The organism is Microvirga splendida (assembly GCF_016427565.1).
GTDB classification, from domain to species: domain Bacteria; phylum Pseudomonadota; class Alphaproteobacteria; order Rhizobiales; family Beijerinckiaceae; genus Microvirga; species Microvirga splendida.
Window position 1 is genome coordinate 56,593 of sequence record NZ_JAELXT010000017.1, and the last position, 47,021, is coordinate 103,613.

Here is a 47,021-nt window from a genome sequence, read left to right on the forward strand (position 1 = left end):
GTCCTTGAACTCATTGGCCGCCTTCATGACGATGAACGCCGGGCTGGCGATCAGGTCCTGTGCCTTGAGCAGCCGGTAGACGGAAGCCTCAGAGACGAAGTAGCCGTGCTGATCGGTGAAGCGCACCGCCAGCTCCCGCGGCGATAGTTCCGGCTCGTCTAGAGCCAACTGGATGATCTGCTGGCGGATTGCATCTGGGATGCGGTTCCAGACCTGCTTCGGGCAGGGCTGCCGGTCCTCCAGAGCCTCAGGGCCGCCGGACTGGTAGAGATCGTACCACCGGTAGAAGGTTGCCCGTGGGATGCCGATCCGCTCCAGGGTCTCACGCACGGACAGATGAGATTGCTCGACTAGGCGGATGATCTCGATCTTCTCGGAAGCCGGGTACCTCATGCGCCGTCCTCCCCATCCCCGATCATGCTTTTTTTGAGCAGGCGGTTCTCGAGGGTGAGGTCGGCCACCACCTCCTTAAGGGCGGCCGCTTCCCGGCGCAGGCCCCTGACCTCGTCCGAGGTGGCCTCCCGGGCGGTGTCGCCGGCCAGGCGCTTCTTACCGGCTTCCAGGAAGTCCTTGGACCAGCGGTAGTAGACATTGGGCGGGATGCCTTCACGGCGGCAGAGCTCGGCGATGCTGTCCTCACCGCGCAGCCCTTCCAGCACGATGCGGATCTTCTCCTCGGCGGAGTAGTGCTTGCGGGTGGCCCGGCGGATCTCCTTGACCACCGTCTCGGCTGGCTCCTTGGCTGGCCCTGGTTTCTGTCTCATCGTTTCTTCCTCAGAGGCTACGATGAACCAAAAACTCTCCCTTCTTCAACTCACCCGATCTGTCTCATGAGTGCTGACGGCGGACACAGTGCGGTCAACGAAACGAGAGGACGGCATAAGGAGGAAGCCAGGCAGGCGTGCGACACTGTGTTTCACTGGTACGGCACCGTCGTGAACATCAACCCGGCACTTTTTAACTTCGTGGTTGGTGCCTATGAGCGCATGAACGCAGCAGGTGTTTTCCTCAGCGGGGAAGCCTGCCAGGAATTTGAGGACAGCTACCGATACGAAGAGGATCATGGCCACGCTCATCGTATCGACGGGAGAATAGCCACGCGTGCCGGAGACCTCGAGCAGTTGCTCGCTGATATAATGGGTACGGAGGGGTTTTGAAGGCTCCCGATGGCGGATACTGGCATTGCTGATGGCTAGCTCAGAAGCCACTCCGGCGCACCGCTTACCCGGCCAGAAATTCACTGTACAGCAAATATTGCCTTTTTGCTGAATATCCGAAATCCATGCATTATTCACTCTGCAGAAAATGATCGTGGAAGGCCAAATAACCGAGACGTTCATAAGAAACTTGGTCGATGCCTTGACCGAAATCACAGGCGAGAAGCCCCAGGTCTTGCAGGAACCCAAAGGGTCAGGGAGCTCACTTCGACCGGACTTGACAATGGAAATGCGCCAAGACGGCAAAACGTATCGGATTGTTGTCGAGGCCAAAGCATCCCTCTTTCCGCGCGACGCCCGCGAAGCCATCTGGCAGCTCAGGAACTATCTCGCTCATCTTGAGAACGACTTCTATCGGGTAGTACCCGTCCTCATGGCCGAGACCATATCGCCTGGCGCCCGTGAATTGCTTCGCGATGAACGGATCGGCTATTTTGACTCCAGCGGAAGCCTGTTCATCGCAGCCAAGGGGCTTTATCTGCGTGTCGATAAGCCGCCGTCTCGAAAGCAATCCCGCTCACTGAACAACCTATTCGCCGGCCGTCGGGCTCAAGTTCTGCACGCGGTCTGGGTCACCAAGCCGGACTGGTTCGGCGTCCACGAGATCGCTGAGCGGGCCGGGGTATCGCCGGCGACGGCGCCGGAGACCTTGATAGCCATCGAGCGCCGGGACTGGGTCGAGGTGAGGGGTGCTGGCCCCGCGAAAGAGCGCCGCTTGACCAATCCACGCGCATTGCTCGATGCATGATCGAGCTTTCAGAACTCGGTCAAACCGAGGGACGTGCAACACTACTACGTGCGCTCGATGGCGCTGCCGGATCTGCAACGACAGCTCGATCATGCGTGCGAGATCGAAGGCGTTCCTTACGAGCTCACGGGCATTTCCGCCGGACAGATCCATGCTCCTTACCTGTCGAGTGTTTCTCAGGTCTCTTGCCGCGTTTCTGCAAGCCGGGGGATGCACGCTGTGCTGGATACAATCGGGGCGCGACCCGTACGAGAAGGCTGGAATCTTGGTGGCCACGAGTTGAAGTCGGACGACGAGCTGCGATTTCGCCAGAGGATCGATGATCTTTGGGTTGCCGATCCGCTTCAAACCTACCTTGACCTGCTGCAATCGGGGGGGCGCGCCAAGGAGCTGGCGCAACATGTTCGTGCCGAGAAACTGGACGTCTAATGCCCAAGCCACAGTTTTTCGTCGACTACAGCCAGGAAGTCACCCATGACTGCGAGCGTGTGCTGGTCACGCTCTTCAGCGGCCTTGGACCGTGGTGAGAGTCGGTATTCCTAGTGGGTGGACTGATGCCTCGCTACCTGGTGACAGCGCGGCCGCCGGCTGTTCCGGCGCATGCTGGCACCGGGGATATCGATGTCGTTGTCGACCTCGCCGTTCTCGCGGACACCGAAGCCTACCTCGGACCTTTATGGTTAAGACGAAGCTAACCTATTCACCTCGGTCGTGGAGATCGAAAACAAGCGATGCATGGGGAATGTTAACGGCCGAGATGTTTCCCTCGGTCGGCAACTCTTGCAGTGCACCGCCTTTCAGCCCCGGGTCGTCTGCCAGGAACTCGAGAACGACCGTGACTCCTTTTTCAGTCTTGGTCTTCCACCGCCAATTGACCTTCACGCTCCTGTCGTTGTCCGCACGCTCAAGGCCCATCCGCTTGAGGTTCTCCTCCAGCGTCCGATAAGCCGATGCGAAAGATCCATCATGGCTTCATAGCTATCGTCATCCTCGCGGGGCCCGCCAGTATCATTCTTGCCCATGAGAAGCTCACCCGAACACCAGCGCATATAATTTTTGAATCGTTCGATCCGCCACCGACCTTAAGGCTGGCATACACTCGGTGCGCGGAAGCTCCCAAGCAGCAGCGATCCACCCAATGTGACGAGTATGTCAGCTTCTTCGAAGACTGCGTTGCTCGCAAGACCGAGTGTGGTCCACAATCCGTCTACGAGGTCCTCACCAAGCTCATACTCTCAGCGCCTCCTAAGCGACCGGGACCAGAAAAGGCTGTAATCCCGACTGACGTTTAATCCAGCAACCACTGACAATCCTATTTCATTGGTGCGTCCGAAATCATTCGAATGACCTTCCTCCGCGAGGCCCTCGCCATCTTCGACGGCATTCGGTCGCAAACGCCACCAGACTTCAGCGAAACCAGCCGGCAGTTTCCAGCTCCCTATCTGGGGTGGAGAAGGACAAACCGGGGCAAGCAACGAATATTGCCTTTCGAGCGGGAAGGGCTCAATGTCCCCGCCTCAAAAGCTACCCGGTATGGCATGACGGCAGGGGAACACAGCAAATCTTCCGAGACTGATACGTCTCCTTTGAACGGTTTCGGTTGCCGCAATGGACAACCCAGCCTCGTGTTCGGTCAGAGACCTGATGGGTCGATCGCCCATATCTCCGAGGTTCCCCGCGGAAAGGAATGCGGATGCGTCTGCCCGGGGTGCGGAAGCCCGCTCGTGGCTAGGCAGGGGCAAGTGCTTGATCACCATTTCGGGCATCTCGCAACCTCGGATGGCAGGCCTTGCAGGACTGGGCCCGAGACGGCGCTTCACATGTTCGCCAAGGAGCTCCTTGCCCGTGAACTGAGGCTGACCCTCCCACCCGTGCACTTCGATGACGGGGTCGAGACGTGGTCGAAGTTCCCCGGCGGCAATTACACATTCGATAGCGCGATCCTCGAGAATAAGCTGGGAGACATCATCCCGGACGTCGTCGTGACAAGGGAAGGGCTGGATCTCATCGTAGAGTTCGTCGTCACCCACGAGTGCGGACCCGATAAGATCGCCAAAATTCAGGAACTGGACGTAGCGGGCGTCGAAATCTACCTCGCGGACCTATCGGCGGGTGCCTCAAAGGAGGAAGTCGAGAAAGGCATTCTCGATACCTGCCAGAGGAAATGGCTCCATAATCCTCTCGTCAGAGAGGGTGAGGCTGCCCTAGATACCCTCCGCATCGAGCAAGACAGGGAAATGCTCGAACCTGCCTCCTCCCTCAGGCAGGTGTACTTGCAGGGGGCGGCAGAGCTGAAGTCGCTGACCGCTCGCAGTCCGGAATATCGGAAAGCGATCAGTTTGGGGCTACGTGGCTACGTGGGAATACGTGTCGCCGGCCTGGGATGCTTTACGGTCTTGCCTGACGACTGGCAGGCCACCTACCTTCTGGCCATGGCGCCCAAGCCAAACGAACGGGGAGCGAGCCTCACCATCCAGGACATCCTGCGCGACATGATTCAGCGTGGATGGATCAGGCCGGAGTTCCGGTGGCTCAATCCAGACCTCGTCAGCCCAGACCTCGTCAACGCGATCAAGGTAGGACTGCCCGAGTTCGCGGCGCCTTTCGACGCGGTCAGCGCCTGGCTTCAAGAATTGCATAGTCACGATTGGCTCACATCCTCCATGTCGGACGATGAATGGTCGACGGAAGATGCATGGTCGATGACCGATCATGGCAACCGCGTCATCCTGAGAGCCTTATCGCAGAAGGGAACTGCCTAAGCTGCGGACCGAGGAGAACAGGAAGGTGGCAACCGAGACCTTCGATTTGGATGCCTTATCAGCGGAACTTGGAGCAGGGCAGGGCGCGCTTCTTTAGCCTAATGATCGAGCGTGACCTGTTCGGCAAAATCCGGCTGGTCCGTCACTGGGGCTACGTTGGCTCCAAAGGTGAGGAGAAGGTTGAGATCTTCCCGGATGAAGCCGAAGCCGCTCAGGCTTTGGAGGCTTGGGCCGCAGCCCATCGGCAGAAGGGTTATACAGACCTTTGATGCCGTGATGGTCGGTTCCCGGTTGAAATCTCTGCCTCTTGCCGAGAGCGGGCCTGTCCTCCTATATGCAGGCGCAAGAGAGGACGACCTCCCCCAGACGCTGGGTTAATCGTTCGGGACGACCCGAGCTTTGACCCGCTTGGGGGAATAACATGCGAACCGCACGCGACCGCATTCGTCACGCGATCAGCTTTGAAATCATCGGCTTGGCTCTTATCACGCCACTTGGTGCCTGGGCGTTTCACGTGCCTATGCACGACATCGGGGTGCTGGGGGTTGTCGGCGCCACGATCGCAACACTGTGGAACTACATCTACAATTTTGGCTTTGATAACATCATGCAGCGGTTGACGGGAAGTACTAGGAAAACCACGCTGATCCGCATACTACATGCAGTCATGTTCGAGGTCGGGCTTCTATTTGTCCTGCTGCCGCTCTTCGCATGGTATCTCAGCGTCAGTCTCTGGCAGGCATTCCTGATGGACGTGTCTTTTGCTCTTTTCTACATGGGCTATGCGTTCGTTTTCAATTGGGCGTATGACCGCCTGTTCCCGTTGCCCGAATGGCAAGAACTGGAAGCTGCATGACGGTTATGCACGGGGGCGGCGGTCTCGGTCGCCTGTCGCTGCCATAGAAATCCTCCGTCTCACCCTCCAGCTATTCAGGCGGCTGTCGTGCGCTCGCCCTCTTCATCTTCATTCAGCGGGTGGAGGTCGCGGACCATCTGGTGCAGGCGGGAGGTGTCGAGATGCGTATAGATCTGGGTGGTCTCAATGCCGGCATGGCCGAGCAGCTCCTGCAGGACCCGCAGGTCGGTGCCGCCCGAGTGCATGTGGGTGGCAAAGGCATGCCGCAACACGTGCGGCGACACCCGCTCTGGGATCGCCAGCCCTGCGGCCACAGCCGCTTCCTTGATCTCAAGCAGAGCCGCCTGTCGCGTCAAAGCCTTGGTGCCGTTGCGCACGGAGTGGAACAGCCACTGGGTTGGCTTGCCCCCCGAATACGCGCTGGCCAGCTTCTGCCACTGGGCGATGGCTGCAATGGCCCGCTCATGCAGGGGCACGAGCCGCTGCTTGTCGCCCTTGCCACGCACGAGCAACATGCGGGTGCCGGGAGGAGCGGCATCGGAGGGTAGCGACAAAGCCTCACTGATGCGCATGCCTGAGGCATAGAGCGTCTCGAACAGCGCAGCACGGCGGGCATAGCCGGCTTGGCGGTAGAGACCCACCGAGGGATCGGCCGCCAGCCTGTGGGCGGTCTCCAGGAGCGCTTCTGTCTCGGCAATCGACAGGACGAAGGGCAGCTTCCGAGGCCGCTTCATGGCAGGCATGGTAGACGTGGGATCGTGGGAGCCGAGCTCCTCACTGATCAGGAAGCGATGCAGGTTACGGACAACCGTGATGCGGCGGGCGATGGTGGATCCGGCGTAGCCGCGTTGATCGAGACCGGCGATGTAGTCCCGGACGTGCTCAAGCCCAACATCGTCCAACCCGAGGCTTTTCTCGCTCAACCAAGTGAGATAGCAATTGAGATCGTCGGTGTAGGTGTCGATGGTACCGGCTGCGGCACCCAGCTCCGTGGCGAGTGCATCGAGCCACAGCTGGGCCAGGCGCTGATTGGTCCGCATGAGATCCTCCAGTGAGAGGACCCTGCCACGACACTGGTTACCGAGTTCTTGTCAAAACCAATGTTATGCGAATTTTATATCGTTGCTGGGCGGATTCTATCCTGAAGTGCGAATTCCGTTACAAACAAAGGATTTGCACTCGGAGGCTGAATGACCCTGCCCTACACCCATCTGAGCCTGACCGAACGGCGCGAGATCGCCCGCATGCACGCGAGCAAGGTCCCGATCCCGGTGATCGCCGACCGCCTGCAGCGGCATCGGTCGACCATCTACCGCGAGATCAAGCGGAACTGGGTTCACGACCAGGAGCCGCTCTACCGTGGCTACTATCATGTGGCGGCCGACATGCAGGCCCGGGCCCGGCGTCAGCGTCTGTGCAAGCTCGCGCGCAAGCCGGTGCTCGCGGTTTATGTCATGGACCGCCTCAAGGCTGGATGGTCGCCAGAGCAGATCGCTGGCCGCCTGCGGGCATCCGATGCTCCTGAACGGCTGTCGCATGAGACGATCTACTGGTTCGTCTACAGTTCCCAGGGGCACCGGCTCGGACTGTACCAGGATCTGCCGCTGGCGCGGCGCCGGCGGCGAGCGCGCTACCAGCGCAAACCCCGAGGTCTCGTTATTCCGGCGGGCAATACCATCGAGCAGCGCCCGGCGGAGATCGCCGTCCGTACCAGCTTTGGCCACTGGGAAGGCGATCTGATGATGTTCCGCAAGGAACTGGGCAAGCACAATCTCACCTCGCTTGTCGAGCGCCAAAGCCGTTACACGATCCTGACCCGCAACCGAGATCGCAACTCAACTGGGGTCATGACCGGCATGATCGAGAAGCTGAAAGTTCTGCCGGAGACAGCGCGTGTGTCGATCACGTTCGACCGCGGGACGGAATTTGCCTCTTACCCGTTGCTCAAGCAGAGGCTCGGCATGGACAGCTACTTCTGCAAGCCGCAAGCCCCCTGGCAGAAAGGCTCGGTGGAGAACACCAATGGCCGGGTTCGGCGCTTCCTGTCACGGGACGCGGACATTGCTGCTTTGCCTGAGGAGGCCCTGCTTGAGATCTGTGATCGGCTCAACGGGACGCCGTGCAAGTGCCTGGGCTATCGCACACCCAAAGAGGTCCTGATGAGTTCTCTGGATCCGGGGCTGTGCAACCCTGATCAACTCCGCCCCGGCCGTCCCTGACCGACTGGCGACCAATAAACCCGCGAACCGTCGCACTTCGGCTTGATTCCACACTGCATATGCAAGACTCTGCAGCTTGAAGGCATTGTATCTAATGGTGCTCACCTCCCCGACCCGTCAATGCTGGCTTATTTAAGCCTGCTTGCTCATGGCAACGGTCGCATTGGGCTGATGTTACCCCGCATTACATGTGCGAAGGCGGCGATATGCTCCGCTGAGCATAGCGAATCCCGTGATCGTATGGGATCTGGAACCGGTTCTTACTTTCTGGCCGCTTAGAGCAGCTGGCATGGATCGCTAAAATTTTCCCCAACCTATTCATAAAATTAGATAGATAGCATTAAATACGTGAAATCATACGACATTAAAAACTTGTAATAATCCAGCATCCTTGACTTGTGATTGCACTGCATCATATACTTGATACCATACGACATAAAAAACTCGAAACCTCCCCATGGCTACACCGAATGAAAAACTTGCCAATTCCCTGAGCGCTCTGAAAGAGCTTCAGGACGGCGGGCGACGCATATTCAAATCCAGCGAGATCAGCCGCGTCCACCGGGAGCGCCTCATGCAGCAGGGATTTCTGCGTGAGGTTATCAAGGGCTGGCTCATGTCGACCGGACCGCAGGCGCAGGAAGGCGACACCACGCCCTGGTACGCCTCGTTCTGGGAGTTCTGCGCGCGCTATTGCAGCGACCGGTTCGGTACGGCGTGGCATCTGTCGCCGGAGCAGTCGCTGCTGCTCCATGCCGAGGCGACGGCCATCCCTGCGCAGGTGATTGTCAACAGCCCCAAAGGCACCAACAACAAGCTGAACATGCTGTTCGGCACATCACTCTACGACCTCAAGGTCAAAGAGATGCCGCCGGCAGACGACCTTGCCGAGAAAAACAGCCTGCGCCTCTACAACATTGATGCCGCGCTCCTACGGGTGTCCGAGCCGTTTTTCCAGCGCTCGCCTGTCGAAGCGCTGGTGGTGCTCGGCGCGGTGCGCGATGTCTCGGGCGTTCTCGGGCGGCTGCTCGACGGCGGCCATTCCGCCGTAGCGGGCCGTATTGCCGGCGCGTTCCGCCGCATCGGCCGCGATGGCTTTGCCGATGACATCGTCAAAACAATGAAAAGCGCGGGCTATGACGTGCGCGAAAGCGATCCGTTCTTGCAGGAGCAGCACGTCCGAGCCGTCGCGACGGGGGGCCCGCCGATCGTCGCCCGTCTGAACGCCATATGGGAGAGCCAGCGCCAGCTCGTCCTTGATGCGTTCCCGCAGGCTCCGGGGCTGCCGGACGACAAAGACCGCTACATGAAGTTCGTCGACGATATCTACCGGAGCGACGCCTACCACTCGCTGTCGATCGAGGGCTACAGCGTGACGCCCGAACTGATCGACCGTGTCCGACAGGGCGACTGGAACCCGCAAGCCGACGAGCAGGACCGGCAGAACCGCGACGCGCTCGCCGCGCGCGGCTACTGGCAGGCGTTCCAAAGCGTGAAGAAATCCGTCAGCGCCATCCTGGGCGGCGCGCCCGCCGGCGCGCTCGTGCACAACCAGCACCGCGACTGGTATCGTGAACTCTTCGGGCCTTCCGTCGCCGCCGGCATCCTGAGGGCCAGCGCGCTGGCCGGCTATCGCAGCCACCCGGTCTTTTTGCGCGGCTCATGGCATGTGCCGCCGCGCTCCGAAACAGTTGCCGACGGCATGAACGCGCTCTTCGAACTGCTGGAGAAGGAGACGGAGCCTGCCGTGCGCGCGGTGCTCGGCCACTGGCTCGTCGGCTACGTGCATCCCTATCCCGACGGAAACGGCCGCATGGCCCGCTTCCTCATGAACGCCATGCTGGCTTCTGGCGGCTATCCATGGACGGTCGTGCGCGTGGAGGACAGGACCCGGTATCTCGCACGCCTTGAAACAGCAAGCGTCGAAATGAATGTCGGGCCGTTCGCGGTGTTCCTTGCCGAGCGCCTGAGGTGGTCGGCCGAACAGGTGGGCTGACCGTTACCGTTCGCAACGCCGCGCTGCGAGGTGGCGGGCATCCCAAGCTCGCTCGCCCTCGTATTGCGACGGCGATCGTACCTCATTGGGCACGCCTCATGCGGTCGTGTTCGGCCATCAGAAAAGTCACGTAACTGCGGATCAGATTGCAGTAGAGGCGCCCCACGTCAGCATCGATCGTGATGCCGCTCTTGAGATCGGCACCGTGCCGGACACCGCCGCCAGTCGGCGAAGAAAGATAGCCGTGCAAAGTGGTGAGCCAGCCCAGAACCTGCTCGATGGTCTGGCCCTTCTTGTGCGTCCTCAGCTCCTGCACGATCTTGTTGAAATACTTCCCTTCTATCGTCGTCTCGCCTGCGCTGAGGCCCTTGAACGCTGTAGCTACCGATTCCATCAGCCACAGGATTTCCTGGACGGCTTGCCGCGGATGACCCTCGGCGAGCAGTTTCTCGGACTGCTGTAAGGATTGTTGCACGATATCCTGCGCCTGCTCGTCGAGCGACCGATAGCGTTCGGGCACTGCGATCGGCTGATGGAGGCCCACGGTGACAAGCGCCGGCGGCCTGATCTCGTAACCAACACTATGCTCGACAAGAATCCGGTTCATGCGGCCTACGTCAGGAACGGCAAGACCGTCATCGTTGCGCAACGCTTCGCAGCCCTCGTAAAAGGCCTCAATGAAGAGAGGCGCATTGTCCGCGGCCTGCCCCATCATGTTGCTGAGGTCAGACTCTGCCCAGCTCTCCGAAGAGCTTCGGCTGGACGTAGCGCCTAACGCCCCAGCGTAATAGCTCTTGAAGTGCTCAAGGATCGTCCATCGGTCACCCTGCGCCGCGATCTTCCCGATCAATGTGTCGAATGCCCAGATTGCCTCGCGGGGCATCGCGCCCGGGGAGTCGAACCGCCACCTACTGTCCAGCTTCATGAAACGTGCCCTCTGCTGTGATTACACTGCACGGGCAGGAGCGTGCTGAGCGCTGTCATACTATGCGATCCTCCGGACGGACTTGGGCAAACTCACGCATTCTGATGCACGCGCAGGGCCGATCAGCTGTGAGAGCTCCTCGACAAACTCCGGCGGTACGCGCATCCGGCCGATCTTCAGGGCCCCGACGACGGCGTCGATGTGATCAGCGCCAAGGGCCGCGCCCACGGCCTCATGCATCAAAATCTCCGCGGTGCAGCGAATCGGAAGGCTTGCATACGTCGCGGCGCAGAGGCTCCGCGCCTTGCGCTCATCGAGCAGCGCCACGCCGCCCAACTCAATGGCACAAGCGATGGTGGCCGCCTCGCCGTCGTCCAGCGTCACGCGGGCGGATCCATCGATCAGCGCTTCGTATATCGGTGCGCCCGCAGCCCCGATCTCCACGCGGCTGACGGCACCTGCATCGATTAGTTCGCGAAGCTGCCGGCCGTCGTCGTGGCCTCTAAGTGCCCCGTTCTCAAGTTCAATGACGGTGTTTCCGGACACAGCCACGCGGCAGGGGAGCGCCCTAATGATCTCGGCAGCGCGGCCGGAGGCATTGAGATTAATCACAATGCTCGCATCAGCAACGAGAACGGCGTCCGGACTAGCGAAGAATTTTGACGAGCTCATCAGCTTCGCTTTCCTCCCGCTCTGCACCGTCCAGCACTTCCCTTATACCGTGACGGTCAAGGTGCAGAAGCCGTGCGAGCTGACCCTCGCTGTAGAGTTCCTTCTTCCAGGCTTCGCGCGCAAGAAGAGCAAGGCGCGGTGGCACAAGCCCCCTCGATGCGACTGAAATATCCGGCCGGGGCATATCACCCAGCACTTCGCGCACCTGCGCGTCCGTGATACCGCCGTTTCCCTGAAACCAGTCCCAGGTTCCTTCGCGGGCAAGCGTTAGCTCCTCAAGGCGTCGCACCATGGCTTCGCGCGACACGCCAAAGGTATGGGACAAGAGAATGACGTGCCGGCGAGTGAGGTGCGACTGCCCAGCAGTTATCTCGGCAAAGCGCTGGCGTACAGCGCGCGCAGGCGTGATGAAGTTGCGCTGGAATATGTTGGCATAGCGCTCTTCACGGGACATGAAACGTTCGTCCTCGGTCAGAACTTCCGGCTGCCTGCGCGTCGAAACGACATGCGCCAGTTCATGCGCGCCCGTCTGTGCCAATCGCTCATAGGGGTGGTTTGCGTTCAGGAGGATGCAGGCGCCGACGGCCTCGTCATAGGAAAATAGCCCCGAGACCTTCCCCTGCAAGGGCCTCACATAGACACGAATGCCGAGCTGAAGGTCGAGAATAGAAACTATATCCGTGATTGGGCCGGGACCCAGTCCGAGCCAGTCCCGCAATTCCTGCGCATCCTGCTCGGCCTGCGTGCGCACCTCGCCCGGCAGTATGGGCCGCTCCGGCGGGTAATTGCGCGCGCGTGATACGCCCAGTGCGTTCTCGAGCTCGACTTCGGCGCTTACAAGATCATTGAGGAGCCGGGTGGCGCGCTCGACATCATCATCATTGCTGTCGTCCAGTTTACGGAAGCGCGGAACCATATCCAGATGAATCGCCTCGCGGCGCAGGATGGCGTTGGCAGACGTCCGGTATGACGTCGCGAGCTTTTGCAACTCGTCGATTTGGATACGGCGCTTACCCTGCTCGATAGCAACGATGGTGGTTCGCGCAGCTCCGATTACGTCCGCCGCCTGCTTCTGGGTAAGTCTTACTCCCTCGCGCGCCAGGCGCAGACGTTCACCTATCTCGCTGTCGGTCAGACGTTCGCTATTCCCAATCATTGATCTGCCCGCGTCCACTGCCGGAGGAAGGAACGCGCTCCTATGCTTTTCAAGAAAGAATTCCATTCGGCGGCGTGCCGCTGGAGCATGCCCCGCAGCCGCTCTTCAGCAACCGCCGGCGCCATATCGAGGGCGGCGGCTGTCAGCGCCGCATGCCTTGCAACCGTCGGACGATTATCTTGGTCCGCCATATCGGCGAGGTGATCGAGGTGCAGCGTTCCGGCAATCGCATATTCGCGGAACGCCGGGCTCATTCTCGTGAAGCCTTCCTGAACGGACGCTTCGAAGGTCGGCGCGGTCAGGTCGCTGCAGATGTAGCCTTCGCCCGTTTCGGACAGCCTGGCCGCATTGATACTCATACGGCGCAGCATGCACGCGGCGCAGATGCCGCACTGGAGAAGCTTGCCGTTCAGCGCGCTCCACTGTGCGCCACGCCAGCACGACTTCGTATCGCGCCATGAGTCGCTGTCAGGAAGGGCGGTGAATTCCCGCAGCGTTTCGCCCTTCGTGTGCCACAGCCGCGGAAAGACAAACCGTACAGGATGGCGCAGCAAGGCTTTCATGAATTTCTCCATCCGCGCCGTGAAGAGAGGATGATTGCGAAAGTCGGGATAAGCATGCGCCGCCGTTATCAGGGCCGGGCCGAATATACCCTGGCCGCTCTCCGGAATGATGATTTGATCGGCTTCCGTCAGGTAGGCAGCAAGGCCGCTGATCAGGGCGAACTTGAAGCCCCGGTTCCGCGCGCTTGCTTCTCCGGTCGCCGATACCGAATAAGGCACTCTCGTAAATGGCTCGCGCTTTTCCTTCGCGGGCCGGCCGCTGGCCTTGGAGCCGACACGCACCCGCACCAGCCGTTCGCCAAGGGAGACGTTCAAGATCCCAGCGACGGCGCGGGAATCCATACCGTCGCTGTAAGCGATCACGGCCTCGGTTTCGATGGGCAGTTGCAGGTACTCCTGAGAGGGTGCGCGCGCCGCGCTCTTTCGGTGCGAAAATTCAATTGACCAGTCATCTCCCGTCAGGAACCGGAGCGCCTCATGCAGCGCCTCGATGACTGTGGGGGATGACCATCTGTCGGGCTCATGAACGGGTATGCGGAGTTCGATCTTGCGGGTCCAGCCAAGCGCAGGGCGCTTCGTCGACCGGTCAGCGTACTCAACGGCAGCTGCAAGGATCATGGCGTCGTGAACGACAGGCTCCCAGCGCGCGAAGGCATACGACTGGAGCCCCGCCGTCGAGAAGCGAATGTCGCGCTCCAGATCGAACGCCCGACGTCCTTTGCGCGGCTGGCGGCCGGCTTCGACAACGTCGATCGCGGTCTCGGGAATTCTGGGAATGTAAGCATGAACATTCATAGCGGCGGCCCGTCATCTACGTCCTTGCGCACCGGAAGATTGACCGAGCGCCTCTGCGGCGGCCTGTCAGAGGACAGGATTTCACGGGCAAGAGCGCCGCAGTCAAACTGCTGGCGCGCGGCCTGCTGCCGTTCGCGCACATAGCGGCTGCTGCGCGGGTGCGCTTCGCGCTGGTAGTGCTCTTCGATGCTGCGCATGGCGCTGCGCCCCGTATCTTCAAGCGCCATGCTCACAGCGACGTACGTTCCGGCATCCCCAGAGAGGCCCCTGCCCGCGGCCGCCACGGCGCAGTCGATCGCGAGTTGGGCGGGGGCGGAGCCGGGGTGCCTGCTGCGCAGCGCCTCCAGCTTCTCGATGCGTATAGACGGAAAGAGGGTATCCGAACCCATGATGTCGCGGATGGTCCTGAGCGGGGCTTGAAGGATGTCCCGTTTGAGCGCGAAGGTAAGCGCCTCACGCACATCGTCGGCTGCGTAGGCTGCTATCGCGGCACGCTGGGCATACGTCCGCCAGTGGGGACGAAGGGGCAGACTCTTGTGAGGTCCGTCGCTCATAGGGCAACCTCCATGTCAGCATGATATGGAAAAGACGCTGACAATGTCAATGAAGATCGGAACAGTTGTATCTAATAACATATCATACAACCCGGGCCAGCTATCAGAGGACGGTCCATATGTCGACTGAACAGCAACAACATAGCAAGACGCCCTAAGGTAACTTTGCTGCAACTTGCTCGTCTTTACTGCACCGCTGGACCCAGACCAAATTCCTAGCCTTAGGCGATGGTAGAGCGCCAAATCATTGACAATTAAGAGCCTCTACCCAATATGGCTACAGTGGTCATATTCTTCTGGAGAGGTGATGTCATGCAGGAAGTTCAGCTCAAGGACGCTAAGGCATCCCTGTCCGCCATCGTTGATCGCGCAGCCGCCGGTGAGGAGATCGTGATCACTCGCCACGGTCGAAAGGAAGCTGTTCTTATTTCCTGGGACGAGTTCCAGCGTCTCTCAACCATTCCGTCCTTCGGTAAGATCCTCATGGCAGCGCCAATCGAAGCAGGAGACATTCCCGAGCGGGATGAGCCGCCACATCAATCCGAGGAGTTTTAGGTGTATCTGGTCGACACAAACGTCATCTCTGCCAGAGCACCATCCAAAAGCCGCCCGTCGGACGAACTCGTCGGGTGGATGGATGTCATGTCTCCGAGACTGTTTATCTCTGTTATCACAACGGGAGAGGTGATCGCGGGCATTGCAAAAGCTCTGCGCGAAGGAGCCACGACAAAGGCAAGCAACCTGGAGGCATGGTGGGCTGCTGTGGAGCATCTTTATGGACCTCGCATCCTGCCTTTTGACGGTGCGGCTGCGAGGGCTGCCGGACGGCTTCTCGACAAGGCTCGCAGCATCGGTCAATCGCCTGGATGGGCGGATCTTGCCATCGCTGGGACGGCGAAGGCTCATGGGCTCACAGTGGTGACGCGCAACCTCAAGCATTTCGAGCCGCTTGGCATTGAGTGCCTTGATCCGTTCAGACAGCTTCCACCGCTACCCTGATGATAGATCCCGCGTTGCTCCTCTAATCACAGTAGCCCGGCCTTGGATCAGGGAAGTAGCCAAGCACATGTCTCATCTCTGATAAGTAGTCGGCCCTGAATAATGCGGCTGCGCGGGGCTGGTGCTGGGTTTCAGGCAACCTGCGAAGTATCTGGTTGCGCGGATAAATTGATCAGGGCTGCTACGAGCCAAGCCATAAAAACCCTGAGCCAGTTCAGGATCAGCCGCAGATTGTGCCCGGCTGCCACGAGCAGCGCATTGATCGCATCGCCGGCGGCTCCGAGCAGGTGATTGCGTCCAAGCCGCCCGTCCGCCTTCATGTGCCCAATCATCGGCTCGATCGCTGACCGGCGTCTCAGTTCCCGTTTGATTGTCGGCGTCAGCCCCCGCCGCTGGCGCGTGATGAACACCTGATCCGTCTTGGCATAGTCGTGTCCGCGATAGCCCTGGTCGACGTAGATGCGCGCGGGCTCCACGTCCGTCATGGCGATGACCTGGTCTATGGTGGCGTCTAACGTATGGCCATCATACGGATTGCCCTCCAGCGATTTGGAAGCGAGGACGAAGCCCTCCCGGTTGGTCACCGCCAGCGCGACCTTGGAGCCAAATTCGTACGGCCGGTGCGCCTTGCCTTTGGCGATGCACACCACCTCTGGAGCGTGAAGACTATAGAGCTTGTTCTTGCTCGTGCGCTCCTGCATCAGGAGGCGCTCTGTGAGGCCGAGCAGAGGTGCAAAGCGAAGGGCGAGGCCCTCGTCACCGGCGACTTTCCTGGCGACATCGCGATACACGCGTCCGAGATAGGTCTTCAGCCGCTTGAGCTCTCGCCGCATGCGCCGCATCTGCCGCGCATGAGCATAGCGGCCGACCTGAACGGCGGCGCGCTTGGCCAGGCGGGTGTGGGCCTGACGCAGCGTGAGGCCATGCCGCCTGGCCTGCCGCACGAGGGCGTGGAGAGCCTTGAGATAAAGCTTCGCGTCAGTGGGATGGGTGATGGCCTTGGGCTGCACCGTGGTGTCGACGCTGATCCGCTCCAAACTGGAGGGCTGCACCGCGCCCGTGTTGAGCCCGGCCTGGATCGTGGCGGCCAGCAGCGTCTCCAGACCCTCGGGTCCGAGCCGCTTGCGCCAGCGCGTGAGCGAGCTGGGATCGCACGGCAACTGATGCTGGAAGTACTCACAGCCGCAGAACCACTGCCAATAGGGATTCTCAATCCAGCGCTGCACCACGGCTTCATCGGACAAATTGAAGGTGTGCTGGAGATACGACAGCCCCACCATCAGGCGGGTGGGCTTCGCAGGCCGGCCGAGCGGGCGATAGAAGCGGCCGAACTCGTGATCAAACCTGTCCCAATCGATGAGACCGGCGAGCCGAAACAGCTCGTGACGCTGATCGAGGATCTGATCGAGACGGCTGCGGTAGAGATCGCCGGAGGTGGGCAGCGTCGGCTTGGGTCCCATGGCAAAACACCAGCTTTGAGCGGGTCAGCACCCAGATGCCGGCATTTTACGATGCTTCGCTAAGACGAAGAATCCTTCAACCTCAATAAGTTGTGGGTTGTTCAGGGCCGACTAAGTAACGGTTATCGGGTGTGAGCCCGAACCGTCATCGGGATGGCTGCTCCTTCAGTGGAATAGGTTGCGCCTCGGCAGTTGAGGGGCTGCGTCAACCTTCTTATCCTCATTGGATGGCATCATGTCTGGCTCTGGCGACAGATGCACGATAGCCGCCAAGATCGCGGCTGGCCGGAGCTTCAGTTCCTCATCAATTGCTTTCAGAAGTTCATCGTCCTTCGCCACATACTCGAGAACGCCCAGCAGGAAATGCGATGATGTCGCCGACGCCCGGATCGTCTCAGGCTGCAGGCCCGTGACGTTCAGAAACTGGATGATCCGATCGACATCCGCGACGATGAAGTTCAGGACTTGGATGGCGACACTCTCGGCATCGCTCTGGCCGGCGATACCCCTGCCTTGGAATGTCTCAGTCATCTCAGCCTCCGCTGCGCCTCGTGTCTGTCGATACGCTGGAATCTGTGTCTTAGCTTAAGAAAACTCAGCTATGCTAGATATGTTATGAACTTAATGCTTGCTCCCCTGCCGCGCCCACGCAAAAGCGATGAGACCCATGACCAGTGCCGCACCAGGAGCAATCATCTGAAGCCAGAACTCCGCACTTTTTAAGTACTCGACTGTTGTCATTGAAGTCCCCTCAGAACAGCCTTCGCTCGAAAAACTAATAATCCGCGACCACCGATGCAACCCACGTCCAGGAAGGCATTTCACAGGGGCTTGGCGCCCGGGCTGCGAGACCGAGCGTGCTGTACATGCATGGTAATCCCTAAGACAGGTGAGCTCACCTAAAGGCTGAATCTGCTCTGGCGCTCGGCTCCCCCGATATCGCCAGCGCATTCGCCTCAAACCCTGAGAACCGTAAGCCTATGTGGCCGGTTTGGGTCAGGCCCCAGAGGCGATACGGTCACGATCAGCTGACTGTGGAGGCTGTAGCCGGGTCTCATCTTGGGAGAGGCACTGCAATTACAGCGGAAGAGCTTGGCGAGCACCGTAACTCTCAGATGGTGCAATCTATATAGATGGCGGCCGGCTCATCATCCTCCGCACGGTAAGATGGATCAAGACCAAGCGGTTGGAATTTTGCAGGTGCGGTGCTAATCCCCTGCCCGTCCCGACATCATACCTTTCCACGCGGAGAGATGCGGACACTTCGTCTTCCCGCCTCAAAGACCTCTTCAACGATCAGGATTTACCAGATGCCCGGCATCGCACGTCAGTTCGAGCCGCAGATTACCCGTAGCGGTGGTGCACCCTCCAAGTACCGTTTCGTCGTCCGCTGCTCGGACTGTGCCAGTACGGACGCCTACGAGGCCTCTAAGCCGACCAGCAACGAGACAGTCAAAAGCTACTTCGACGAGCGTGGCTGGCTCCTTGGCCGGGAGCGCTCCTATGACCTGTGCCCGGCCTGTCTCGCCCGTCCGCGCCGTGACGGCAAGGCGGACGACGGGCGCCGCCGTGCAACAGCCGACATCCTCGCCCGACACCTGGGCAAGCCTGAAGCTCTGGCCGCAGAGGTCTTCCGGCCCAAGGACACTGCGCCGCCGCAACCATCCCCTCCAAGGATCGCGCAACAACCCAAATCCACGCCCTCCCTGTCACCTGAAGTCGAGGAGACTCTGGCCGGCATGGCAGCGGACCTGAAAGGCTTGCGTGCGGCGGTGGAACTCATGGCGGATCAGGTGTGCAAGCTGGTGGTGCTCGGGGGCCAGCAGCTCGAAGCCGTTGCGCGCTTGGCCCCTGCCCTCCTCCAGTCGGCCGAAGGTCTCTCAGGCAGCCTCCGGCAGGTTGCCAATGCCGTTCAGTTGATTCCGCATCCGTCACCGGCAGGAGATGTGCAGCCCCCACCGGATCCTTCGTCCGGCGTGGACGAGATGCGAGGCGGTGATCCTGAACCGGCAGCGGCACCCGTTGCGGAGGTGCAATCATCCTCAGGGCAGGCTCGGGGTGAGCGAACAGCAAAGGAACGGACAGCTCGATCCACTGCCGCTCCAGTCGTCGTCCGGTCGATTGCAGATGCCAAGCGCTCGGACCGGTACTACACCTCCATCCGCCTGCCGCGCGACCTGTGGGACAGGTCCGGGTTTGGGCCGGATGACCGCCTCCTGCTCGACTGGAGCGGCAAGGCTCTGACCATCGAGCGTGCGACAGAGGGCGGCGTGAAGCCGAAATCGATCGGTGACACCTCTGTGGTGCTGCAATCCTGGAAGCTCGGCAACCTCAACCTCGATCAGCCCAAGACCGCCGGTGCCGACGGCTCTCTGCGCCTGACTGCAGGGCGCCGCAGCCCTGAGACCTGATTGTCGTGACGAGCATAGAGATCGCTCTGATTCCCGATCAACCCACAGGTCGTGGATAGAGTCGTGCGGCTGGCCGATCCTGAGCTAGGCTAGTGACCTGGCGTGGACTGCGATCGAATCCCGCGCCTTGATCGGATCCGCTGAGTTCTGCAACTCAGCAATCCTGAAACCATCTTGAGGTCGCTGGTGCGCCTAAACTTGAGCAGCTGCTTTTAGCAAGGTACCGCTCAGCACTGGTTGTACGAACGCCCACTGCGCGTTTACCGAAAAATGACATGCGGTTGGACAATCAACAGTCCCTTTGCGAATGTTGTGAAAAATTTGGGGCGTTGGACTGTGCCGCTGCGCTGGAAGCCGACTATCCCGGAGGATAATAACCCAGAGGATCTGACGGGTAGCCTCCGGCACTATGCTTTTGCTCGGGTAACCCGGGCCCAAAATGGGCCTGATCAGGGCCGTTTTCGATGGTACCTGAACGATCTGCCAGGCGCGGCTATCATCAGAAAGCAAGGCGTTGAGGACAGTCTCGAATTGGCGAAGACGGTTGCTAACGCCCAGTTCCAGAGCTGGCTCACCTGGGTGGGCCTTGCTCCGGCCGATGCCAACTTGGAGTCTGAGCCGGCAGCCTCAAGTAACCTGACACCTCTCCCCTCACCTACCAGGCTGATCAGTCCGACAGAACAACGGCTGCCTCGGTATCTCGCCCCATTATGCGAGGGCTTGGTCGGCTTTTTCGAAGAACACGGCCTCCACCTGGACCAGCTCTATACTTGGAAGATCCCGCCGGTCCCAAGCTTTGTTCCTTTTGAGCGAGAGTCAGATAGTCTGGCTAAGGCCAACGCCCGTCTCAAACGGGTTCTTTCGGCCATATGGCATGGTCAACCCGACAGCCGTTATGAGCTCGCAGAATGGTATGTCGCTAAATGGGGTGGGGTCTACAACCGAGAGGCGACGCTCCGGACTTGTATCGCGCAGTCTGACGAGGAGCTCATAGGCCGTGGCACATCCGGCGTGGCTACATGGAGCAAGCTGCTCGCCATCCGGAACCCAGACCGTTTTGCGATTTTCGACGCCCGCGTTTCCGTAGCCCTCAATGCTCTGCAGATTGTCCAGGATCATAAGCGGCCGATCTTCTTCCCAAATCTGCCGAGCAAAAACAGAACTGTTAGGGAATTCCAGGATTGGATAAGGGGCCGCGATCAAGGCAGAGGCCATAAGGCTTTTCCAGCCCGAGCCTACGGCATCTATCTGAAGGTTCTGTCCGAGGTCGTCCGGCAACTCAACTTGGCGTCCATCGATGAAATCGAAATGCTTCTGTTCGCCCAGGCGGAGATTCTTGCCCGGAGAGCAATGTCGCACCCTACCATGTTGCAATCGTCTATAGCAGCCGCGTAGTTTAGCGGAACGGCCAGCCTCGTCTGCCTCCGGGCAAATTCTCTCAGGCCTTGGGTCATGGGAGTCAGCGGTAAGAACCGACTACTCATTCCCTCACGATCTGAGCAAGAGCGCCCCTCTACTGATCCTCCTGAATATTGTTGGACGACCCGCGTCAGGCAGCACAGATCTAGAGGTTACGGCGGCTCTGTAGATAATCGAGAACGTTCCGGAGACCGACGTTCGTTCGTATCAACTTGATCGGAATTCCCTCCAGAACGGTGTTATGGCTGTTGAGCCAAGATGCAGCCACGGCCGCATCACCACTGGCGAACGTGTCGAGCAAATCGTGCACGCGGAGGAAGAGGGTCGCATTCTCGAAACTGTTCCAATCACCTTGCACGGGGATAGCACCGTTTTCCAGGTTGGAAACTCCGGAGATCATAGCGAGATCTTGTTCTAGGATTCCAAGCCGACGGGCTGCTCGAGCAACAGCCTTCGATATGAGAGCTACGTCGCTTGGCTTCGCGCAATTTTCGTCGCTCACGGATCAGCTCCATCACCTAAGATACCCGAACTCACAACTCAGCTGGGGTCCAGTCGTCTCCCCGATGAAGCACTTTTCAGCTCTTGTCTCCAGTTTCCAAAAATTTGAGCAACTCACAGTCTTGTTTGTGGCCTAGAGCTTTTGCAATGAAGTCGCCTTTCCCTTTTTCCGGATGTACGTTGCGACATATCGGGCAGGTCGGGATCCAGGGCCCGTCACCACCAGACGACATGTAGCCACTACCCTGTCCTTGCGTAAAACTTGACCATTCTAAACGCTTCAGCAACTGCACCATCGCGGCACTTGACACCTCCATCCGATCAAGGCGATCAGCAGCACCAAGGAGCAGCGTGCCGCCCTCATGACCGCTCTTAGCCAAGTACCTCAGTTTGTCGGCTTCCTCGCTCAAATTCAGTTCTCCAGTTTGCAGCTTTCCTAGCCGCTGATTCGATGGAAGGTTAGCAACGACTCCAAGTGTAGAGAGATGACATGAGCGCACAAGATCCGGATCAGCCAAATGAGGGTGGCTACTCTGCCGAGGCTATCTCTGTCCTTGAGGGGCTTGAGCGTCGACGCCCCTGGAGCCTACTCGCTACAGGGGAAGCGGCAAAAGCTCTCACACCGAGCGTGACAAAGGATATCGAACGAATCTTCGAGCTGTTTCCATCCATTCCGTTCCTGACCCTACACACTGCAGAAGGGGAGGGCATGGTCACACGCGACTATCCAAGCGGCTACACGCAGCGGGTCAACGCATTTCTTGCGAACATATTCGAGCAGAATTCCGAGATTATAGGCATCACCTTCCCCGCCCGGGATGGACATCCGGCGCATACCGCGACCCGCATAGATCCATTCTGGTCGCCCGACTACAAGGCACGTGCGGAGAAAGTCAGGGACTGTGTCGCAGCTATACTAACGGAGAGGGCGAACTCCTCACAAATCTCGGTCGAGGAGATGAAACATCGTCGTAAGATTGTTGAACAGGCGCAGCACAACAATCTCTTAGCTGGGATTACGAGAGACCAGGCAACAGATCCGATCTTCGAAGCTTACATTCATGGTGACATCGAAGCTACCGACATAGGACGCATCCTTGAGCGCTTGAGCGATCTCGACAAAGAGTGAGGCGTAGCCACCTTCGCAGTTACTCTTGGCGCTGCCGGCTCTCACTTCGCCTATTGGCGATCTCATTGGCCGCGACCGCTGCCCAGCCCAGAACACCAACGATGGCAGGCGTTGCGAAGAATGCCAGCACTTCTGTCCCGTTCATGAAGCCGGTCTGCAAAGACCACCAACCCAAAAGCAACAGGACCAAAGGTCCGAAAAGGACGAGGAGAGAGAACTTTGTAAAGCTGACTGGACGCTGCCGTTCTTCACTCCGCCTGTTCGCAATCTCGTTGGCCAGGAGAGCGGCCCAGGCCAAGAACAAGACACTGGCAGGGGCCACCGCGCTGGCGACAAACAATGCCTCGCTGATGTAGCCGGCGCTGCACGCCCACCAGCCCAGGAGCACCATGACAACAGGTACGGAAAGGTGGAAAAGAGATAACTTAGTGAAACTCCAAGGTCGCTGCTGTCTTTCGCTTCGCCGGTTGGCAATTTCATTTGCCACGATGGCGGCCCAAGCTAGAACCAAGACGGCAGCGGGCGTTCCGAGAAACGCTAAAAACGCTAGTCCATCTATATAGCCAGCTTCCAGAAGCGACCAGCCCAAGAGCAACATAAGAGCGGGAAGGACCAGATGCCCAAGAGCAAACTTACGAAGCATGGCAGCGCTCAAACGGGGACAACAGGGCAGTTCCTCAGATGACGGCCCGCACAACAATGCCAAAGTGCACCGTAAATGCAACATGAAGTAGGTAGGTGCAATCTTGGTTAAGACAGGGGGCGGCTTAACCTCAACCGTAAGGTCTTCGAAAGTGAGCTAAAACAGCGGGATCGCTTCAGGGAGGCGGCCCGGGAGAAAAGCGAGTGAGTCCCGTAAACTCACTCGCTTCCCAGGATGGAAAGAAAAACAACCCTTTAGCAGAGGGCAGGACAGGTTTTTCGTTAGGGCTATCGCTCCCAACAACCGTCCTTACGTTCCTTCCTCAAGAAGCGTAATTGACCAGCGTGCATGTAGTCAATTGAGCTTTGTGATAGTTAGAGAAGCTTCCTCTCGCTATGAGCTTTTGCTCAACGCATCCGACATGCTGATATTCTTTGCATGGCGCAAGCGATCGCCATAAGCGAGTTGCGAAAGCTCTCACTCGCTCGGCTAGAAGACGGATCGAAATGAGGTCGCGACAGGCGCGGCTCAAGCAAGATCAGTTTTTGCGAAGTCGTTTCCCTTATAAAGCAACGGGACGCGATAGGCTTTCGCGCAAGCATACGAGAATACGTCGCCCAAATTCAGCTTCGCGCCATGGCCAGTGCCCTTGCCATATTGCGCATAGGCGCGGACGGCATTGTTACCGATTTCCGCTGTGATGCTGACGGTCTGCACCTTCAAGGCGCTCAAAAGCTCGCTTACAATCTCCTGAGACGCAGGGATCTCGATTTCCTTCTTGGTGGCGAACGTGATCACGGCCTCGGTCACGGACACCGGCGAGGTAATGAGGTTGGTTTTCGCCTCATCGATCTTGCGCGCCATATCCTCGGCTTCTTCCTCGCCAGCGAGCATGGCGATGATGGCGGACGTCTCGATATACATTACTCCCCCCAAAGCTCGTCAGAAGCGTTCTTCTCGGCGTCCCAATCAATGCGCCTGATGGGCTTTCCGATGGCGCGAGCCTTCGCCAGAACCGGGCCGATTTTCTCCAGGGTGCTGGTGCGGGACTCCTCGCGCTCGATCTCCTGCACCACAACCTGCCGCAACACGTCCGCCACGGTCTTGTTCTTGCGCTGAGCCAGAACCTTCAGCTGCTGAACCACTGTTTCATCCTTGATCAAGTAGGTCATCGTCTCGCTCGTGTGCAGTATATCCCTATCTGGTATATAAGTATATACCAGATAGGGATATACTGACAAGCGGAAATATAGGCCGCGTCAGGCTCTTATGCCGGAAGGCTAAGCCTTTCGTGAAGCCGGATAAGTCCTTGAAGAACTTGAGTCAGTGTACAGATCGCTTTATGTTGAGGCCTGAAGTGGGAAGAGGGCTTTCGCCTCCCCGTTTCCTCTAAGATCCAGAATTGGACCCGGATAGACAGCCGCCAAGCCGTCCGGGTCCTTTTCATGCCAGGGGCAAGGCTAACAGGTAGGAACTACATGCTTTGTGCTCCGTTCGAGGGCGGAGCCGTCCGCCACTGTCTAGAGCGTCGTCAATCTAAATAGGATTCGCTTCATAGTCACCTCTGCGCGGTTCGATCGGACGCGAGTTGCTGCTCATTCTGTGAAAGTTCGTCCAGCCGTTCTTCCGCTCGTTTGTCGCTAACCAGATCCCGAGTGATGTTGCGAGTGGTCTTGGCTTCCTTCTCGAGCGTCCTGGCCTCATCGGCTGCCTTTTTGAACCCAGCCGGATCTCCCTTTGCAAAGGCCTCCTCAGCGGAGCGTTTGGCCTCGTGCATTCGTTGGTGGCGTGTCGCTCGCTTCTGCTCATGAGTTCGCCGCTCGTGGCGGTCAATTTCGGCCTTGGCTGCTTTCTCGGCCGCCTCCGCTTTCCTGATCGCCTCGCGATCTCCTGAAGTCCTAGCTGCTTCGCCAGTCTGAACGCTGGCTCGGAACTGTTCGGCGGCCTCCTGAAGGTCACGCGTCTTCACGCCGTCGTCGCTCCGGCCGACACTAGAGGTAACCTGGCGGCCATGCTCCACGGTTGCAGGTTGCTCGCTCTCGTCTGCAAGCGTCCGCTGCCTCTCATTGGCTCGGGCAGCCTCAACCTTTTCAACGGCGCTCCGGGCAAGCTCAAGACTGATTGCCGTCTGAGCCTTGGCAGCCTCCAGCCCGATCCCGAACTCTCCGGCGCGTGCCTCGGTCAGATCCCATTCAATGTTTCTGGCGAGAGTTACGATTTCCGCTTTTGAGAGGCGGGTGGAGGGATCTGAGCTGTCTGGGCGCTCCCTGATGATGACTTCGGCAATCGCGCCAAGCCGCATGTTCTGCCGCTGCCAATTCTCCGGCTCTAGAGAGACACCAACCTTAACGGCCCCATTGTCCCTCTCGGCGCGAGAGATTAACCTGAGTTCAAAACCCCGCTGAAGTTTCTCCTGCTCAACAAGTCGGACGCGATCTGCCTCAGACAAACCTTCGATCTGAAGCGCCCGCTCGTATCTGGCCATTTCCTCATTGAAAACAAACTTGGCAACCTCGCGGTGGGAGAACTTGCTTTCATTCACCTCCTGCCTGGTCTCCAGATAGGGCCGACTGGCCTTCCGGGTGGCCTCGGTGGCTGCCTGGTAGGCCTCCTGGGCTTCTATGGAACGGAGCCCGGCAACGATCTCCGACCTCGAAAGCGTTGCAAACTGAGCGGCTCTTTCATGAGCTTCCCTGATCTCATCCGGCTCGGCTACCAGGGCGACCCGGGCTCCTCTGGATCGGCCCTGGTCGATCAGGTCTGTGACCGTTTCCAAGCGCCGATCTGCCAGCGCGTGAGATTTCATCTCCTCGTTAATCCGTACCGCTTCTTTTTGATCGATGATCCCAAGTTCCGCGGCCCGGGCAGCGGCCTCTAGACGGATCAATCTTGTGGCTTGCTCGCGGGCGAGGCCTTGCTCCGCCAAAGCACGCGCATAAAGCCGCATCTCGGCTTCGTGAACAGCAACGCGGGCCTCGTCAATCTTCAGGGACTTGTAGGACGAAAACAGAGGCACTCTGGCCTTCGTAGCCTGTTCCATTGCGAGGGACCGTTCGCGGCTCGCTAGGAGTTGCTGAACATCCACTGGCTGCCGGCGCATTTGACCAATGGCCTTAACGTGTGCGGTCGCTTCATGTGGCAATACTTCCGCCAGAAAGTCCCGATCTCCTTCCAATGAGCCATTACGGGTCCTGAACCTGTCGCGCCTTGTTGTGATGGAGGTGGCCAGACGAGCTGTCTTTACCTCACGGCGGATGAGGGTCTTGAGGATCCTCCTTTGCTCGCGTGAGAGGCCCAATTTTGCAGTTTGGACATCAATCCCGAGATCGGCTGCCCGTTGGGAAAACTCCCTCTCCACAAGGAGCGCGCGACGGTCCTTGTCTAGGCCTATCTGCCAAAGAGCCCTTTCATAGCGCCGCATTTCCTCACCCAGGACTCGGGATTTGATATTGTCCCAGCTCAACCGGGCTTTATCGACGCGCCCGTTTGAGGCCCCGCCGAAAATCGCATCAAGGAAGGCTTCCCGATATCTGGCACGGTTGACGAGGCGCTTGATCTCTCTGGCGTCCAGCCGAGAATGTTGAGCCGCCGCAGCATGTGCTTTCCGCTCGCCTTCGGAAAGATCCGACATCTCGACGCGGGGATGAGCCCGAAGGCGGCCGTTCCGCTCCTCCTGGAGCTCACGAACCCATTGATCGTTGCTCAGCACCAGGCCAGCCGCTTGGTTACGGGGGCCACGCGGCCATGTGTTCATGGCAGCTTGCGAGCGTTCGCGCAGGGCGGCCCCGCCTGAGATATCGGCCTCTGCCGAACTCTCCTGCTCCGCCATGACCTGCCGGAGAGCTTCCTCACGAGCTGACTTAGCGGCTGTCTCGCGCTCCTGGCGAGACTGGAGGAGCAGTTCCGGCGCGGCAATAGCCCGGGCGGTGGTCACCGCTTCCTTCTGGAATAGGTTTTCGCTGGCGCGGATCAGGGCTTCTGTCCGATCCTCGAAATCCTCGGCCGGTGTTTGTATCGACGCCGCCGTCTGGTCCACATATCCTCGAGCCTGCTCCCGAACCGGACTGATATAGGCTCGCCACTCGTCCTCGGCGTGGATCTCCAACCAATCCAGCGCCCGGCGCTCGCGCTCAGCCTGGCCCTCGTGAAGAAACTCAGCGCGGATCGACTCCAGCCGTGCCCGGCTCCAGGCGTCGAACTCTTCAGGGGCGATAGCCCTCCCTGCTAGCTGCTCTGACGCGCGATCCCGGAGAAGGTCTTCAGGGGTGACGGCTTGTGCATTTGGCTGTCGCTCGTTCCCAGCTGTCGGCTCGATGGCGACAGGCAAAATTGCGCCCTGCCCGGCCTCGATCGCGCCTCTTGCCCTGCCCTGCTGGCGAGCCACCCCACGCAATCCGGCTGTGTAATTGCGATACTTTAATCTGCTTTTCGGGGTTAGTCCCTCTTCAGCCTCCGCACCTGCCGCAAAGATCGCAGCCGCGAGCTCGCGGGCTTTGTTTCGGGCTTCCAAAGCCTTCTCCTTATCGCCAGCTCTTTTGAGCCGGTCGATTTGGCGGCTCAATTTGTTGAATTCCATAACGGTGCTTGCCTCGAGATCGGGGCTGGCCTGCTGCGCCGGCCGATCTGCCATTTGACCTTCAGCCTTTGCCTGCTCGCGGTGTGCCCGACCTTGCTTCTGGATCGCTGTCCAAGCGATTCCGGCTTCCCTCGCAAAGGAGGCGTGCGAGGTGCGGTCCTCGGCAATATCGGCCGCCAATGCATCGCGTTTCTGGCGCAATTCCGTGTAGGCGCCCCAATTTGGATGCTCTGCTTGGCGCGTGGGGTGAGTTGATTTGATCTCCTTCAGCATGGCATGAGCCTGGGTGTGAAGCGCTGCATAGGCCTCAATTCTCTCCCTGGCTCTTTGCTGCCGGTGTGTCAGGACCCGCTCCGTCTTTCCGGCCTGCTCGTCGATAAAGTGACGGGTGACGCCGGCCTGCTGAGCAAAAACCCGATAAGCCTCCCAATCCTCCGAGATCTCGACCGCTAGCCTATTCCGCTCCGCCTTGAGTTCTTGGGATGCAGCCCATCTCGGATGTTCTGAGATGCTCTCTTCGTACTGATCCGCCCACATCCCAATATCGGCCATTTGGGCGGCGTAGGTCGCGCAAACCCCGCGGTAACGAAATATGACCTCCCGGTATGGCTCACGCTCTGTGCTAACGGAATAGTCGTCTGCCAGGCCTTGCCTACTCTCAACGCTCATCTGCCCAACGAGCGCCCGGCGGTCATCCCGGAAGGTCTCATAATCGGCATAAATCTGGAGCACATGCCGGTGCCTGGTGAGCCAAACAAGAGACAGCGCCCGGTTCTCGTTACCGGCATAATGCGCGTGCCAGTCCACCGTCTGGCCCTGCGATTTGTGCACGGTCACAGCATAACCGTGCGCCAGTTCAACGCCGTCCACTCCGGAGAATTCGAGTACCCTCCCGGTCCGGGCATCCTCGATCTGAGCTCCGATAACTGCACCAACGGTATTGAAAATTAACCCTCGGACCGTGCCTCTCTGTCCGTTCTTGACCCCAGCCGCTGCTGTCTCCCCGACTACGATTCCGATTGAGGCATCATTCTTGAGGAAAACGACTTCATCACCGATCGCAAATCTTCTTCCGAACAGTTCCGCCTCCGCCCCGAGAAGACCGGCTTCCCGCAGCCTCGCCCGGATGCTGGCATTAATCGCCTCGACGTCTGCATTACGATTGGCGGTGATGAGCATTCCGCGCTGCCATTTAGGCAACCCATCTGCATCTGCTGCAAGCCGTTCACTCACGTAGTGGTCAACTAACTGGGAGATAGCCTCCCCTTTTGTCTGACAGAAATGGAGCTGCCCCTTACCTTCGTAATGGGCTATCGCCTCCCCGACACGGCCCTCCACCATTGCATAGGAGGCTTTCAGGTCGGATTCCTTCTGTCGGGTAATCTCCCGGAGGAAGGCGGCTCCATGCTCGTGTTTCAGAAGCCGCAGTGCGTGGCCGGCAGAAACGGAGGAGAGCTGTTCCGGGTCGCCCACATGGATAATTCTGGCTCCGGCGGCAACGGCGTGCCTCTGCAAAATCTCGACTTCTCGGGTTCCGACCATACCGGCTTCATCCACGATCAGAACATCACCAGCCTTAAGATGGTTTGCCTCGAAACGGGCAAGGCGCCGCTTCATTGACGCCCGGTGCCTCTCGGTCATTTTGGGATCTTTGAGTTCAGATCGTATCTTCGCCGCGGCCTCATAACTGAGTATGATCTTTTGAACCGTCTGGGATGCAATGCCCGCTTCCGCCTCAAGGTTCTCGGCCGCAATTGCCGCCGTTGCCGCGCCTCTGACGTTATGTCCAAGGCTGGCGAAATAGGTGCGGGCGGCCTCCAGAAGGGTCGTCTTACCCGCACCTGGCAGACCCACAATGACTGACAGATCGCCTGCCGAAGCGATGTGCCCCAGCGCCTCCTTCTGCTCCGCCTTGAGGGAAAATCCTTTTTCCTTCTGGAAGGCAGCAATAGCGCTCTCGAGGACTGCTCGTTTATCGTCACCGAGACCTTTGTTGCGCTCTGCAAGCTGCCTTGCACTTGCCTGGAGCGCTACCTCGGCCTGCTTATACTCCGCCGAGGTGTAGGTCTGAAGACCTCTCATATCCTCCCCAAGGCAAACGACAATGCCGTCACTATGGATGCGCTCCCAGACAGGAGCGAAGTGCTCATCATCCAAGGTTCGGCGCTGTATGGCCGCCCTCAACTGCCCTTCTGTGAGAGTGGCGGTGTTGGAAAATGCTTCTCGAATAACAACATTTGGATCAGCTAGAACGAGTTCAGCATTGGCAAGGCGTCTCTCCTCATTCTCGGCGATCCGCTCCTCGTTTGCCTTTCCTGGTCCATTGGAGACCTGCGGAGCAAACTCAATCCCCAGCGCAACAAAAGAACGATGCTCGACGTGAACACCATTGATCCCACGCTCAGCGAGTTTTGCATTCTGACTGGCTGCTGCTCGCTGTCGCAACTCCTTTTGGAAGGACCCGAGCGCTCTTGCTGGCAGGTGAACGATTGCCTCCTCACGCCGCATCTCCGGAGTTGAATACGACGCGTATTTGCCAAGGAAACCTCCATTCTTGAGGGTGCGAGCTGCCGCCTGAAAGTGAAGGTGTGGCTGCCCCTCCTTGACGTGCAAGGCCCACTCAACGACCATTCCACGGTCGACGAAGTGCTCTTTCAGAACCTGACGAGCAACCTCGATTTGTCCGTTAATGTCGAGTTCCCGGGCAAGGGAGATATGCCCTTTATAGGCAAGATGAGCAGATTCCTTGTGCTTCTGTGCGAGCTCGGGCCGGCGCCTATAATGCTTATCTGCCCATTTATCCTCGTCGGCTTCGACGCGAGCCCATAATGTCTGTCTGTCATAGACCCATTCTGGCGCCCCCACTGGAGCGAGTATTTCCGTGAAGCCCAGATCGTCACGAGCCGTGAAGTTTCCTGAGCGAGTGGCGTAGTCAGAATTGGCCTGAAGTGCAGAGCTAACCTGACCCAGTCCCTGCTTGCGATAGTCCCACTGAGCCACCTCTTGGCCGTTCTTCACCTCGGTGAGTGCAGATCGGGTGATGTAGGCCGCGCTCGCGGCGACGGATGCTCCCGCGCCGCGCGATACGAGCGACGAATGAGTAGAGAGATGATGAGTGCGCATATCATCTAGCCGCCGGCAGGGCCCCTATTCGGCATATTGCGATCCGCACCGCGGACACAGCCTCTATGACAGCCACAAGCTTAGCAGTAAAGGCATGTCGTGCAATATGCCAGTCTGTGCACCTTTTCAAATTCGGTTTGGACTACGCTCCTTGCTGAACGCTAAGTACCTTGACGGCGGCGAGAATTATTCCTAAAGCTTGGCCGTTTCCACATGGCGCCTCTGGGCGCTCAACTGAGGTAGGCTATGTCTGAATTTGCATCGAAGTTGGCGGAGATTGCAGCCCGGAAGGAAGCCATCGCCCTTGAAGAGAAGCAACTGACTGAGAAGGCTACAGCCGAAGCCGGAGAACTCGTTAAGGAGGCAGGTGGCCTGTTTCTGCCGCGTGAAGTGATCCTCGGTGCGATCCTGAATGCTGTTCATGGTGGAGAGCAGGTCCAAGCTAAATTCCGGGAGGTTGCGGAGCGGCACTTTCCCAGCGCTAGGCGCCGGGGCCGCAAGCCCAACATCTCCACGCCTGCTCCGCCTGATAAGAGCGCAGTATCGGCTCAGCCGGCAAATGAAGGCGGTGCAAGCCCGATCAGCGCGGCGGTCTAAAGGCTCGCGATTCCAAGACACCGAAGAAGCCTAAAACACGGGCCTGGGGTCAGCATTATGGGGCGAATTCTCTACGACCTAACGAAGGCGCTCTTGCGCTATTGTTGGCCTCTCCTTGTTTTCTGGCTCTGGCTGTTCATCTTCGAGGCGCTTTTAGCTCCCCTCCTCCCAGCCTCGATGCTTCCCGCCATCCGCATCGCGACGCCTCTCCTCCTGCTGGGCGTTACGATCCTTATAAACCATAAGCCGCTGATCGCCTGGTGCTCTCTCCTGTCCTTCTATTATGGAGCAGATGCGCTGCTCACGATCTGGGGAGCGGCCGCCACCGCCTCGGCTCAAGGATATTCAACCTGGGCTATCCTTAGTGCTCCCGGCTGGGCAGGGCCGACTTTTCTGGCCCTGCTGTCGATCGTTGGCAGCGCCACCGGACTGGCAAAGGTCTGGGCTCCAATCCGGTCCCTGTTCGCGGGTTTGTCAGGTCTGAAAGGCATGTCGTCCGGCTTTGCTAGGGAGCAACCTCCTGTACGAAATGACTTGAATGTACAGCGGGTTGACTCCGACCTCTACGGGAATGCGAATTGGATCTCGCACGATAGGATTTTCGATAAGGTTGCCGTTCCTCATCCAGGTGAGGTGGCTCGTCCCAACCGTATTGAGTCGGGAATAATCGTCGGGCAGAGTGGAGCCGATTCAAGCTCTCCGCTCGTCATCATGCCTCTTGAGGCGCACCTAATTACGATCGCCCCCACCCGCACCGGCAAGGGTGCCGGCTCTATCATAACCAACCTGCTCTCCCCTGCGTTCGAAGGCCATACGCACGGTCAAAAAGCGCAATACAGCTGGCGCGGCCCAGTGGTGATTATCGATCCAAAGAATCAAGCGTTCTTTGTCACAGCGGATCGGCGCGAGCAGCTTGGGCGGCGGGTCGTACTCCTGGATCCTTACGAGACGGCTCTGAACCCGAAGCCTGGGGATAAGAGCATCCGGAGGCAAGCCTCAGATACTTATAACCCGCTCGACTTCGTCCGCCGCGATGAACACCAGGTAGCGGATGTTAAAGCTCTGATCGCTGCCCTTATCATTCCACCACCGGGCACAAAAGATCCTTTCTGGGTGAACTCCGCTCGCCTCCTGGTTGGTGCCCTGGTGCATTGGGTAATCCGAACCGAGCCTCACGAGCGGTCTCACCTTGGAACGGTATTCGACCTTTTCAATAAGCCACGTGAGATCCTGAACGAAACACTCGATGAGATGATTCAGGTCGGTCAGGACAATGGCGCGACCGCCGCTGATAAGGCTTGTGCTGCTGGCGCGAAGGCTATCAGGGAGGCTCCCGACCAGACACAAGGTTCGATCTATGCGACCGTTTCGGAGGCTCTCTTCTGGCTGGCAACTCCTCACCTCCGGCGGCAGATTGAAACCTCGTCTTTTGAGCTCGAGGCGTTGAGCCGGAATGAGATTGATATCTTCGTAGCAGTTCCGCCAAACAACATAGTTGATTGTGCTCCCTGGCTCCGGATCTGGACAACACTTCCTATGCGCCTAACCGCTCGGCCCGGCCTGCTGCCCGAGGAACGCGTGCTCCTGGTTGTTGATGAGGCTCCCCTCCTCGGCAGGCTGGATGCCATTCGGGACGCTTTTCGAGTGAGCGCAGGCTACCGAATCTCGGTCTGGTTAATTGGCCAGACGTACCACGGCTTGAAGGACGCTTATGGCGAGGACGTCCTGGAAGACATGATCGGCAATGCCGAGTTTGTGCAGTTCTTCGAGGTTTCTCCGAACGACGACAAAACTGCCGATCGTCTTTCCAAGATGCTCGGACACATCACCGTTAAGAAAGAGACTAAGAACACAAATACTGGCAACTCGGCCAGAATGACGGATGTGTTTTCCAACCTTTCTGAGGGGATGGGTTCAAGTGAGCAGCTAGAGAAGCGAGCACTTATGACGCCCGACGACATTCGGGCCCTGCCGTCGGATGTGGTCATTATTAACTCGCGGTCACCTGGGTTGAAGGGACCAATCCGGACCTTCCAGAGCCGCTATTTCCTCCGGCCGGATACCAAGCCCTTGCTCGGCGTCGATCCGTTCCGCGGTGACTAAAGCACCCTTGTTACTTCCCAAAGGTCTTTCCTATGCCGTTAAAGCACAGACCCTCCCGCTCGCCAGGTGCCGCTCGAGAGCGTTCGTTTGCAGGTTTGACTTCTAACAATTCGACCAAGATAAAAACTGGCGGGTCATTGCTCCTAACCCTTGTGGGTGTCGCGATCCTCACGGTCGTCGCGGTTACGTCCATAATGCCGAAAGTTGCAGCTATGGTCGAAATTGGAGCGGATCGCATTCCGTCCACGGTCGCCACAGTCCGCCAGAACGCGTTCGAGGCAATCGCTGCAAGTGGAGTTCGCCTGGAGCGCGTTCCTGCAGAACAGATCTCTCAGGCCGTGGGTGAGATGAAGCTCGACGCGGCTTCTCAAGCTGTTCTCATGCAGCAAATCAAAGCTGGTCGGGTAGCGCTTGCTTTCGTTCGCCTCTGGGATGACCAAGCGGAAGACGAAGATGTGATCCAGGTCGCGAGCGGCGGCTACTCTGTAGCTGTCAGTTTGACGAAAATGGGATCAAGAATTGCGATCCCACTGGTAGGAACGCCGATCACCATTACTGGGCAGCATGACGGCGGCGGCGGTATCACGGCCGGCATGGAAACGAGCTCCGGCGAGTTGTTCACACCGGTTATCGGCGTCGGGCAAACCCTCAGAATCCCTATTCTCTGAGGTGCCGTACTATGAGCGCTCTTTCACGTGTTAGCCTTGGCGGTCTGATCATCTTTCTTGTAGTCGGATGGTTCGTCTGGGGCTTCCTAAGCGGGATCGCGGATCGGTTTTATTACCTTTTCCTGTTCCTCACCCTCACTGTCTGGCCGATTGTCGCCATTGGGTGGCTCCACGAAGCGGGAAAGACGGCCTCGCTCATCAATAGACTTCCCGAATTATGGAAACCTAAGGCAATGGATATCCTCGATAAGCTCACGAATAAGGGTAAGCTGGAAGCGCTGGTGAGGGCCCGCCAGACATCGGAACGTATCAACGCGGAGGACCTAGCGGCCGCTGTCTCGCAGCAAGTCATAGGACAAGGCGAGGCTATCAGGGATATTGCGCAGACGATCCGGCGCCGGCTCGCAATGATTGAACGGAATACACCCGTGGGTGTCTTCCTACTGGCCGGCCCTCCAGGAACCGGGAAGTCGGAAGCAGCCAAGGCATTCGGTCGTGAGTTGAAGCGCGGAGTCGAGATCTACGATATGTCGATGTACTCGGAGCCGCACGCCGTCTCCTCGCTGCTGGGTGCTTCCAAGGGCTATCAGGGTGCAGACAGCTATGGGGCTCTGACAGGCCACCTACGCGATCACCCTACGTCCGTGATCATTCTTGACGAGTTCGAGAAAGCTCATCCGGACGTGATGAAGAAATTTCTGACGGCTTGGAATGATGGCTTCCTTACAGAGGCCTCGGAAAGCGCGAAGATCGACACGACCAGAGCCGTTTTCTTCCTCACCACGAACGCCGCTGCCTCGAAAATCGGCGAGCTGGCCCGGACTGTGACCAACCCGGACCAATGCAGGCGTTCCGCTACCAATCTTCTCAGGGAGGCTGGATTTCCTCCAGAGGTACTGTCCCGGATCGACGCTGTGTTCAGCTTTACCCAATTGGAAGGCCTCGACGTCGCCCGCGTTGCCGCAGTCCATATAAAGAAGATTGTTCAGAAGTTTGGCCTCAACCTGGTGGAGGATGGAACCGGCGTCGGTGCTGAGATCCTATTGGAAATCATGGAGCGATCGGAAGTGCTGCAGGATGCCGGCGGAATGCGAGCTGTCATCCGGGTACTCGAGGAGAAACTCGGAGAGGGCTTAATCGCGGCAAAGGATGCCGGGGCCAAATACGTCCGCCTTTATGATGCTGGCGGCGAGGTTCCCGAAGTTGAGCCGGTTTTTGATGAGGCGGCCTAATGAGGCTCCCCATTCCTCAAACCGCGTCACGCCTCTGGCGCGACTCTATCCCCTGGCGGGTTTCCGTCATCGTCGCCTGTGCCAGCACCGGCATGTTGATGATTGCTCCAGCAACCTCGCCTGCACCGTCACCGGTGAAGCCAAACCCTGTGGTTTCCGGGGCAAGCTATTCCGCTCCAGCTAACCAGGTGGGGACTTCTCCTGCGGCTCCGCCCCCCTCCCCGTTTTCAACCGGAGTTGGAGCGCAGCCCCAACCTCAGCAACAACAGCATAAGCCGAAGGAGCTGAAAATTGCGCCTGGGATGTCAGGCGTGGAAGTGGATCTCCAGCGATCGGAAAAGAAGCCCGATCAGAAACAAGAATTTGGAACGTTCAAGGTAAATTGAGGAACCCATGACTACCATCCGCAATACCCTCGCCGCTGGTCTTTCTTTTGCAGCCGTCCTGATGAGCGTCGCTCTGGTCAGCGCTCAGACTGGATCCCCCGCCCCTACTCCAGATCCTGCTGTGCTAAAGCAGATCGAGGAGATGCAGAAGCAGCTTGACGCTTTGAAAGCACAAGTCGGCGTGGTCCCCGAAGCGAAGGCCGGTTCGGCTGGTCTGGCTGCAACTCCAAAATCTGAAAACTCCGCTGCAGGCGTCAAAATGGCTGAGGGCTGGGTCGGGCGCGCTTACCTGACGAAGACAATCATCGACCAGTACGGGAGCCCCACTGAACTGGGTGGCCTCGAAGATGAGCCTCTTAAGGCTTTTGTGGTGAAAGACTCCGCATTTCCTCTTAGCAAACTAGCAGAGGCAACTAAGAGCCTGCCTCAGGGCAAGCCCTACGGATATAATCTCCAGGGGTACTTTGAGGCCAAGAAAGACGGGAAGTACGGCTTTTCCATTGAAATGACTGCGAATGTGCCTGAGCGAGGAGCTAAGGTTGGAAACTACCTGGTAAACTCGGATCAATGCTCCACTGCAATCAAGATTGAAGACCAACCAGTCATAGAGCAACTGGGGAAAGTTGGCCGTTATCAGGAGACGATCTACTCTATCGCCGGATCTGGGTCCGTCACCTTGTCGCCCGGCATTTACAAGATCGACGCAACTATCAACTGCATGGGTCGCGCCTATCACCAAGCGTTTGATGCAAACTGGTCGCTTAAGGTACGCGAACCGGACGCAATGGAACCAAGCGTGCCAAAGGCTGGCTTTTTGATGCACAAGCAGGCCAAGTCCTCTTAATGCCACGAGGACCGCGTATATCAGTTGAGGAGCGCCGGCTGCAGTACGCAGCTGGCGTTTCTCTCCCGGGGAAGCTCAAACAGATCTTTACCCCTGTTCAGCTCGCGGTGTTAGGGGTTGTAGAGCAGAAGGCGCGAGACGGGGTGTTTAAGGGAGGCCTTATTCTCGCGGCTGGCCCCGTAGCAGTTTCGAAAGCGACTGCACTAGAAGCTGTAAGGTTAGCGGTTGAGATGGGGCTTATGGTCTACGAGCCTGGTCAGGGTCCAAAATCCGCCACTATGCGTCTTCTGTGGCTCAATCATCAAGACGCCTAAATCGACCTTATGGCTTTCCACCTCAACGGAGGTGCATTCCTATTGATCGTTACGCAACAGCTGTAACATAGGACTGTGTCGGTCATCGTGAGGAGGTGAGCGATGGAAGACGACGTTTGGCAACCGACGTGTACTTGACGTGGGAGCCGAATGAGGAGCGTCACCTAGCGGCTTCGACGCTGCGGCGCTGGCGTCTACCACTGAGCCGCTACTCTCGTCCGATAGGGCCCGCATGGTTTTGCATGCCTCATCGGGCTTGCCGGATAAAAAACACTTGGAGGCTTTGATTTCAGTCGCTATCTGGGGTTCTAGCCGGGCAGCGTGAGATCGGAGGCTGGTTCTAGCAATGAAATTTCATCCGGATGGTGCCCCTCGAGACACTAAGCTCAATGGATTCGAGAATGCCTTTCAAAGAGCACGTGCTCGTCAGCAGAATAAGGGCACCCGCGATCCACTAGCGGACGATAAGGCTCTAATCATTCAGAAAATTGTATCTCTCCAGAAGGAATTTCAGAGTGCGTTACAAGAGGAACTAAAAGCAAACAGGGATCGCATTGCGAGCCGGCTCGCAGAAATAGGGCATAGATCACGTAAATCGGTCGTGTTCGATCCTAGCGAACCTGTTGTGTTCTTAGATACGGAGCGGGCAATCGCGAATGTTCGGAACAGTTCCAACGCGCATCATATCAATACACTCGCGAGCAAACTCCGCGACGGCGGCGTTGGTATTCACACCAATCAAGTCCGTACAATCGTCGCATGTCTCATAGAAATGGCTCTTAATCCGAATAAGTCTGGCGTTATTCTCGGGCCGATGCAATCAGGCAAAACCGGCACTGCCTTAGGCGTTGCAACATTCATTGCCCCAATCCTCTATTTACTCTCTGGAATTAGATTCTATCCCCTGTTTTTGACAACCAACCAAATCAGTCATCGCGAACAGACTGAGGAGGAGTACAGAAACGTCCGTGAATTGTATGGTGACATCGAAATTCTTGTAGGAGAATCATCACTCACTCCACATAAATACTATACCAGCCCCGATTTCTTCAGCTTCGCATATGCAACCGCGAAGCAATCAGGTTTTGCGCACGACGAGCCAATTGACCCGCGCTTTGACGCATATCCATCGCCCAAAAACTATCGCGATGTAGTCATGGGCAAAGCAGCCCTGGGGGACAGTTTTGTTCTTCCGCCTGTAATCTTCGGTCGGAATCCAGGTAGGTCTGTGCGAGATTTACGGGAGACCATGAAGCGTGCATCGGACCATGGCTTCAGCCTTCTGCTCCTTATGGATGAGCCGCAGTACGGCGCGATTGGTGATGAACCCGTTGAAGGTCAGAACAGCAAAGGGCAGCCGACTCTCTATGGATGTGTCACAAAGCAGATCCTTCACGGCATTAGACGGGAGGTCATGCGTTCGGACTCCGGGAAGCATATTCTGATCGGCTTCTCAGCAACGCCATTTGAAATGCTCGCCCGCGATTTTTTCCTTGTACGGTCGCGCTTGTCAAAAAATTATGTTGGCCTGAACATGTGGAACGGTTCAGCAATCGATCCGACGGTTGGGCAGGACCAACGCCCAACCGTCCATCGTTTGTCTAGTCTAGTACATCTGGATCCGAATATCCGAGACTTCGCCAAGTTTCTTGGTGCAACAACACGGTCTCAACGATTCATTATGGGTTCCGGCCTTCCTCTCGAAAAGGTGCAGAAACTGGCAGGGAAGATGTTCTGCCGCATTGTGGAACATCTACTTAAAGACCGACCAGGTGCTGGCGTGTGTGTGCGTTTCGCAAACAACAATTTGGTGACCACTCAGCTTATCAGGAATATGGGCTTAGACGAACACTTCGAAGTCTGCCGGTTTGATAGTATAGGTGGATCGGGCAAATCAATCCGGCGGGAAATTGCACTTGCGCGTCCAATAGGTAGGAATCGTCTGCTCGTAACAGTCACAAACAAGGCGCGTATGGGCGACAATTTCCCACGTGAGATCGAGTTGTTCCTTGATTTCACAGGGGGCAAGACCGTGACGCTAAATGCACTTCTCCAAGGTCTATTCGGCCGGGCATGCGGTGAGGCGAAGTTCTTCTCACAGGTGGTACTTTCTGACGACGCTGTGGATACCCTCGAGGCGTATATCAGTAGTATGGGGAAGATTGTTACCACGCCGTCACGTGGGGCTATCCAGATCCAAGAATCCGACATGCTGGATGCACGCGGGCGCGGCACAAGACTCATGCGCGTTGGTATCTATGGAGAAGGAAGTAGTGACACCAAAATCAGAGCATTCTTAGACGACGTGACAAAGAGGATTGTTGCTCCCCGCTTTGGTAACAAATCCGGCAAACTGGGACGCTCCAGCGAACGAAGCGAAGTCGACCTCTTACCTTTGCTACGTAAGCATAAGATTCTGGAATACGTGTCGAAGAACCAGGAGCGGTTGTTTCCACAATACCGGCCGATGGAGATCGCTTTCCCACACGAGAGCCTAGAAATGAGGAACAAAATCTATTCTTGGCCTATCAATCCAGTCAATGATCTGGTTGAAGTCACGTTCCGGCACGTGACCCATGCCCTTGCTGCAAACCGAACTCCGAAAGTAACTTTTGCCCATCTTGAGAAGGCCCGGCTTGAGGGCCGTGCAGACCGTGGCAAGGGAAACAAACTTCATATTCAGATCAATCTAATGAAGGTTGATGAGCAAGGAAAGGAAATTCCAGACAGCCTAACTCCAGGCTACTGGAAAGCATACAGCGTGACGTTTCCTCTTAAGCATGAAGTAAGCCGTAGAACCGTACGTAATAATAGCGGCCTGGCTCTCCCACGTGAGGAGACTTTCACCAACGATGCCCTTCATGACGATGAAATCGATATCCGCAATAATGCACTAAAACGTGAAGGGTATTGAAGTGATACTTCGCTCGATATCTACGACGAGCACATTGAGCTTCTCATGCATGAACGCTGGACTCGAGGTCTAATGAAAAGCCGGAATCTTTCACAAGCCGACCGATTCATGGCCGTAATTAATCGCATCGAGTGCGCTTGCGTCCATAGCCTTCAAAGACCAGTCCGGTTCTCTATGTCCGCACCAACAAGGCCCGTGGCTTGATGAAGTGCCATCGCCAAGGGCGAGACCAAAGCCCCACCCTGCCGGGCTGGTTTCACGAACGTTTGCAAGCCGGCATCTGCGCTCCTCCGGAATCTCGATCGGCCTCATCATCCAGCAGGGGCAACGACTGCGCACAGTTTCTCTCCCTATGACATCCGTCGCCTCCTCATGGCCAGGAGCTCGACGGTGAGGTCGATCTTGCCGGATTTGACCATGCGCGTGAGGGCGCGGAAATAGCCGCCCGGGTTCTTGATCCGGCTCTCACCGCCGTTCTTGGCTGCGTCATCCTCATAGAGCTGCAGGACGTAGATCACCGCGATGGCCGCCCTGGTGGTGCCGATGTCCTCCACGGCCTCGGCCCAGGCGCTCTCATGCGCCCCGAGGGACGCTCGCAGGTAGCGGCCGGCTGAGACGATGTCTGCCAGATCCCGGACAGGTTGGCCGTAGTCGCTGATGGCCGGGCAGGCCTCAAGGATCAATTCCGGTGATAGGTGCTCCGAGGGTTGTTCGGTTGAACGAACCGCCTCAGCTTTCTTCGGAAAGCCTTTGTTACAAGGCTCACTAGGAGATCCGTTGTTGTTATTAGTGTGGAGGACTCCGAGTCCGGCTTTGCCCGTCTCATAGAAGACTTCCTCAACATCAGTTCTCAACAGCTGCCAGGCGTCCAGTAGATCGGCTGGCAGCGTGATCCTGGACCGGGGTGGCGTGCAGGCCTGGAGTGTCTTCAAGCGCGCCTCCAGCTCGGACCGATCCACCTCGGGGAAGTGCTCGGCCAGCGCACTCAGGGCCTCCTCGGCCGCGCGGCGGCAGATTGTGACCTCATCGAAGGCGCGCTTCTGCACCTCCCGGAGCTGCTTTTGCTCCATGAGTACCACCGCCCAGTCGCCCCGGCGGGCATAAACCGGGGTGAGATCGAACCCGAACGCATCGACCACCTGCCCAGCGAGATCCTTGACGGCGTAGCGCTTGCCATTGGGCGAGTCCTTCGGCGCGATCAGCTGCAGGTCGACCAGCTGGCGCAGGATGCGCCGGATCGCCCGCTCGGTCAGGCCGGTGCGGCTCATGAGGTAGTCGTTGGACGGCCAGACCAGCAGCCGCTCCCATTCCTGCTCGCCCCAGCAGGCCACAAGCTCGGACAGGATCGCCCGCTGGGCCGGTCTCAGATCAAGGGCCTTGCCGGCGTCCCGGGCAGCCGCCGAGAGTTCTTTACGTGTGACTGTGCGCCCGTCTTCGAGCGCAAGCTTCCTTGCGGCCAGAGCGGCATGTCTCAGCCGCCGACCTCCTGACGATGCAAGCTGCATCGTACCCTCCTATGTGAGGGCAAAGCGGGAGCGTTCACCGAAACCGATGCTCTTGACACTCAGCTTGTCGGGATGGCATAAGGATGCTGCTACACATTCCTTTTGCCCACCCCTCGGTGGGTCTCCAAAGGCCCTCGAAGTTTCCAGCTTCGTGGGCCTTTTGCTTTGCCTGGGTTACGTCACTGTCTTCGCCTCCTTGCGAATGAAGACCGTCTCAAGGGCATGGGTGACAGCAACTTGCCGAGACGGATACGCACCACTCTCGACGGCTTCATCAAGTGCAGCGCCGATTGGTCCTGAGAGCCACAGGTTCATCTGCCGATCGCCTCGCTCTTTGCGAGACTGTCGGAGTCGCTGAACCCGTTGGCGCCGTGTGGTATCCGCCATGACACACCCATGACTCTAGAAACGGTTTACAGCGTTGCCCGATTCTCAGTGGGGTGTGGAGTCATGTGGCAAGCAGAAACACTGAATCATCGAAGAAGGCTTTGGAAAACTTCGGACAATTCCGGTTGCTTTTGGAGATGGCCGAGTCAAAGCGAGGCGCGTCGATTCGTTCCCAGGCAATAATCTCGTCCACAGGATAAGAAGAACCCAAATATTCGCCGATTCGTTTACATCCAAGAGGACAGCAGATTCGGGCAGATGACTCTGCTCTGCAGGGAAGCCGCTTTATGTCGAGCAATCTTACTGGATCCTGGAAGCGCGATCTCACCTACACGCCGGGACAGGCACACGAAATGGATCCTCCAGTATCCCGAGAGGTCGCCGAACCCGGGAGCTCTTCGCAAAAAGCTCGACAGCTCCCGTGATGATCAAGATGGATAACTGATGCCGCAAAATCTCCGGGGCTTAGACGCTTCAAATGGAGAGCCAGGCCGATGCCGTTTTCGGGCAGATCTATACGAGGCCACGGCCGAAGTGGCTCTGATGGGCGCACCCTTCGCTTCGGACATCCCTTGAGCCTCAGAGAGCCCGGGCCTTCGCGATCACGGCCTTCCCTTTGGGTGTGAGATTTCCCCCTTTCTTTTGAATCTGTCTCATTGGTGGGCGAACAAATTTTCGCACCCTCCCCATGCTGAGCAAGAGGTTGAGCGTCTTCCTTTTGAATAGGACGGACCTCAACCAGGTTGGTTAGGTAAATCGTTGTCCGCCCAAGCCGATCCGGGCTGGAGCGAACCAGGAAGCCAGCCTGCTCGAGTTGGCGGTAATGGTTCTGGATAGTCCTTGGAGACACGCCGAGATCGGCCGCTAGCCACGAAGTGCATGTCTGCAATTGCTTGTGCCGGCCGCAACGGGAGATCAGGTACACTAAGGTCGTAACCGCTCCAGTGCTCAGCCCGGGATGAACCAACACATCGATACTGAACCGCCGAACGTATCGACTGAACGAACAGCGGCGCCGAGACAGACGAGTCCGACGTGTCACTGCGGGGGCTCGGGGACGCAGCTCCTTAGGCCTAGCCTCCCGCTCCGGGAGCTCGAAGAACGCCGCAACCTGATCCTTCGTCCAGCGGCCCTCGCGGATGCCCTGTTCCGCGATTACCGCTTGCTGAGGACGAGACACCCTTCCCATAGCCTGCAGAAGTTCGAACGCACTACTCATAGCCAGCCTCATTCTGAAACTGACCACTAAAAGCTAAACCTCTGGACTTACTGTCAAATTTCTCAGCGACGTTCAGTAGGTCTGACCCGCGGACTCAGTAGGAATGACGCGCGACCTCGGTAGGTCTGACTCGCGACCTCAGTAGGCTTGAGTCGCACTCCTCCCCATGCGCGATCCAAACCTACTCCTTGAGCCGCCAGATTCGGTAGGTTTGACCCGCACGTCTGGGGAAACCGAGTCTGATCCTCTGCCCCGGCTCCTGTCGGGGAGGTTTGAGTCGCGATCGCCTCCATCGTGAGATGGTTTGAACGGCACTTAGGATTGCGACCATCACCTCCCCACCCGGCTAGTAGGTTTGACTCGCACTTAGAGTGTCGGCTTGAAATCGGAGATTCCCCAACCGCTTATGACCAAGTCCTCGATTCGCTGACCGAGGAGCCTCTCGAACATTCGCCAGTCCCGTAAGCGCGACCCAGACCTACTACAAGCGCGATTCAAACCTACTGAATGTGCGGCTTAGACCTACCATGCGCCGCAGCAAATGCAGGTGGTTCAGCGATTTAGCATTGTATGGTTTGAAGTCCTAAGTACCTTACCGGCGAGGAGACCCAGCATGTCGAAGGCACTGAAGCCTAGGACCATCATCCACGAAAGCCTGCAAGGCGAGCTGTGGGTGGTAGAAGAACCCGGAATCACTAATACGATCTCGTTATGGGACGTGGCTCCCCGTTCCATTCCCTCCCGCGCCTCCGACGATCTCAAGGACGGGAAATACCTGAAGACCTTGGAGCGGACATTCACGCTCGCGGGCAAGGTCTATCAGGTCACCCTCAAGCCAGCCCGTATCAAGGACAAGAACGGCAAAGAAAGCGAGCAGTACCCTGGCGAGCGCGAGCGGCTAGTCGAATGGGTTATCCGCCGCATCGCAGCGATGCGGAACCGTATCAGCCTCAGCGCTAAGGACGAGGTCAATGTCTCGTTCAGCATCAACGAGGTAAAGACTGAGCTCGCCCGAACCGGACACACGTACAGCTACTACGAGATCGTCGAGGCGCTCACCATCCTACACCAGTCAACCGTCGAAATCATTCGAACTGATGTCGGGGATGATGGCGAGATCCATGAACGCGTGATCTCGAGCGCTGCCTTCCCCCAGCTTGCATTCGCCAACAGGGGCAAGGAGCGTGCCAAATCGACGGTCCAGTTTAATTGGCTCGTCTCGCAAGCCATGATGCATCTGGACTTCCGTCAGATGAACTACGAAGCCGTCATGAAGATGCGTGGGCCGATCGAACGTTGGATTTACATGCGGCTCAATCACGATGTGCTTTATCATCGCATGAACCCGCACATGCACGTGATCTATGCCCGCGAGGTCATTGACGGATCGGCCCTTTCAACCAAGCGTCCGCGTGACGCAATGCGCCGCATCACAGAAGGCATGGAGAACCTCAAAGCTGACGGCGTTATCAAGGAGCTCCAATGCGATGACATCGCCGAGGGCAAGCGCAAGGTCGATATCAAGTATACGATCACAGTCTCTGACACGTTCGTTGAGGAAACATCGCGTTCCTTGCGTCGCGCCAATGAGAATATCGCGGATTACCGAGCGGTTGTCGGCAGTGATCCAAATGGTTTCGTCCCTTCCGATCCGATCAAGAAGGAAAAACTTCGCCGCCTCCGCACAAAGCGCTTGGCCGATCAGAATGTCATCGAGCGACTTCTGTAACGTACGCACTAAGGTCCCTCGAAGTGCAGCTGATGTCTCCTACAGAAGTGGAGAATGTTGGGTTTCGTCCAAGTTACTGAAACGGCGTCGACTAACACTGTGACGCTCCCATGGAATGGTGGCTGAGAACGCAACCGTCATTCGGGCGAAAGAGCACCGCGCCAACCGATGAGGCACCAACGCTGTTAGTGAGTAAACGCAGTGCATGGCAAGCCAGAGAGTTGATAATCTTGCTTCATACGGCGTTCTTCGTCGTCCAGCGAGATGAGACCAGCTCTGCCGAGGAGTTGCGAGTGTCGCTGGTCAAATCCTCGGCCGGAACAGGATCGCCAGGCAGTAGCAGTCGAAATATTCTTGTGAGTCCCCGGCGATTTAACTTGGGGCAAAGCGGTCGGTAACCGCGCTCAGCTATCGAAAGCAGCTGACAATCATGGCGATCACCGCCATTTGCCCGGGAAAGGGAATGTTTCGGTACCTTTGGAGACATAAAGCGTTCAGCGCTGTGCTGCTCCTCCTGTTCGGGGCCGGCTTGTACCTCAAGCCAATCGCCGCCTGGTGCGGGTTGGCGCTGCTGCTCTTCTTGCGCCTGACGAAGGTCCACTCGCATCTGCTGATCTATGATCTGACAGACCGGGCGGCCTTGAAGCATGTCCGGACCTTGGCGACCAAGCGCGCACATATGATCTCGCCGGACGAGTATGGGAACGTCTCCGAGGAGACTTGGGACAAGCACCTGAACACCTTCATCAAGAAAACGCTCCTGCCGGAATTCCAGCGCAAGAAGATCGACCACCTACTCGCCAAGGATCCGAAACGGTACGTCGCCCGTCTCAGAACACGAATTAACTGGATCATCGACAGATACCAACCGGCTGAGCCGGAGGTTGAGTTTGACGATGCGATGACTGGTAGGGAGTTTGAACTCTACTGCCGGGACGTTCTCCAAGAGGCAGGATGGCGCGCTGCGCTTACTCCAGGCTCAGGCGATCAGGGCGCCGACATCATCGCAGAAAAGGAAGACCGCCGGGTTGTGATCCAGTGCAAATTCTACAACGGCACCGTCAGCAACAAGGCGGTTCAGGAGGCCTATGCCGCCGCTGCCTTTCAGGATGCACCCTACGCGGTTGTGGTCACCAATTCAGTCTTCACCAAGTCGGCCCACCAACTCGCGCACAAGAATGGCGTGCTGCTGATGCACCATTCCGACCTGCCGCGGCTTGAGCTGATTGTCACCAGCGGGGCTGGGTCGTGCTAATACAAGATTCCGTTCAGTCGCCTGATACCTTGAGGAAGTCGTCGATCGACAGCTGTGCGGGACTAGCCGGCTTCGCCTTCGGCTTTTTGGGGCCTTCCTCAGCACCCGTTGCAACGAGCTGTTTGCGAGGGATGGGCGTATCCTCGGATTGCATTCGCTTCATCCGGGCTTTTGCCTTGTCCCGTGCTAGAGCCTCCTCGGACTGCGGATCTTCGGTCAGCCATTTCCCGCGCTTGATGACCTCATTCACACGACCTTGGTTGATCCCCAGCTGGAAGGCAATCTCCTGCTGGGTCATGTCGGTGGTGTTATGAAGCTCGAGGATCTTGCGGGCGAGTTCCGGTGTCATCTTGCGGCCGGAGACGCGACGAGCCGGAGCGATCGACCGTGTCTTCTTTTCCTCCGTGCGAATCTTTTCCAGGAGGGCCAGAGCCAAGTTCATGCCTTGGGCGCGCAGGGCTTCTTCGAATTGCTTCAGCGTAGCCAAAAGAGAGCCTCCTAAACTCCTGCCCCGATGCACCCACATCGGTTCAGACTGACTTTTGAACGACGAAGAGGCAGTGAGATGGCCCGTCAGCCCCGCACGGCTATCCGGAAAGGCCAGCCCAATGAAACCGACCGGAACAGAGTAGAGTCTCAGTCGGGCTTTTCAAGCTCGGCTATTCCAATTGGTTGTTGATTTGTTCTTATTTCACTGCTCCCGACCATGGTCGGTGGTCACTTACTCAACCTATAGGCGGGTTAAACCCCGTGTCCAGTGATACAATCCTCTCTATATACAACCACTAATTGAGCGCCTTCACCGCAGGACCTAGGTCTCAAAGCACATCTGAAACCTATTTTCTTAGGTCGGTTCGAAGCCTTGCCTTAGAAGAATTAGAGTCTTGACGCGACCAGAAGCCTAAGGGTCCCGCATACTAAGCTTGTCATAGGAAGACCCGCACAGGCTCTATTGCCCGCAGTCCCTCACAACTCTGAGAGATCAAAGGTATGAAGCCTGAGTTTAGGGATTTTTCGGATGAGTGTTCTTAGGCTCTTCAATTTGCGTTTTACTCGAGGTCGAAATGGAGCTATGATGGATTTTGGGTGACGGGGCCGATCAGGCGGCGCTGTTTGCCGGCATCGGAATGACCTCAGTGCCGTC

40 protein-coding genes (1 of these 40 running past the window's edge) are annotated in these 47,021 nt (G+C 58.0%); 20 read left to right on the top strand and 20 right to left on the bottom strand.

Going from position 1 to position 47,021, the window contains the following annotated elements; all coding sequences use genetic code 11:
* Together JAO75_RS15815 and JAO75_RS15820 are read right to left on the bottom strand one after the other, a co-directional pair.
* Positions 1 to 764 (bottom strand): IS3 family transposase gene (locus JAO75_RS15815; RefSeq protein WP_199050097.1). Its coding sequence is split into 2 segments (ribosomal slippage): positions 1 to 428 and positions 428 to 764, totalling 1,353 coding nucleotides; it reaches 588 nt to the left of the window's first position; the frame shifts between segments, so codons are not numbered across the junction.
* Between the two features lie 45 nt (positions 765 to 809).
* Positions 810 to 1,373, bottom strand: coding sequence for a hypothetical protein (locus JAO75_RS15820; RefSeq protein WP_199050142.1), 564 nt, complete (start codon positions 1,371 to 1,373; stop codon positions 810 to 812).
* A gap of 67 nt (positions 1,374 to 1,440) precedes the next feature.
* Here JAO75_RS15820 and JAO75_RS24890 point away from each other — a divergent pair, with 67 nt between their 5' ends.
* On the top strand, positions 1,441 to 1,965 hold the full coding sequence (locus JAO75_RS24890) for a hypothetical protein (RefSeq protein ID WP_246742535.1): 525 nt from the start codon (positions 1,441 to 1,443) through the stop codon (positions 1,963 to 1,965).
* Positions 1,966 to 1,998: 33 nt separating this feature from the next.
* Entirely contained in the window at positions 1,999 to 2,394 is a 396-nt protein-coding gene (locus JAO75_RS24895) for a hypothetical protein (protein WP_246742536.1), read from the top strand.
* 267 nt (positions 2,395 to 2,661) lie between these two features.
* On the opposite strand, the gene JAO75_RS15830 is transcribed toward JAO75_RS24895, so the two are convergent.
* Positions 2,662 to 2,880 carry a hypothetical protein gene (locus JAO75_RS15830; protein WP_246742537.1) on the bottom strand — a complete coding sequence of 73 codons (219 nt, stop codon included), beginning with the start codon at positions 2,878 to 2,880 and terminating at the stop codon, positions 2,662 to 2,664.
* Between the two features lie 905 nt (positions 2,881 to 3,785).
* Between JAO75_RS15830 and JAO75_RS15835 the strand changes: the two genes are divergently transcribed.
* The 3 genes from JAO75_RS15835 (at position 3,786) to JAO75_RS15845 (ending at position 5,583) form a co-directional block, all read left to right on the top strand.
* A complete protein-coding gene (locus tag JAO75_RS15835; protein WP_246742538.1) occupies positions 3,786 to 4,727 on the top strand; it encodes a hypothetical protein in 942 nt (313 codons plus the stop codon).
* Positions 4,728 to 4,777: 50 nt separating this feature from the next.
* Entirely contained in the window at positions 4,778 to 4,996 is a 219-nt protein-coding gene (locus JAO75_RS15840; RefSeq protein ID WP_199050099.1) for a WGR domain-containing protein, read from the top strand.
* 152 nt (positions 4,997 to 5,148) lie between these two features.
* Positions 5,149 to 5,583: a PACE efflux transporter gene (locus JAO75_RS15845; protein WP_199050100.1), complete on the top strand. Its 435-nt coding sequence runs from the start codon at positions 5,149 to 5,151 to the stop codon at positions 5,581 to 5,583.
* Between the two features lie 74 nt (positions 5,584 to 5,657).
* On the opposite strand, the gene JAO75_RS15850 is transcribed toward JAO75_RS15845, so the two are convergent.
* Complete coding sequence (locus tag JAO75_RS15850; protein WP_199050101.1) at positions 5,658 to 6,623, bottom strand: tyrosine recombinase; 966 nt, start codon at positions 6,621 to 6,623, stop codon at positions 5,658 to 5,660.
* A 150-nt stretch (positions 6,624 to 6,773) separates the two neighbouring features.
* On the opposite strand from JAO75_RS15850, the gene JAO75_RS15855 reads away from it, so the two are divergent.
* Positions 6,774 to 7,802, top strand: a complete 1,029-nt coding sequence (locus JAO75_RS15855; protein WP_199050102.1) for an IS30 family transposase — start codon at positions 6,774 to 6,776, stop codon at positions 7,800 to 7,802.
* Positions 7,803 to 8,259: 457 nt separating this feature from the next.
* Positions 8,260 to 9,798, top strand: a complete 1,539-nt coding sequence (locus JAO75_RS15860; protein WP_199050103.1) for a Fic family protein — start codon at positions 8,260 to 8,262, stop codon at positions 9,796 to 9,798.
* 82 nt (positions 9,799 to 9,880) lie between these two features.
* Here JAO75_RS15860 and JAO75_RS15865 read toward each other — a convergent pair whose 3' ends face one another.
* The 5 genes from JAO75_RS15865 to JAO75_RS15885 are packed head-to-tail and all read right to left on the bottom strand — an operon-like array spanning position 9,881 to position 14,463.
* Complete coding sequence (locus JAO75_RS15865) at positions 9,881 to 10,723, bottom strand: hypothetical protein (protein ID WP_199050104.1); 843 nt, start codon at positions 10,721 to 10,723, stop codon at positions 9,881 to 9,883.
* A 60-nt stretch (positions 10,724 to 10,783) separates the two neighbouring features.
* A complete protein-coding gene (locus JAO75_RS15870; protein ID WP_199050105.1) occupies positions 10,784 to 11,395 on the bottom strand; it encodes a PIN domain-containing protein in 612 nt (203 codons plus the stop codon).
* Positions 11,370 to 12,551, bottom strand: coding sequence for an XRE family transcriptional regulator (locus JAO75_RS15875; RefSeq protein ID WP_199050106.1), 1,182 nt, complete (start codon positions 12,549 to 12,551; stop codon positions 11,370 to 11,372). Before JAO75_RS15875 ends, JAO75_RS15870 begins: the two co-directional genes overlap by 26 nt.
* Complete coding sequence (locus JAO75_RS15880; RefSeq protein ID WP_199050107.1) at positions 12,548 to 13,909, bottom strand: 7-cyano-7-deazaguanine synthase; 1,362 nt, start codon at positions 13,907 to 13,909, stop codon at positions 12,548 to 12,550. The genes JAO75_RS15875 and JAO75_RS15880 overlap by 4 nt, the downstream gene beginning before the upstream one ends.
* Positions 13,906 to 14,463: a hypothetical protein gene (locus JAO75_RS15885; protein ID WP_199050108.1), complete on the bottom strand. Its 558-nt coding sequence runs from the start codon at positions 14,461 to 14,463 to the stop codon at positions 13,906 to 13,908. Before JAO75_RS15885 ends, JAO75_RS15880 begins: the two co-directional genes overlap by 4 nt.
* 312 nt (positions 14,464 to 14,775) lie before the next feature.
* Here JAO75_RS15885 and JAO75_RS15890 point away from each other — a divergent pair, with 312 nt between their 5' ends.
* Positions 14,776 to 15,018, top strand: coding sequence for a type II toxin-antitoxin system Phd/YefM family antitoxin (locus tag JAO75_RS15890; protein ID WP_199050109.1), 243 nt, complete (start codon positions 14,776 to 14,778; stop codon positions 15,016 to 15,018).
* Complete coding sequence (locus JAO75_RS15895; protein ID WP_199050110.1) at positions 15,019 to 15,462, top strand: PIN domain-containing protein; 444 nt, start codon at positions 15,019 to 15,021, stop codon at positions 15,460 to 15,462.
* Between the two features lie 131 nt (positions 15,463 to 15,593).
* Here the strand turns inward: JAO75_RS15895 and JAO75_RS15900 are convergent, their stop codons facing one another.
* Together JAO75_RS15900 and JAO75_RS15905 are read right to left on the bottom strand one after the other, a co-directional pair.
* A complete protein-coding gene (locus JAO75_RS15900; RefSeq protein ID WP_199050111.1) occupies positions 15,594 to 16,922 on the bottom strand; it encodes an IS5 family transposase in 1,329 nt (442 codons plus the stop codon).
* A gap of 165 nt (positions 16,923 to 17,087) precedes the next feature.
* On the bottom strand, positions 17,088 to 17,453 hold the full coding sequence (locus JAO75_RS15905; protein WP_199050112.1) for a DUF3572 domain-containing protein: 366 nt from the start codon (positions 17,451 to 17,453) through the stop codon (positions 17,088 to 17,090).
* Between the two features lie 779 nt (positions 17,454 to 18,232).
* On the opposite strand from JAO75_RS15905, the gene JAO75_RS15910 reads away from it, so the two are divergent.
* Positions 18,233 to 19,333 (top strand): hypothetical protein, encoded by a 1,101-nt coding sequence (locus tag JAO75_RS15910; RefSeq protein ID WP_199050113.1) that lies wholly within the window; start codon positions 18,233 to 18,235, stop codon positions 19,331 to 19,333.
* A 531-nt stretch (positions 19,334 to 19,864) separates the two neighbouring features.
* Positions 19,865 to 20,728, top strand: coding sequence for a hypothetical protein (locus tag JAO75_RS15915; protein ID WP_199050114.1), 864 nt, complete (start codon positions 19,865 to 19,867; stop codon positions 20,726 to 20,728).
* Positions 20,729 to 20,897: 169 nt separating this feature from the next.
* Here JAO75_RS15915 and JAO75_RS15920 read toward each other — a convergent pair whose 3' ends face one another.
* Positions 20,898 to 21,254 (bottom strand): antitoxin Xre/MbcA/ParS toxin-binding domain-containing protein, encoded by a 357-nt coding sequence (locus tag JAO75_RS15920; protein WP_199050115.1) that lies wholly within the window; start codon positions 21,252 to 21,254, stop codon positions 20,898 to 20,900.
* 76 nt (positions 21,255 to 21,330) lie between these two features.
* Entirely contained in the window at positions 21,331 to 21,663 is a 333-nt protein-coding gene (locus JAO75_RS15925; protein WP_199050116.1) for a hypothetical protein, read from the bottom strand.
* An 80-nt stretch (positions 21,664 to 21,743) separates the two neighbouring features.
* Between JAO75_RS15925 and JAO75_RS15930 the strand changes: the two genes are divergently transcribed.
* Positions 21,744 to 22,382: a hypothetical protein gene (locus JAO75_RS15930; protein WP_199050117.1), complete on the top strand. Its 639-nt coding sequence runs from the start codon at positions 21,744 to 21,746 to the stop codon at positions 22,380 to 22,382.
* A gap of 19 nt (positions 22,383 to 22,401) precedes the next feature.
* On the opposite strand, the gene JAO75_RS15935 is transcribed toward JAO75_RS15930, so the two are convergent.
* The 4 genes from JAO75_RS15935 to JAO75_RS15950 form a co-directional block, all read right to left on the bottom strand.
* On the bottom strand, positions 22,402 to 23,025 hold the full coding sequence (locus JAO75_RS15935; protein ID WP_199050118.1) for a hypothetical protein: 624 nt from the start codon (positions 23,023 to 23,025) through the stop codon (positions 22,402 to 22,404).
* A 528-nt stretch (positions 23,026 to 23,553) separates the two neighbouring features.
* Positions 23,554 to 23,949 carry a type II toxin-antitoxin system VapC family toxin gene (locus tag JAO75_RS15940; RefSeq protein ID WP_199050119.1) on the bottom strand — a complete coding sequence of 132 codons (396 nt, stop codon included), beginning with the start codon at positions 23,947 to 23,949 and terminating at the stop codon, positions 23,554 to 23,556.
* Entirely contained in the window at positions 23,949 to 24,197 is a 249-nt protein-coding gene (locus JAO75_RS15945) for a hypothetical protein (protein WP_199050120.1), read from the bottom strand. The genes JAO75_RS15940 and JAO75_RS15945 overlap by 1 nt, the downstream gene beginning before the upstream one ends.
* 386 nt (positions 24,198 to 24,583) lie before the next feature.
* Complete coding sequence (locus JAO75_RS15950) at positions 24,584 to 30,724, bottom strand: AAA family ATPase (RefSeq protein ID WP_199050121.1); 6,141 nt, start codon at positions 30,722 to 30,724, stop codon at positions 24,584 to 24,586.
* A gap of 246 nt (positions 30,725 to 30,970) precedes the next feature.
* Between JAO75_RS15950 and JAO75_RS15955 the strand changes: the two genes are divergently transcribed.
* The 6 genes from JAO75_RS15955 to JAO75_RS15980 all read left to right on the top strand — a co-directional run bounded on the left by JAO75_RS15955 (position 30,971) and on the right by JAO75_RS15980 (position 39,782).
* Positions 30,971 to 31,321, top strand: coding sequence for a hypothetical protein (locus JAO75_RS15955; protein WP_199050122.1), 351 nt, complete (start codon positions 30,971 to 30,973; stop codon positions 31,319 to 31,321).
* 57 nt (positions 31,322 to 31,378) lie between these two features.
* Entirely contained in the window at positions 31,379 to 33,424 is a 2,046-nt protein-coding gene (locus JAO75_RS15960; protein ID WP_199050123.1) for a type IV secretory system conjugative DNA transfer family protein, read from the top strand.
* Between the two features lie 194 nt (positions 33,425 to 33,618).
* Positions 33,619 to 34,092 (top strand): hypothetical protein, encoded by a 474-nt coding sequence (locus tag JAO75_RS15965; RefSeq protein WP_199050124.1) that lies wholly within the window; start codon positions 33,619 to 33,621, stop codon positions 34,090 to 34,092.
* 11 nt (positions 34,093 to 34,103) lie between these two features.
* On the top strand, positions 34,104 to 35,324 hold the full coding sequence (locus JAO75_RS15970; RefSeq protein WP_199050125.1) for an AAA family ATPase: 1,221 nt from the start codon (positions 34,104 to 34,106) through the stop codon (positions 35,322 to 35,324).
* 393 nt (positions 35,325 to 35,717) lie between these two features.
* The gene (locus JAO75_RS15975) at positions 35,718 to 36,554 is read left to right on the top strand and encodes a hypothetical protein (protein WP_199050126.1); all 837 of its coding nucleotides are present in this window, start codon (positions 35,718 to 35,720) and stop codon (positions 36,552 to 36,554) included.
* A gap of 660 nt (positions 36,555 to 37,214) precedes the next feature.
* On the top strand, positions 37,215 to 39,782 hold the full coding sequence (locus JAO75_RS15980; protein WP_199050127.1) for a hypothetical protein: 2,568 nt from the start codon (positions 37,215 to 37,217) through the stop codon (positions 39,780 to 39,782).
* Between the two features lie 350 nt (positions 39,783 to 40,132).
* On the opposite strand, the gene repC is transcribed toward JAO75_RS15980, so the two are convergent.
* Together repC and JAO75_RS25580 are read right to left on the bottom strand one after the other, a co-directional pair.
* Positions 40,133 to 41,287, bottom strand: a complete 1,155-nt coding sequence (repC, locus tag JAO75_RS15985; RefSeq protein ID WP_199050128.1) for a plasmid replication protein RepC — start codon at positions 41,285 to 41,287, stop codon at positions 40,133 to 40,135.
* A gap of 715 nt (positions 41,288 to 42,002) precedes the next feature.
* Positions 42,003 to 42,905: a helix-turn-helix domain-containing protein gene (locus tag JAO75_RS25580; protein ID WP_485020553.1), complete on the bottom strand. Its 903-nt coding sequence runs from the start codon at positions 42,903 to 42,905 to the stop codon at positions 42,003 to 42,005.
* A gap of 601 nt (positions 42,906 to 43,506) precedes the next feature.
* Here JAO75_RS25580 and JAO75_RS15990 point away from each other — a divergent pair.
* Entirely contained in the window at positions 43,507 to 44,622 is a 1,116-nt protein-coding gene (locus JAO75_RS15990) for a hypothetical protein (protein ID WP_199050129.1), read from the top strand.
* A gap of 430 nt (positions 44,623 to 45,052) precedes the next feature.
* Positions 45,053 to 45,877 carry a restriction endonuclease gene (locus tag JAO75_RS15995; protein ID WP_199050130.1) on the top strand — a complete coding sequence of 275 codons (825 nt, stop codon included), beginning with the start codon at positions 45,053 to 45,055 and terminating at the stop codon, positions 45,875 to 45,877.
* Positions 45,878 to 45,890: 13 nt separating this feature from the next.
* Here JAO75_RS15995 and JAO75_RS16000 read toward each other — a convergent pair whose 3' ends face one another.
* Positions 45,891 to 46,364, bottom strand: coding sequence for a sigma factor-like helix-turn-helix DNA-binding protein (locus JAO75_RS16000; RefSeq protein WP_199050131.1), 474 nt, complete (start codon positions 46,362 to 46,364; stop codon positions 45,891 to 45,893).
* Positions 46,365 to 47,021 lie beyond the last annotated feature (657 nt).

Bases quoted from the DNA above. Each gene is read 5' to 3' on its own strand.
- JAO75_RS15960 (WP_199050123.1), top strand. From the start codon at position 31,379: ATGGGGCGAATTCTCTACGACCTAACGAAGGCGCTCTTGCGCTATTGT.
- JAO75_RS15885 (WP_199050108.1), bottom strand. From the start codon at position 14,463: ATGAGCGACGGACCTCACAAGAGTCTGCCCCTTCGTCCCCACTGGCGG.
- JAO75_RS15875 (WP_199050106.1), bottom strand. From the start codon at position 12,551: ATGATTGGGAATAGCGAACGTCTGACCGACAGCGAGATAGGTGAACGT.
- JAO75_RS15900 (WP_199050111.1), bottom strand. From the start codon at position 16,922: ATGGGACCCAAGCCGACGCTGCCCACCTCCGGCGATCTCTACCGCAGC.
- JAO75_RS15835 (WP_246742538.1), top strand. From the start codon at position 3,786: ATGTTCGCCAAGGAGCTCCTTGCCCGTGAACTGAGGCTGACCCTCCCA.
- repC (WP_199050128.1), bottom strand. From the start codon at position 41,287: ATGCAGCTTGCATCGTCAGGAGGTCGGCGGCTGAGACATGCCGCTCTG.
- JAO75_RS15870 (WP_199050105.1), bottom strand. From the start codon at position 11,395: ATGAGCTCGTCAAAATTCTTCGCTAGTCCGGACGCCGTTCTCGTTGCT.
- JAO75_RS15990 (WP_199050129.1), top strand. From the start codon at position 43,507: ATGTCGAAGGCACTGAAGCCTAGGACCATCATCCACGAAAGCCTGCAA.
- JAO75_RS15905 (WP_199050112.1), bottom strand. From the start codon at position 17,453: ATGACTGAGACATTCCAAGGCAGGGGTATCGCCGGCCAGAGCGATGCC.
- JAO75_RS15955 (WP_199050122.1), top strand. From the start codon at position 30,971: ATGTCTGAATTTGCATCGAAGTTGGCGGAGATTGCAGCCCGGAAGGAA.
- JAO75_RS15930 (WP_199050117.1), top strand. From the start codon at position 21,744: ATGAGCGCACAAGATCCGGATCAGCCAAATGAGGGTGGCTACTCTGCC.
- JAO75_RS15935 (WP_199050118.1), bottom strand. From the start codon at position 23,025: ATGCTTCGTAAGTTTGCTCTTGGGCATCTGGTCCTTCCCGCTCTTATG.
- JAO75_RS15910 (WP_199050113.1), top strand. From the start codon at position 18,233: ATGCCCGGCATCGCACGTCAGTTCGAGCCGCAGATTACCCGTAGCGGT.
- JAO75_RS15950 (WP_199050121.1), bottom strand. From the start codon at position 30,724: ATGCGCACTCATCATCTCTCTACTCATTCGTCGCTCGTATCGCGCGGC.
- JAO75_RS15855 (WP_199050102.1), top strand. From the start codon at position 6,774: ATGACCCTGCCCTACACCCATCTGAGCCTGACCGAACGGCGCGAGATC.
- JAO75_RS24890 (WP_246742535.1), top strand. From the start codon at position 1,441: ATGGAAATGCGCCAAGACGGCAAAACGTATCGGATTGTTGTCGAGGCC.
- JAO75_RS15970 (WP_199050125.1), top strand. From the start codon at position 34,104: ATGAGCGCTCTTTCACGTGTTAGCCTTGGCGGTCTGATCATCTTTCTT.
- JAO75_RS15880 (WP_199050107.1), bottom strand. From the start codon at position 13,909: ATGAATGTTCATGCTTACATTCCCAGAATTCCCGAGACCGCGATCGAC.
- JAO75_RS15840 (WP_199050099.1), top strand. From the start codon at position 4,778: ATGCCTTATCAGCGGAACTTGGAGCAGGGCAGGGCGCGCTTCTTTAGC.
- JAO75_RS15980 (WP_199050127.1), top strand. From the start codon at position 37,215: ATGAAATTTCATCCGGATGGTGCCCCTCGAGACACTAAGCTCAATGGA.
- JAO75_RS15830 (WP_246742537.1), bottom strand. From the start codon at position 2,880: ATGGGCCTTGAGCGTGCGGACAACGACAGGAGCGTGAAGGTCAATTGG.
- JAO75_RS15865 (WP_199050104.1), bottom strand. From the start codon at position 10,723: ATGAAGCTGGACAGTAGGTGGCGGTTCGACTCCCCGGGCGCGATGCCC.
- JAO75_RS15850 (WP_199050101.1), bottom strand. From the start codon at position 6,623: ATGCGGACCAATCAGCGCCTGGCCCAGCTGTGGCTCGATGCACTCGCC.
- JAO75_RS25580 (WP_485020553.1), bottom strand. From the start codon at position 42,905: ATGAGGCTGGCTATGAGTAGTGCGTTCGAACTTCTGCAGGCTATGGGA.
- JAO75_RS15845 (WP_199050100.1), top strand. From the start codon at position 5,149: ATGCGAACCGCACGCGACCGCATTCGTCACGCGATCAGCTTTGAAATC.
- JAO75_RS15890 (WP_199050109.1), top strand. From the start codon at position 14,776: ATGCAGGAAGTTCAGCTCAAGGACGCTAAGGCATCCCTGTCCGCCATC.
- JAO75_RS15965 (WP_199050124.1), top strand. From the start codon at position 33,619: ATGCCGAAAGTTGCAGCTATGGTCGAAATTGGAGCGGATCGCATTCCG.
- JAO75_RS15940 (WP_199050119.1), bottom strand. From the start codon at position 23,949: ATGTATATCGAGACGTCCGCCATCATCGCCATGCTCGCTGGCGAGGAA.
- JAO75_RS15995 (WP_199050130.1), top strand. From the start codon at position 45,053: ATGGCGATCACCGCCATTTGCCCGGGAAAGGGAATGTTTCGGTACCTT.
- JAO75_RS15975 (WP_199050126.1), top strand. From the start codon at position 35,718: ATGACTACCATCCGCAATACCCTCGCCGCTGGTCTTTCTTTTGCAGCC.
- JAO75_RS15945 (WP_199050120.1), bottom strand. From the start codon at position 24,197: ATGACCTACTTGATCAAGGATGAAACAGTGGTTCAGCAGCTGAAGGTT.
- JAO75_RS15860 (WP_199050103.1), top strand. From the start codon at position 8,260: ATGGCTACACCGAATGAAAAACTTGCCAATTCCCTGAGCGCTCTGAAA.